This is a genomic window from Streptomyces thioluteus (assembly GCF_039535865.1).
Genome location: NZ_BAAAXZ010000078.1, coordinates 1 through 46,019, shown reverse-complemented (window position 1 = coordinate 46,019; position 46,019 = coordinate 1). Strand labels below are relative to the sequence as shown.

General features: G+C 65.9%; 26 protein-coding genes, 12 pseudogenes and 1 riboswitch. Of the genes and pseudogenes, 9 read left to right on the top strand and 29 right to left on the bottom strand.

Features of this window, described 5'->3' with window-relative positions:
• Window positions 1-45: 45 nt before the first annotated feature.
• Window positions 46-1,047 (top strand): annotated as a pseudogene (locus ABD794_RS10175) (anion permease); the annotation flags it as partial.
• A 270-nt stretch (window positions 1,048-1,317) separates the two neighbouring features.
• On the opposite strand, the pseudogene ABD794_RS10170 reads toward ABD794_RS10175, so the two are convergent.
• The 5 genes and pseudogenes from ABD794_RS10170 to ABD794_RS10150 all read right to left on the bottom strand — a co-directional run bounded on the left by ABD794_RS10170 (window position 1,318) and on the right by ABD794_RS10150 (window position 5,944).
• Window positions 1,318-2,114, bottom strand: a pseudogene (locus ABD794_RS10170) (phosphate ABC transporter ATP-binding protein).
• A gap of 35 nt (window positions 2,115-2,149) precedes the next feature.
• Window positions 2,150-2,536, bottom strand: a pseudogene (locus tag ABD794_RS10165) (ABC transporter permease subunit); the annotation flags it as partial.
• Window positions 2,537-3,450: 914 nt separating this feature from the next.
• Complete coding sequence (gene pstC / locus ABD794_RS10160) at window positions 3,451-4,449, bottom strand: phosphate ABC transporter permease subunit PstC (RefSeq protein WP_344962521.1); 999 nt, start codon at window positions 4,447-4,449, stop codon at window positions 3,451-3,453.
• 130 nt (window positions 4,450-4,579) lie between these two features.
• The gene (gene pstS / locus ABD794_RS10155) at window positions 4,580-5,710 is read right to left on the bottom strand and encodes a phosphate ABC transporter substrate-binding protein PstS (RefSeq protein ID WP_344962520.1); all 1,131 of its coding nucleotides are present in this window, start codon (window positions 5,708-5,710) and stop codon (window positions 4,580-4,582) included.
• An 81-nt stretch (window positions 5,711-5,791) separates the two neighbouring features.
• Entirely contained in the window at window positions 5,792-5,944 is a 153-nt protein-coding gene (locus tag ABD794_RS10150; RefSeq protein ID WP_344962519.1) for a hypothetical protein, read from the bottom strand.
• Window positions 5,945-6,076: 132 nt separating this feature from the next.
• Here ABD794_RS10150 and ABD794_RS10145 point away from each other — a divergent pair, with 132 nt between their 5' ends.
• Window positions 6,077-7,156 carry a C40 family peptidase gene (locus tag ABD794_RS10145; RefSeq protein ID WP_344962518.1) on the top strand — a complete coding sequence of 360 codons (1,080 nt, stop codon included), beginning with the start codon at window positions 6,077-6,079 and terminating at the stop codon, window positions 7,154-7,156.
• A 331-nt stretch (window positions 7,157-7,487) separates the two neighbouring features.
• Complete coding sequence (locus ABD794_RS10140; protein WP_344962516.1) at window positions 7,488-8,708, top strand: PP2C family protein-serine/threonine phosphatase; 1,221 nt, start codon at window positions 7,488-7,490, stop codon at window positions 8,706-8,708.
• Window positions 8,709-8,714: 6 nt separating this feature from the next.
• Here ABD794_RS10140 and ABD794_RS10135 read toward each other — a convergent pair whose 3' ends face one another.
• From ABD794_RS10135 to ABD794_RS10125, 3 genes and pseudogenes are all read right to left on the bottom strand, one after another.
• The gene (locus ABD794_RS10135; RefSeq protein ID WP_344962514.1) at window positions 8,715-9,053 is read right to left on the bottom strand and encodes a DUF2516 family protein; all 339 of its coding nucleotides are present in this window, start codon (window positions 9,051-9,053) and stop codon (window positions 8,715-8,717) included.
• A gap of 144 nt (window positions 9,054-9,197) precedes the next feature.
• Window positions 9,198-9,788 carry a hypothetical protein gene (locus ABD794_RS10130; RefSeq protein WP_344962512.1) on the bottom strand — a complete coding sequence of 197 codons (591 nt, stop codon included), beginning with the start codon at window positions 9,786-9,788 and terminating at the stop codon, window positions 9,198-9,200.
• A gap of 41 nt (window positions 9,789-9,829) precedes the next feature.
• Window positions 9,830-10,211, bottom strand: a pseudogene (locus ABD794_RS10125) (helix-turn-helix domain-containing protein).
• A gap of 175 nt (window positions 10,212-10,386) precedes the next feature.
• Between ABD794_RS10125 and ABD794_RS10120 the strand changes: the two are divergent.
• Window positions 10,387-11,233, top strand: a pseudogene (locus ABD794_RS10120) (MerR family transcriptional regulator).
• Between the two features lie 239 nt (window positions 11,234-11,472).
• Window positions 11,473-12,213 carry a dienelactone hydrolase family protein gene (locus tag ABD794_RS10115; protein WP_344962510.1) on the top strand — a complete coding sequence of 247 codons (741 nt, stop codon included), beginning with the start codon at window positions 11,473-11,475 and terminating at the stop codon, window positions 12,211-12,213.
• Window positions 12,214-12,531: 318 nt separating this feature from the next.
• Here the strand turns inward: ABD794_RS10115 and ABD794_RS10110 are convergent, their stop codons facing one another.
• On the bottom strand, window positions 12,532-13,365 hold the full coding sequence (locus tag ABD794_RS10110; RefSeq protein WP_344962508.1) for an IS3 family transposase: 834 nt from the start codon (window positions 13,363-13,365) through the stop codon (window positions 12,532-12,534).
• Window positions 13,362-13,676: a transposase gene (locus tag ABD794_RS10105; protein WP_344962506.1), complete on the bottom strand. Its 315-nt coding sequence runs from the start codon at window positions 13,674-13,676 to the stop codon at window positions 13,362-13,364. The genes ABD794_RS10110 and ABD794_RS10105 overlap by 4 nt, the downstream gene beginning before the upstream one ends.
• 159 nt (window positions 13,677-13,835) lie before the next feature.
• Between ABD794_RS10105 and ABD794_RS10100 the strand changes: the two are divergent.
• Window positions 13,836-14,597: pseudogene (locus tag ABD794_RS10100) on the top strand (MerR family transcriptional regulator).
• On the opposite strand, the gene ABD794_RS10095 reads toward ABD794_RS10100, so the two are convergent.
• Entirely contained in the window at window positions 14,573-15,142 is a 570-nt protein-coding gene (locus tag ABD794_RS10095; protein WP_344962505.1) for an ArsR/SmtB family transcription factor, read from the bottom strand. The pseudogene ABD794_RS10100 and the gene ABD794_RS10095 sit on opposite strands and share 25 nt — an antisense overlap.
• 2 nt (window positions 15,143-15,144) lie before the next feature.
• A complete protein-coding gene (locus ABD794_RS10090) occupies window positions 15,145-15,627 on the bottom strand; it encodes a hypothetical protein (protein ID WP_344962503.1) in 483 nt (160 codons plus the stop codon).
• A 164-nt stretch (window positions 15,628-15,791) separates the two neighbouring features.
• On the opposite strand from ABD794_RS10090, the gene ABD794_RS10085 reads away from it, so the two are divergent.
• Window positions 15,792-16,889 (top strand): alpha/beta hydrolase family protein, encoded by a 1,098-nt coding sequence (locus ABD794_RS10085; protein WP_344962501.1) that lies wholly within the window; start codon window positions 15,792-15,794, stop codon window positions 16,887-16,889.
• A gap of 155 nt (window positions 16,890-17,044) precedes the next feature.
• On the opposite strand, the gene ABD794_RS10080 is transcribed toward ABD794_RS10085, so the two are convergent.
• From ABD794_RS10080 to ABD794_RS10070, 3 genes and pseudogenes are all read right to left on the bottom strand, one after another.
• Window positions 17,045-17,380: a winged helix-turn-helix transcriptional regulator gene (locus ABD794_RS10080; protein ID WP_344962499.1), complete on the bottom strand. Its 336-nt coding sequence runs from the start codon at window positions 17,378-17,380 to the stop codon at window positions 17,045-17,047.
• A gap of 27 nt (window positions 17,381-17,407) precedes the next feature.
• A pseudogene (locus ABD794_RS10075) lies at window positions 17,408-18,650 on the bottom strand (GNAT family N-acetyltransferase).
• Between the two features lie 101 nt (window positions 18,651-18,751).
• Complete coding sequence (locus tag ABD794_RS10070; RefSeq protein ID WP_344962497.1) at window positions 18,752-19,246, bottom strand: RsiG family protein; 495 nt, start codon at window positions 19,244-19,246, stop codon at window positions 18,752-18,754.
• A 257-nt stretch (window positions 19,247-19,503) separates the two neighbouring features.
• Between ABD794_RS10070 and dtd the strand changes: the two are divergent.
• A pseudogene (gene dtd, locus ABD794_RS10065) lies at window positions 19,504-19,928 on the top strand (D-aminoacyl-tRNA deacylase).
• Window positions 19,929-20,111: 183 nt separating this feature from the next.
• On the opposite strand, the pseudogene ygfZ reads toward dtd, so the two are convergent.
• The 6 genes and pseudogenes from ygfZ to ABD794_RS10035 form a co-directional block, all read right to left on the bottom strand.
• A pseudogene (gene ygfZ / locus ABD794_RS10060) lies at window positions 20,112-21,090 on the bottom strand (CAF17-like 4Fe-4S cluster assembly/insertion protein YgfZ).
• A gap of 9 nt (window positions 21,091-21,099) precedes the next feature.
• Window positions 21,100-21,545: pseudogene (locus ABD794_RS10055) on the bottom strand (Fur family transcriptional regulator).
• Between the two features lie 31 nt (window positions 21,546-21,576).
• Window positions 21,577-22,575 (bottom strand): annotated as a pseudogene (locus tag ABD794_RS10050) (ABC transporter substrate-binding protein).
• Window positions 22,576-22,586: 11 nt separating this feature from the next.
• Entirely contained in the window at window positions 22,587-23,357 is a 771-nt protein-coding gene (locus ABD794_RS10045; protein ID WP_344962496.1) for an ABC transporter ATP-binding protein, read from the bottom strand.
• Entirely contained in the window at window positions 23,357-24,418 is a 1,062-nt protein-coding gene (locus tag ABD794_RS10040; RefSeq protein WP_344962493.1) for a FecCD family ABC transporter permease, read from the bottom strand. The genes ABD794_RS10045 and ABD794_RS10040 overlap by 1 nt, the downstream gene beginning before the upstream one ends.
• Window positions 24,419-24,531: 113 nt before the next feature.
• Window positions 24,532-24,673: riboswitch (cobalamin riboswitch) on the bottom strand.
• Window positions 24,651-25,256, bottom strand: a complete 606-nt coding sequence (locus ABD794_RS10035) for a heme-binding beta-barrel domain-containing protein (protein ID WP_344962492.1) — start codon at window positions 25,254-25,256, stop codon at window positions 24,651-24,653. (Overlaps the previous riboswitch by 23 nt.)
• Window positions 25,257-25,513: 257 nt before the next feature.
• Between ABD794_RS10035 and ABD794_RS10030 the strand changes: the two genes are divergently transcribed.
• Complete coding sequence (locus ABD794_RS10030) at window positions 25,514-25,879, top strand: DsrE family protein (protein WP_344962490.1); 366 nt, start codon at window positions 25,514-25,516, stop codon at window positions 25,877-25,879.
• A 4-nt stretch (window positions 25,880-25,883) separates the two neighbouring features.
• Here ABD794_RS10030 and ABD794_RS10025 read toward each other — a convergent pair whose 3' ends face one another.
• The 8 genes and pseudogenes from ABD794_RS10025 to ABD794_RS09990 form a co-directional block, all read right to left on the bottom strand.
• Window positions 25,884-26,138, bottom strand: a complete 255-nt coding sequence (locus ABD794_RS10025) for a DUF3099 domain-containing protein (RefSeq protein ID WP_344962487.1) — start codon at window positions 26,136-26,138, stop codon at window positions 25,884-25,886.
• A gap of 74 nt (window positions 26,139-26,212) precedes the next feature.
• Window positions 26,213-26,500, bottom strand: a complete 288-nt coding sequence (locus ABD794_RS10020; protein WP_344962485.1) for a DUF1416 domain-containing protein — start codon at window positions 26,498-26,500, stop codon at window positions 26,213-26,215.
• A gap of 61 nt (window positions 26,501-26,561) precedes the next feature.
• Complete coding sequence (locus ABD794_RS10015) at window positions 26,562-27,404, bottom strand: sulfurtransferase (RefSeq protein WP_344962484.1); 843 nt, start codon at window positions 27,402-27,404, stop codon at window positions 26,562-26,564.
• 304 nt (window positions 27,405-27,708) lie between these two features.
• Window positions 27,709-28,050 (bottom strand): LmeA family phospholipid-binding protein, encoded by a 342-nt coding sequence (locus ABD794_RS10010; RefSeq protein WP_344962522.1) that lies wholly within the window; start codon window positions 28,048-28,050, stop codon window positions 27,709-27,711.
• Between the two features lie 124 nt (window positions 28,051-28,174).
• Window positions 28,175-28,414, bottom strand: a pseudogene (locus tag ABD794_RS10005) (LmeA family phospholipid-binding protein); the annotation flags it as partial.
• Window positions 28,415-28,716: 302 nt separating this feature from the next.
• Window positions 28,717-28,974, bottom strand: a complete 258-nt coding sequence (locus tag ABD794_RS10000; RefSeq protein ID WP_344962483.1) for a hypothetical protein — start codon at window positions 28,972-28,974, stop codon at window positions 28,717-28,719.
• On the bottom strand, window positions 28,956-29,108 hold the full coding sequence (locus tag ABD794_RS09995; protein WP_344962481.1) for a hypothetical protein: 153 nt from the start codon (window positions 29,106-29,108) through the stop codon (window positions 28,956-28,958). The genes ABD794_RS10000 and ABD794_RS09995 overlap by 19 nt, the downstream gene beginning before the upstream one ends.
• A gap of 313 nt (window positions 29,109-29,421) precedes the next feature.
• On the bottom strand, window positions 29,422-29,724 hold the full coding sequence (locus ABD794_RS09990; RefSeq protein WP_344962479.1) for a hypothetical protein: 303 nt from the start codon (window positions 29,722-29,724) through the stop codon (window positions 29,422-29,424).
• Window positions 29,725-46,019: the final 16,295 nt, after the last annotated feature.

Here is a 46,019-nt window from a genome sequence, read left to right as displayed (position 1 = left end):
GCGAACACGGTCGAGACGATCGCGGTCAAGGAGTCCTGACCCCCGGTGGATACGTTTGCACATTGTCGTGACCATCGCGGTCGCGCTCAGGATTCACCTATACGAACGGCTTCCACGACTCCGCGAATCGCCCATCGCCGACCGTCGTCTCCACGCGGGCACTGACTCCCGCGCGCCGGCCCTGGCGAATGGCGGCGGTGATGAACCTCGCCGGTGCCTTCCCTGTGGCAGCGGGGTCGCGAAGACCGTCGTTGGAGGCCTGATCGAGACGCCGGTGGGCGACAAGGGGATGGGCTCCTCTTCGCGGGCCCTGATCGGCGCGATCGCCTGAACCTGGTCACCTGGTACTGTCGGCCTGCCTCGTCCTCCTCGCACGCCCCTGTTCGGGCGGCATGGTGGGCGCGGCGCTCGTCGCGGGCGGACGACGGTCAGTACTGGTCGGGCGTCGTCGAGAAGATCGTCATCCCGTATGTGTCCTCTCGTGCCGTTCGTCGGCCTGATTCCTCGCTATCTGGTGATGGTCGCGATCATGTGGATGTTCCGCAGGCAACCCCGCACAAGTGCGAAGCGCGGCTTCCGATCGCCCAGACGGTTGTCGGCGCCGCATGGCGCTCGTCACAGTCCTGCAGGATGCCCAGAAGACCATGGGCATCGTGGTGATGGCCCTGGTCTCGGCGATGTGCAGGACAGGGCGCGGCCATCCGGTCTGGGTGAGAGATCGCCTGTGCGCTGATGCTCTCTCTCGCTGGGTACGTACGCGGGCGGCTGGCGCATCATGCGCACCTGGGTACGGAAGATCATCGGCTCGACCCGCCGCAGGCTTCGCGGCGGAGACGACCGGTGCGTCCGTCATGTTCACCACCGCGTTTTTGTTTCCACGCGGCCGATCTCACAGACGCATGTCATCACGTCGGCGATCATGGCGTCGGGGCGACCAAGCGGGTCCAACGCGGTTGCGGTGGGTGTTTGCGAAGAACATCATCCTCGCTGGTTCCATCACGATGGCCGGCTGCGGCGCTTGTCGCTGCGCTTGCCTTCTGGGGTGTGACCTCGTCTCCGGCTGACCCTTCGGGGAAAGGTTGGGCCCGCCCTCGGTGCGTTTGTAACGCACCGGGGGCGGGCCCCTTTGCCTCGCGGCGGCAACCTGGCCATGCAGTCGCTGTCGGAGGCGATTGCGTGTCTCGGGGGTGGGTGCGGGCGCGGTGTGTTGGGGTTTGTGCCCACCCTCCCCAGCACCGCTGGAGGTGCCCCCCGAGCCCTGCGGAACGCCTGCCCACAACAGTTAGGAACGCCTGCCCCACAACCTCCGGTTCCCGGTCAGCGGTCCCGAGATTGTGTGGTCCTCTCCGTGGCCTGGACCGACGGGTTGGAGAAGATCCGCTTCCGTGTCGTCGATCTCGACCAGTTCGCCGGGCTGTCCGACCCCGGCGAGGTTGAAGAAGGCCGTGCGGTCGGAGACGCCGTGGCCGCCTGCTGCATGTTGTGGGTCACGATGACGATCGTGAGCGCTCCTTGAGCTCACCGATGAGGTCCTCGATGGCGAGCGTGGAGATCGGGTCGAGGTGCGCATAGGGCTTCGTCCCATGAGCAGGACCTGCGGTTCGACGGCTATGCGCGCGGGCGATTGCACAGCCCTGCTGCTGGGCCTCCTGAAGAGGCCGCGCCCGGCTTGTTCAGCCGGTCCTTGACCTCCTTCCCACAGTTCGCTGCGCCTTGAGCGACTTCTCGACGATCGCGTCGAGGTCCGCCTTGCGCAGACGGCCGCCGTTTGAGAGCTGACGCCCGCCACGACGTTCTCGTAAGATTGGACATCGTCTGTAACGGGTTCGGCCGCTGGGAAGACCATGCCGACGGGTGTGCGCGACGGGAGACGGGGTGCCACGCCCGGCCCGTAGAGGTTCTCGTCGTCGAGGCAGCACCTTAGCCCTCGACGCGGCCTGCCGGGCGTGACCTCGTGCATTCCGGTTCAGGGTGCGCAGGATGGATGGCTTGCCGGCAGCCGGACGCCGCGATGAAGGCGGTCACCGAGCGCGGCGTCTCACGGTCATCGAGATGTCGTCGATGGCCTTGTGGGCGCCGGTGGTAGTAGGCGGAGAGGCCGCTGACTGGTCGATTCGCTTGGACCATGGGGATCGTGCCTTTCAGCGGGTGTTCTTCGGGCCTTCCAGCGGGCGATGCCGCGGGCCACCAGGTTGAGGATCATGACGAAGGCGAATCAGGACGAGGCCGCCGCCCAGGCGCGGTCGTAAGCTGGCGTCGTTGCCCCCGCCGCCCACTGCTCGTAGATGTGTAGGGGGAGGGAGGACTGGCGCTCCGTCGAAGGGGTTGTTGTTGATCACCTGCGAGCCGAAGACCAGCAGCACGATCGGCCCGTCTCGCCCGCGATGCGGGCGACGGCGAGCATGACGCCGGTGGCGATGCCGCCGATGGCGGTGGCAAGGACGACCTTGAGGATCGTTCCGCCACTTGGCAACCGCCGAGGGCGAGGACGCCTCGCGCAGCTCGTGTGGGAGACGAGCTTGAGCATCTCCGTCGTTGGAGCTGGGGATGCCCGACGACGGCAGCATCAGGATACGCCAGGGCAGCAAGGTACGCAAAGCCGGCGAAATAGCGGAGTACGCCGAAGTCCAGCACGATCGTGATATCCAGACAGCTGCGGACTGACACAGCCGGACGACGATCGAGTGTGTTGGACGGATGGGCGCGGTCATGACGTCCACGAAGAGGTCACAGGCCTTGGCGTAGCCGCACCGCGCGCCGTGTACTCGTGAGCGACGGTGAGGTAGCACCGAGCGGGAGTGCAGGCCTCACCGAAAAAGAGTGCCGCGTGTGGCGCGTGATGCGTGGCGAGGCGTGAACCTGTTCGCAGAGGTTGCCGGATGATCCATGCGTGGTAGACGTCAGGCGCCCGGGCCTGGATAGTCGCACGTCTGCATGGTCACAGGCTCGGACTCATGGAGTGGACAGGGGTAAGCCCGCCCACAGTCGAGGACTTCACTAGGCGCGTCGCGCCGACGGTCTCCCAGATCAGCGAGACGAGCGGTGACGACGCGCGATCAGGAAGCGGTCACACCAGGCTGGTGGCGAGCGGTCCTGTGGGCTAGCCGGAAGCCGCTCGACGCGAGGCCGTCCAGAAACGGACCCGTAGGTGAGGGCGACGAAGATAGCACGAGCGGCGACCGAGGCAGTGACTTAGTGATGGACCTTCGCACAGTTCGTGGGTAGGTGCTGAGACCATGGGGACCCCTGAGGCGACTCTGCCAAGCAACGACCTGACCTGTGCGGCTGGCCGTAGATGCTTTGGGCCTCGAGCGATCAATGCGTGCATGTGAGTCCCACGCGGGGAATCGATAGTCCAACGGCGTAGGCCTGTTGCGCATGTTTGTGGTGGACGGGGACCGCATTCGTCTGTAGCCCGGCACAGGGGCGCCGGCCCAGGGTGCACGTCGCTCAGATGCCGTGTGAACGCATCCTTGCGGCGCGGGGCATGATCATCCGGCCTACGCTTTGCCTGTTGACGCAGACATGTGGGGTCAGTGGATACGAGGCATGTGAGGCGAGGTTCCGGAGGGAGGCGATCAGCGCGTCCTTGCCGGTCTCGCCGGACTCCTTGAAGCTGCTCGCGATGTTCTGGGCGAACGTGCCGCCGCCCGGGTCGAGCAGGCTCTTGGAGATCAGGAAGCTGGGGGAGAGGACCGTCGCGACGGCCATCGTCTCGCCGAGCGCGCGGCCCAGGCCGAGCATCGAGGCGCTGATGACGCCGGAGCGGCCGAAGGGGAGCACCGACATCCGGATGACCTCCCAGCGGGTCGCGCCGAGCGCGAGCGCGGCCTCCTCGTGCATCTTGGGGGCCTGGAGGAAGACCTCGCGGCTGACGCTGGTGACGATCGGCAGGATCATGATCGCCAGCAGGATGCCGATGGTGAACAGCGAGCGCGCGGCGCCGTCGTGGTAGGCCAGGACGCCGGTCCAGCCGAACCAGTCGTCCAGCCAGGAGTAGAGCCCGCCCAGGTGCGGGACCAGGAACAGGGCGCCCCACAGGCCGTAGACGATCGAGGGCACGGCGGCCAGCAGGTCGATGACGTACGACAGCGGGGCGGCCAGCCTGCGCGGCGCGTAGTGCGAGATGAAGAGCGCGATGCCGATGGCGACCGGCACGGCGAGGAGCATCGCGATCAGCGAGCTGACGACCGTGCCGAAGGCGAGGACCGCGATGCCGAAGACCGGCGGCTCGGCGTTGGCGTTCCACTCGAAGGTCGTGAGGAAGTTGCCGTGGTCCTGCGACAGCGCGTGCGCGGCGCGGACGGTGAGGAAGACCGCGATGGCGGCCATGATCACCAGGAGGAGGATGCCGGAGCCCCGGGAGAGCCCGAGGAAGATCCGGTCGCCGGGGCGGGCGGTGGCCCCGGTCGGTGCGGCGGGAGGTTCTGCTGAGGTCGTTATGTCCATGTCGTCCACGGGAGGTCTCCGGTCTGCGGGGCCGGGCGCGGTGGGCCCGGCCCCGGTGCGGCGGTGCACCGGACGGCACGGCCGGCCGGGGCCCGGAGGGGGAGCTCCGGGGCGGGGCCGGCCGTACGGTTCAGGAGAGGCTCGCGACGTTCTCGCGGACCTTCTTGGCGATCTCGGCGGGGAGCGGGGCGTAGCCCAGGCCCTTGAGCACGGACTGGCCCTCCTCGCTCGCGACGTAGGTCAGGAAGGACTTGGTGGCGGGCAGGGTCTCGGCCTTGTTGCCCTTGTCGCCGACGATCTCGTAGGTCACCAGGGTCAGCGGGTAGGCGCCCTCGGCCTTGGTGGTGTAGTTGAGCTTGAGGGCGAGGTCCTTGCCCTGGCCGGTGATCTTCGCTTCGGCGATGGCCTTGGAGGCGTTGTCGGAGCTGGCCTCGACCGGGGCGGAGGCGCCGGTGTTCAGCTTGACCGTCTTGATGCTGCTCGCCGTGGCGTAGGACAGCTCGAAGTAGGAGATGGCGCCCTGGGTCTGCTTGACCTGGGAGGAGACGCCGGCCGAACCGTCCGCCGCCTGGCCGCCCTTGGGGGCCCAGGCCTTGGCGGGGGCGTAGGGCCACGACTTGTCGGCGGCGGCCTTGAGGTACTTGGTGAAGTTGTCCGTGGTGCCCGACTCGTCGGAGCGGTGGAAGGCCTGGATCTTCAGATCGGGGAGCTTCGCGTCCTTGTTGAGCTTGGCGATCGCGGAGTCGTTCCACTTCTCGATCTTGCCGTCGAAGATCTTGGCGAGGGTGTCCGCGTCGAGCACCAGGTTGTCCACGCCCGGGACGTTGTAGCCGATGGCGATGGGGCCGCCGACCATGGGGAGGTTGATGCCCTGGCCGCCCTTGACGACGTCCTTGGACTTGGCGACCTCCTCCGGCTTCAGCGGCGAGTCGGAGCCCGCGAAGGCGGTCTTGCCGGCCAGGAACTCCTGGATGCCGGCGCCGGAGCCGGTGGCCTTGTAGTTGATCTGGATGTCCTTGCAGGCCGCCGAGAAGTTCTTGACCCACAGGTCCATGGCGTTCTTCTGCGCGGACGAGCCCGAGGCCAGCAGCTGGCCCTTGCCGTCGCACTTGACGTTGGACGCGGCCTTGGAGGAGCCGCTGCCGCCGGAGCCGCCGCCGTTGTTGTCGTCGGAGCCGCACGCCGTGAGGACCAGGGCGCCGGAGACGGCGATGGCGCCGAAGGCGACGGCCCGGAGCCGGTTCTTGCGCTGAAGCTTCACTTTTCGGGTGTTCCTTCCGATGGCCGCCGCGGGGGCGGCGTGCGAGAGGTGGGTGCGGTGCCGGGAGTTTCCACAGCGCGGTCACGCGGTGGCGGTGACCGTGCAGCCCTGTTCCACGGCCGAAATTAAGCAGATCAGGTGAAGCCGTCGAAGGGGTGGGGTGAACACACGGTGAACCTCGGCCATCAGGAGGGCGTTGCCGAACGGATCTCGCCAGAACGGGATTCCGGCCAAGTGTGACGCAGCTCTCTGTTGGTTTTGTGACGCTCGTGACACGATCCGTTCCGCGCGTTGCGGCATGTGAAGCCGTGGGGGGTCGAGTCGCGGAGGTGTCCGGTGGGGCGGAACGGCGGGGCCATGGACGACATGGGCGTGGACGCTGAGTACAGAGGCGTACGGAGAACGCCGCGCGCCCGGCGCGTGCTCGTCGCCACCGCTCTCGTCTGCGCCGCCGTGGCGGCCGTACCCCAGGCCGCGTGGGCCGATCCGGCGCCGCCGCAGCGGAGCCTGGAGGACGTCCGCAAGGAGGTGGAGTCCCTCTACCGCAAGGCCGAGGCGGCCACCGACGAGTACAACGCCGCCGACGAACAGGCCAAGCTCCAGGAGAAGAACGTCTCCGGCCTTGCCAGGAAGGTCGCCGACGCCGAGAAGCGGCGGCAGGAGATCGAGGACCGCATCGGCGAGCTCGCCCGCTCCCAGTACCGCTCCGGCGGACTGGCCCCCTCCGCCCGGCTCTTCCTGGCCCCCTCGCCCGACGACTTCCTCGCCGCGCTCGACTCGACCCGCCGCGGCCAGGACGCCACCCGCCGCCTGCTCGCCGAGACCGAGTCGGTCAAGGAGGAGCTCGGCCGCTACGCGAAGGCGGCCGACGAGCGCTGGAAGCGGCTCAAGGAGGAGCGGAAGAAGAAGGAAGCCGCGAAGAAGGAGATCGAGTCCCGGCTCGACGCCGCGAAGAAGCTCGAATCCCGCCTGGAGGACAAGGAGCGCGAGCGGCTGCGGAAGCTGGAGGAGGAGAAGGCCCGCCAGGCCCAGCAGCAGTGGCTCGCCTCCGACGCGGTCAAGGGCCTCTCCCTCAAGAACTCCACGGGCTCGGCCACCGACATCGGCCGGCGCGCGGTCGAGTTCGCGACCGCGCAGATGGGCAAGGACTACGTGTGGGGCGCGGTCGGCCCCGACACCTACGACTGCTCGGGCCTCACCTCCCGGGCCTGGGCCACGGCCGGGCACCCGATACCGCGCACCTCGCAGGAGCAGTGGCGGCAGCTCCCCAAGGTCGAGGTCAAGGACATGCGGCCCGGGGACCTGATCATCTACTTCTCGGACGCCAGCCACGTGGCGATGTACATCGGCGACGGCACGATGGTGCACGCGCCCCGGCCCGGGCGGCAGGTGACGCTCGCGGGGGCCGGCTCGATGCCGATCCTCGGGGTGGTCCGGCCGGGCTGAACCCGGCGCGACGGCTGAGACGCGCGTCACGTAAGGGAGTTGAGATGCGCGTCACGCAACAGGCTTGAGGCGCGCGTCACGTAACCCCCGTCACTCGCGCTCCGGAACGCCCGTCGGACGCCTGCGTGCGGCGTGAGGTATCTCATGGCGCATTCCCTCCTCCCCGCCCCAAAAGCACCGTTGGCAACGGCATATGACAGAGGCGGGTGGCTCCGTACCATTCCGTTCGTCCGCGCCCTCCCGCTACTGTCACGTCGGGTGCCGCTCCTCGGGGAGCCGCCTCGGGGGGCACCTCCCGGCAGCCGCCGGGAGAGGAAGGAAAACCGACGTGATGCCCGTAACCGCACCCGGCCCCGCGGAGACCTCCGCAGGGCCGCCCGACGGCGGGCTGACCCTGCTGGTCATCGAGGACGATCCGGCGGGGTCGCTCTCCGTGCCCGAGCCGGCCGACACGACGACGGTGACCGGCAAACCCGTCCGTATCCGCACCGCGCGCAACCTCACCGAGGCCGAGCGGCTGCTCACCGACGACGTCCACTGCGTCCTGCTCGACCTCGACCTGCCCGCCGTGGACGGCGCGCCCGACGGGCTGGAGGCCCTGCGCCACGTGCTGCGCCTGGCCCCGCGCCACGCCGTGCTCGCGCTGACCTCCGGGAACGACGCCGAGCGCGCCGCCGAGGCCGTCCGCGTCGGCGCGCAGGACTACCTCCACCGCGACGAGCTCGACGGCCCCGTGCTCAGCCGCGCCGTCCGCTACGCCGTCGAGCGCAAGCGCGCCGACCTCGCCCAGCGGCAGCTCACCGAGACCCGGCTGCGCGCCCAGGAGAACGCCCGGCTGGAGCGCGGGCTGCTGCCCAACCCCCTGCTCGCCGGCTCGGAGTTGCGCTTCGCCGCCCGCTACCGGCCGGGCCGCAGCCGCGCCCTGCTCGGCGGCGACTTCTACGACACGGTGCGCACCCCCGACGGCACCGTGCGCGTGATGATCGGCGACGTCTGCGGCCACGGCCCCGACGAGGCCGCCCTCGGCGTCGAACTCCGCATCGCCTGGCGGGCGTTGACCCTCGCCGGGCTGGGCGGCGAGGCGCTGCTCCGCACGCTGGAGGAGGTGCTGGAGCACGAACGCGCCGATCACGAGATCTTCGCGACGCTGTGCATGCTGGAGATCGCGCCGGACGGCCGCTCCGCGGCGCTCCACCTGGCCGGGCACCCGGCCCCGCTGCTCGCCCGCGGCGGCGAGCAGCCCTGTCTGCTGCCGCAGGAGGGCGGCGGGCCGGCCCTCGGCCTGCTCGCCGGGGCCCGCTGGCCCCGCCTGGACGTCGAACTCGGCGACTCCTGGAGCCTGTTGATGTACACCGACGGCCTGATAGAGGGCCGGGTGGGCGACGGCGCGCGGCGGCTCGGCCAGGAGGGGATGGTCGAGATGATCACCCGTCGGATGAAGGAGGGGCTGGCCGGCGAGGAGCTCCTCGACGCCGCCGTCGCGGAGGTACGCGCCCTGAACGGCGAGGAGTTGACGGACGACCTGGCCGTCCTGCTGCTCGACCGCCTCTGAATTCCCTTACCGGCCGCCGTTGTACGGCCCGTACGGACCGTCCGAACTGGAGCCGCGGCGGCGCGGGCCGCGGCCGGAGACCTGCTTGAGGGCCGGGCGCACGTCCACGAAGTAGACGATCGTGGCGACGAGCCCCAGGATCGGCAGGAAGCTCAGGACGCCGAGGAAGAAGTTCACGGCGACCGTGATGCCGAGGATGATCAGCCAGAAGCCCTTGTTCTGCTTGCCCGCGGCCCGGTACGCGTCGTCGCGGTGGACGGCCGCGTTGACGAAGGCGGCCAGTGCGAAGACCAGGAGGCCGAGGGAGATCCAGCCCCAGATCATGTTGAAGCCCTGTACCAGCATTGCCGCCCACCTCTTGTCGTCTGCGACGTCGTCCGCGACGCGTACGGTCAGCCCCTTGCTGCCCACCGTACCCGGGGAACGAACCGGGCACCGGCGAGGTGCCCGGATCGTTTCCGGCCGGTGCCGCCGCCGGGGCCGGTGCCGCTACGAGGCGTCGTCCGCCTTGGCCTCGGTCTTGCGGGCCGTGGTGGTGCGGCGCGCGGCGGGCTTCTTCGCGGCGGGCTTGTCCTCGGCCTTGGCGTCCTCCGCCGCGGCATCCTCCGCCTTGGCGTCCTCCGCCTTGGCGTCCTCCGCGGCCGCCTGCTCCTGCGGCTCGGTGGCCACGGGGATCTCCGCGGCCTCCTTCGCCGGCTGCTCGCCGTTCCAGGTCTTCACGGCCTCGCGGCCGCGCTCGGCCAGCTTGTCGAAGGCCTCGCCGCCCTTCGCGGCGAGCCCGACGGCCTGGCCGACGCCCTGCAGCGCCAGGTCCTGCACGGTCTGGCCGAGCTTCTTGAAGTCCCCGTCCAGGGTCCCGACGATCTCGCCGACCTTGGCGGTGACCCGGTCCTGGGCCTCCTTGGCCCCCTTGCTGACCCGGTCGCCCAGGGCCTTGGTGTCCGTGCGGCGCAGCTGCTCGAACCGCGCGGGGGCCTCGGCGACGACCTGCCCGAGCTTCTCGGCGGCGAGGTCGGCCGCCCCGGCCGCGGCGTAGGCGGTGTCGGTGGCGGCCTTGCGGATGTCCTGGGTGATGGCCATGCGATGGGTCTCCCGTCTCGCGAACCGGCTGCCGCGTGGGGTCAGCCGGAGGGCTTGCTGTCGTCGTTGTCCTTCGACGACCCGTTCTCCCTGCGGAACGAGTCGTAGATCTCCAGCAGAATCTGCTTCTGCCGTTCGGTGATCGAGGGGTCGGCGAGGATCACGCTGCGGACCTCCGCCTCCCTCCCGGCTCCGCTCGTCGAGGATCCCGGCCTGCACGTACAGCGTCTCCGCGGAGATCCGCAGGGCCTTGGCCAGCTGCTGGAGGATCTCGGCGCTCGGCTTGCGCAGGCCGCGCTCGATCTGGCTGAGATACGGGTTGGACACTCCCGCCGCGTCGGCGAGTTGACGCAGCGTCAGCTGCGCGTTGCGCCGCTGCTCGCGCAGATACTCGCCGAGATTGCCGACGTTGAGCGATGCCATGTCGCCGATGCTGCCGCACCTTGCTAACTTTTGCAAGCGACTGCTTGCTCAGGTTTATGCGGGGCTGTGAAGACCGGCTCCTTCGGTGGCCAGTGCCCGGGTGGTGTGTTGTTGCACCTGCCGTAGCGGCATGTGGTGTCGTCGAGGCACTACGGCACGAAAGGCTCCTTCCGCGATGCACCCCTCCGTCACGCCTCCCCGCCAGGTCAAGATCGGTGATGCCGCCGCCTTCGCCGGGACGACCCCGCGCGCCATTCGCCACTACCACCAGATCGGTCTGCTGCCGGAGCCCCGAGCGGGGCGGGGACGGCCGCCGCCGCTACGGCTACGACGACATGATCCGACTGCTGTGGATCCGCAAGATGGCAGACGCCGGCATCAGCCTGGACGACATGCGGGCCGCCTTCGACGAAGCCCGGGACATCGAGGAGACCCTGGGCCGGCTGGACGAGACCCTGGCCGCCAAGGAGGCCGACCTCAAACGCCAGCGCGCCGCCGTCCAGCGCCTGCGAACCGTGGGCAGCCCACTGGGACTGCTCTCCGAACCGGTGACGGACCGCCTCAGCGACCTGCCGCCGGGCACACTGCGCTCCTCCGACCTGGACGCCCTGCTGGTCACGGAACGGATCTTCGGCCCACTGGGCGCCGCCATGCAGGCCGGCGTGCTCATCGTGCTGGCCACGCACCCCGGCCTGCGGGCCGAACAGGACCGGCTCGACGCGGCCGAGGCGGCCCTCGACGACAGCGTCGATCCCCACGACCCGCGCGTCGACGAACTCGCAGCACAGGAATTCGCCCACCACAAAGCCCTGCAGCAGGCCATCGAGGCGGCCGGACTGGACGCGGCCGACGAGGAGCTCTTCGAGACCTACGACGCAGGCCCGGAAGGGGAGGAGGACGCGCAGATGGGTGCCCTCGAAGCAGTCACCAAGATGCCCTACGACTACTCCCCCGCCCGGATGCGCTGCATCGAACTCACGGCACAACTCCTCGGCCAGGACGCCGCCGCACAGGACGGCTGATCGCCGGTGCCGCCGCCAACGCGCCCCGGCGGCCGGCCCCTCCGCACATGACCGACCGCATCAGGCGCCGGTGCCGAGCCGAAACGGAGAGTGGCATCCCAACCGGCCGTACGCGGGGATTCTGGACGGCTCTGCCAAAGATGATCGAGACCGATATGCGGGCTGCCTGCTGGCGAAGACTGCCGGGGAGCCAGATGCTGGTTACGCAATGCTGACGAGCGTGAAGGCCTGATGCCACCGTGGGTGACAAGAGCTCAACTTCCCCGGCCACCGACTGGGTCACGGTCGGAACGGACGACGGGCCGATGCGCGTCTTCACCGCTCGTCCGGCCGCGGCCGACCGGGCGGTGGTGGTGTTCCAGGAGGTGTTCGGGGTCAACGACTACATCCAGGACATCGCCCGGCGGTTCGCCGGCCGTGGCTGGCTCGCACTGGCCCCCAGCCTGTTCCACCGCGCAGGCGTGGAAACACTCCCCTACGACCGGCTCCCCGAGGCCCTGGAACTGGCGGACGCAACCGGGCCGGACGCCATCGTCACCGACGTCCGGGCCGTGCTCACGCACCTGGCCGAAATGGAGGGGATTCCCGTCGGCCGGTGCGTGCTGGTCGGGTTCTGCTTCGGGGGCCGGGTGGCATTCACCGCAGCCACGGGCGTGGACGGCCTGGGGGCCACGGTCGTCTTCTACGGCTCCTACATCGCCGCCGGCCCGCACGCCGTACTCGACCGCGCCGCCTCCATCGACTCGCCCATGATGCTGCACGTCGGCGCCGAGGACCACGTCATCACCGCCGACCAGGTCCAGGCGACCGAGAACGCCCTGCGCGCGGCCGGCGCCGACTTCGTCCAGCACGTCTACGAGAACGCCGGACACGCCTTCGCCAGCGACCACCGCTCCCAGGAATACCGCCCCGGCCCCGCCGAGACTGCCTGGCAACGCACCTGGGCCTTCCTCGACCGGCACGTCCCCACACCGGCCTGACACCTCACCGCCGCAGCTGCCCGCCGGTTCCACTCGGGATGAGCCGGCCGCCGTAGGCCTGGCCGCGGCAGATACGGCCCAGGCCGGCGCTGCTGCTCCGGCACTCCTTCATGACGGCGGTGGGGCCTGCTTCACCCTGGTGAGAAGCAAGTGGCGCATCCGTTCTGACAGGCGCGGAGTGTTCACGAGTAACCGCACGTGGTGCCGGGTCATCCCAGAGCGTGAAGTTTCCCCGTGATCTTGGACACGATGTCGTTATGCCGCGAGGGCCTGGTCTTGCCGGTAGCGCAGGCGGGTTTCGTGGGGTGTGAGGTAGCCTCAGTGGATGTGCTTGCGCAGGCGGCGTCTGTTGTAGAAGGTCTCGATGAAGTCGAAGACGGCGGCGCGGGCGGCGGTCCGACTGGGCCAGAAGCGGGTGCCGATCTCCTCTTTGAGGACGGCCCAGAAGCTTTCCGCGGCGGCATTGTCGAAGCAGCTCCCGGTCCGGCCCATGCTCTGCCGGTATCCCAACTCGCGGAGTCTGCCGCGGAGTTGTCCGGACGTGTATTCCGATCCGCGGTCGCTGTGGATCACGCATCCTGGTTCGAGGCGGCCCAGTGCGGCGGCCATGTCCAGGGCATCGACGACAAGCTCGGCGCGATGGTGGTCGGCCATCGAGTATCCGATGATCTCGCGCGTGGCCAGGTCCAGCCACGAGGCGAGGTAGAGCCAGCCCTCGGCCGTGGGGATGTAGGTGATGTCCCCAACAACTTTCGTTCCGGGGCGGGTGGCGGTGAAGTCCCGGCCGATCAGGTCCGGTGACGGGGCGGCCTTGGTGTCGGCCTTGGTCAGGCTGCGGCGGCCGGTGCGTCGAGTGTGCCCGGCGATGCCGTGTTCCCGCATGACCCGTGCCACCCGCTTGTGGTTGACCACTCGGCCCTGCCGGCGTAGTTCGGCGGTGACGCGCGGGACGCCATAGTTCCGCCGGGATGCGATGTGGATCACGGTGATCTCGTGCGCCAGGGCCTCATCGGCCTGCCGCCTCGCCTCGCGGGCCTCCGTTCCGGCTACCCACGCGTAGTAGGTGGAGCGGGCGGTTTTCATCACCCGGCACAACAGCGTGATCGCGTAGTTCGCCTTCTCCGCGTGGATGAACCGGCATATCTCGCTCACCGGTCGCTCTCCTTCACGAAGAAGGCAGTCGCTTTTTTCAGGATCTCGATCGTCTTCGCCTGCTCGGCGGTCAGCTTCCGCAGCCGCTTCAGCTCTTCGTCCCGGTCGGCGGCACTCTGGCCGGCCCGCCCGGCCGGGCCCGATCCGGCCTCCTGGGCGGCGCGATCCTTCTTCACCCAGCCCCGCAGGGACTCCGAGCTGATGCCGAGTTCCCGGGCGACCTCGGTCACCGTCCGCCCGGACGACCTCACGAGCTCGATCGCGTCCCGCTTGTACTCCTCGGAGTACCGCTTCGTGTACGTGCTTCCCACCTGGCGCTGCTTCCTCTGGGCTCTCACGTCCCAGTCTCCAGGTGTCCACGATCAAGGGGAAGCTTCAGCCGCGTCGGTTTGCGGTTTCCGTTGCGTCAACTTCTACGGTCGTGAGCGGGCCGGAGGGACCGGCCCGGCGAGGGAAGGCGAGGCGGGCCCATGGCCTGGTCGATCGCGGACGTGGCCCGGATGTCCGGGGTGACGTCCCGGACCCTGCGGCACTACGACGAGATCGGCCTCCTGCCGCCCGCGGGGATCGGGAGCAACGGCCACCGCTACTACGAGGAGGCCGGGCTGCTGCGTCTGCAGCAGATCCTGCTGATGCGGGAGTTGGGCGTGGCCTGCGGGAGATCCGGGCGGTCCTGGACAGCCAGGTCGACCGCGTGGCCGTGCTCCGCGAGCACCACCGGCGGCTGCTGGAGGAACGGGACCGGCTGGAGACGGCTGGCCCGCACGGTCGGCCGCACCATCGCCGAACTGGAGGAAGGCGAGGGCGACAGGGACATGGTGAGGATCAACAGGCCGGAGAACCTGTTCGAGGGCTTCGACGGGTCGGACCGCTCGGACGAGGCGCGCGAGCGGTGGCCGGAGCAGTGGGAGCAGTCGCGGCGGGCCGTCGGGACGATGACCGCCGAGGACACGGAGCGGTGGCAGCGCGAGGTGACGGCGCAGATGATCCGCTTCGCGGAGTTCATGGCGGCGGGCACGCCGGTCGACGACGCCGCGGTGCAGGCGGAGGTGGACGCCCATTACCGCGGGGTGTGCCGGTTCTGGACGCCGGACGCGGCGGCGTACAAGGGGCTGGGCCGGCACTACGCCGACGATCCGGAGTTCCGTGCGAACTATGACAGGATCGCCGACGGGCTGGCCGAGTACCAGTGCGCGGCGATGGCCGTCTACGCCGACGCCCGGCTGGGCTGACGGCTCTCTCCGCGCAGGCCGCTGTCCGGCCGGGGGCGGGGAGGGCTACTTCCGGAGCGGCGCACCAGGAGCGTGCCCAGCGCCGTCCGCCGGTGCACCACCGCCCGCCCCGCACGGGCCGTCGTGATCAGCCCCGCCCCGCGCAGCGCCGCCGCATGGGACGACGCGGTCGCGTTGCTGACGCCCAGGCGCCGCGCGAGGCCCGTCGTGGAGTGTTCGTCGGCCAGGACGAGCAGCGCGTCCAGGCGGGTCCGGCCGAGGACCGCCGCGAGGCCGTCCGCCGGGCCGGACGGGGCCGGCGGCAGGCCGGACGGGGCCGGCGGCAGGCCGGGGCCCGCGGGGTACGTCAGGGCGGGCGGTTCGCCGGGCGGACGGCAGATCAGGGGCGGCCCGTCCAGTGGAACGTGGGCAGGAGGACGAGGCCCCGGCCGTCGAGCCCGATGTTCTCGTCCGGGCCGGGGGACGGCAACTCCAGGACATTCGCGTGCAGTCGGGCGCCCGGGAGCAGGGAGGCCAGGGCGGCGCCGACCCCCTGCCTCCGCCACCGTCAGCGCATGGCGCGTGAACTCTCGCCGCGTGCAGCTCCTGCACCACCGGCCCACACCGGCCGCAGCACCGTCTCGAAGGCCGCGCGCTGCGCCCGGTGGACGAGCCGCCAGGCGTCGGCGTCCCCGCGGTACAGGCCGCGGATCCCAGGGCGGGGGCGGCGCCGGGTGCGCGGCGTACGCGCGTGCCAGCTCCGCGGACGAGGCGCGGCGGCGCGGGAGCGGACCGCGTCCAGGCCCTCCGCGAGCCCGTCCTCGTACACGTCGAGGAAGCGCGGGGCCACGCCGGCGGGGACCAGGTCGCCGAGCGGTTCGGCCGCGGCGGGGAGCGACCGGAGGAGCCGGTGGCGCCACCGGCCGAAGAGCAGTTCGTCCTCGCGGGCGAGGAGCATCGACAGCGCGGCGTTCAGCTCCTGGAGCGGCGCGGGCCGGGGCGCGAAGCGGACCCGGGCGAAGTCGGTGCCCGTGAAGTGGATGCGGATCACTGCGTCTCCCCGGCGGTTCCGCGCCATCGTTTCGCGCCGGGGCCTGAACCTTGGCCGGTGCTCCCCGGGGCGCGCCAGCATGCTCGTGCGGTCCGGCGGACGGCGCAAGGGCCGAAGTCACAGGCGTGAGGGAGAGTTTCGCGATGGCGAGTGGACCGAGTGGAGTGAGCCGACGGGCGGTCGTGGCCTCGGGGGCGGGGCTGCTGTTGTGGGGCGGGGGCGCCGCATGGGCGGGGACGGCGGGGGCGGCCGGGGGCCGGTTCGTACCGCGGCTGCCGGCGCCGACGGGCCCGCATCCGGTCGGGTCCGTTCCGCTGTACCTGGTCGACCGGTCGCGGCCCGATCCGTGGGACGCGGGGATCGCCGTGCGCGAGGTGATGGCGACGGTGTTCTATCCGGCGCGGACGGTCCGGGGGTATCCGGCCGGGCGGCAGATGGACCGGGACGCGGTGGAGCTCTTCGGGCAGATCGACGTGCCGGTGCACGGGCTCCCGGCCGCCGGTGTCGACTGGGCGGGCATCGCGTCGCACGCGCACCCGGGCGCACCCGTGGCGGCCGGGCGGCGACGGCCGGTGCTGGTGTTCAGCCCCGGGGGCGGCGAGCCGCGCGCCATGGGCACGTCGCTCGCGGAGGAACTGGCCTCCCGGGACTACGTGGTGGTGGCCCTCGACCACCCCGGGGACTCCAGCGAGGTCGCCTTCCCGGTGGCGCGGGCGGGGCGGGACCGGGTGCGCCCGACGGCCCTGACCCCGGTGATCGGGACGGAGACCTTCCGGACCATGGTCGCGACGCGGGTCGCGGACATCCGTTTCGTGCTGGACGAGCTGGCGGCCGGGCGGGCCCTGCCCGAGGAGATCGGGCGGGCGCTCGATCCGCGGAGGGTGGGGCTGTACGGGCATTCCGCCGGGGGGACGGCCGTCGCGGAGGCGATGCACGAGGACCGCAGGGTCCGGGCGGCGGTCAATCTGGAGGGGTATCTGGACGATCCGGCGGGGGAGTTGTTCCCTGTGGCGCGTGAGGGGACCGGTCGGCCGCTGTTGCTGGTGGGGACGGACGGCTTCGACGACGCGCGGTTCGAGCGGTCGTGGGGGGCCGTGAGGGGCCGGGTGTCACGGAGGCGGATGGTGTCCGCCACGCACTGGGTGTTCAGCGATTACGCGGCGCTGGCCCCGCAGTTGGAGGCTGCCGGGCTGATGAGCACGGGGGCCCGGAGGGCGTTGGTGGGGTCGTTCTTCGCGGAGTGGCTGCCGTGGGTGCGGTGAAGGAGTGGCGGTTCGTTTTACTGGGTTTGTGCCCCGGACCCGCCCTTTCGCCGTTTCCCCGGGGAGACCCCGGACCCCATTCGCCCTTCGGGCGAAGTCCTCAAGCGCCGGACGGGCTGAAAATCAGCCCGTCCGGCGCTTGAGGACACCGCGGCTCACGCCGCCTCCGCGCTCCCCGGCGCCCGCATCCGGCGCTGTCCCCACGCCCCCAACGGCTCCAGCGCCGCGTTCAGTTCGCGGCCCTCGTCCGTCAGGGTGTACTCGACCTTCGGCGGCACGGTGTCGTGCACCTCGCGGTGGACGATGCCGTCCGTCTCCAGTTCGCGCAGCTGCTGCGCCAGGACCTTCTCGCTGATGCCGGAAGCGCCCGGCGCAGTTCCCCGAACGGCGCGGCCGGTCCCGACCTCCCAGAGGACGAGGACCTTCCATTTGCCCTCGATGACGTGCATGGCCGCGTCGATCGGGCAGTGGTACGGCAGCTGTTTGGTCATGATCCCATCGTGACGTGAGGCGCGGCGTCAGAAGACGTCGGGGCACCAGGGGCGGCGGGAGGTCCGCAGCAGGGTGTCCGCGCGGGGCGGCCGCCCCGGGGCGGTCCTCCGTGACGCGGCCGACCGCGGCGAGGCGGACGGCGGACTCGTCGCCGAGCAGCAGACAGCCCAAATCGCCTGCGGAGAGGGAGAGTTCCGCGGGGCGGTCGGTCGGGGTGCAGCTCGCGCCGTCCTCCGCGGCGTCCAGGAGCCAGCGGCCGGCCGCGTACCCGTCCGGGTCGGCGACCTCGACGACGAGCGAGCCGGGGACGGCGTACGTCCGCGCCTCCAGCAGCGCCGGGACGTCCAGCGGGGCGCAGCCACAGGGAGTCGGCCTGCGTGGTGATGCGGGCGGCCCGCTGGTCGGGCAGCAGCAGCGGCAGGATGTCGTCGGCAGCGCGCAGGCCGCTGTTGACCTTCATGATCCCAGTCGGACGTCAACAGGAAGTGCCACAGGGCGCGTTCCGCGGCGGGGGTGGCCGCGATGAGGTCGCGCACGGTCGCCGTGTTCTGCGGGCGCTTGGCGGACCAGGTCTCGTCGACGGTGTAGGTGAGGAGCCCGTCGACGGTGCCGTCCGGCGCGGCGGTGGAGGACGTGGAAGGGCTCGGTCCAGTCGGGCCGGGCGAGGTCGCCGGTGGCGAAGCGCCACCACCGCTCGTCGCGGTCGACGACGCCGTGCCGGGTGGCGCGCACCCGCTCGTGCAGGGCGGGGGCCAGCGCGCGCACGGTCGCGCCGTCCACGAAGTCCAGGCGGCCGCCGTCGTCCGGGGTGGAGCGGCGGCGGTCCAGTCCGGTCCGGGCGGTGTCCACCTCCCAGACGGCGATCGGGGCGGCGGGGCCGAAGCCGAACCGCCCGTAGATCGGGTACTCGGCGGCGAGCAGCGTCGCGCCGGTGTCCCCGCGTTCCTTGGCGGCCCGCAGGTCCCGCTCCATCATCGGCTGAGCAGGCCGCGCCGGCGGTGCGTCGCCGAGACGGTCACGTTGGTGACCGCGCTCACCGGGACCGCCGCGCCGCCGGCAGCGTGAGCTGCTGGGCGAAGCTGCGGAAGGTGCCCACGCAGCGGCCGCGTCGAAGGCGCCCTGCGTCCGGGAGAAGTCGATGCCGCCCCGGCGGCCCTCGATCTCCTCCTTGGTGGCGGGGGTGGAGATGTGGAAGCCGGTGCGGACGCCGAGGAACCAGTCCCCGAGTTCGGTGCCGTCGATGGTCCGTATGGTGGTGGCCGTGCTCATGGCCGCACGGTAGGAGACGGGAGGCGGCGGGCGCACCTTCATTTCCCCCGGGGGCCCGCCGTTCCGGCCGTTACGGCCGCTCGGGGACGCCGCCACCCGTCTCAGGGCAGCAGGTCGTCCACCTGCGCCTCCCCTTCGCGGTACCTGCGGGCGATCTCGGCGCCGCAGTCGTCCGCGGTGCGCTGGAGCCGCCGGCGACGGCCGGAGACGTGCCGCTCGTACGCGCCGAGCCGCAGCCGGGCGGCGCGCAGCTCGCCGTCCGTGCGGGCGGCCAGGTCGGACAGGGCGACCTCGCCGAGCATGTCCTCGGCCAGCCGCCGGTACTCCTCCGCGTGCGCGTGCCCAGCGTCACGTGGCGGGCGGAGGAGCGGTGCGCCGGACGGGCCGTCGGCGAGGATCTCCGACAGCCGGTCCACCAGGGGCTCCGCGGTCGCGTCGGCCGCGTCGGCCCGCTGGGCCAGCTCGGCCCGGAGGATGTCGATCCGGCCCTGCAGCAGCCGGCGCACATAGCTGAGGTCGGCCTCCTCCTGCCGGGCCTCCCGGCGCAGCGCCCGCAGCTCCGGGAGGCGGAGCTCGCCGAGGTGGCGTACGGGCACGTCCGCGGAGCCGGCCCGAGCGCTGGCTCGGCGGCCTCGCGTTCAGACTGTCCACGGCGTCCCTGAGGGTCTTGAGGTGGTCCTCTGTGGTGAGGTGGCCTTCGGCGGGTGTGGTCATGCGGCTCCGTCCCCTCGCGCGCCGGGTGCGAACGCGTCGCCCGCACGTCGCATGCACGCATCGTGCCACTGCCCCCGGCCCCGCCGCAGTCGCTCTCCACCCGAACGGCCCCGAACGGGCGCCAGGCATCATGGACGCCATGCGTGCTGTGGTGCAGAGGGTGAACGGGGCTTCGGTCGTGGTCGACGGCCGGACGGTCGGCGAGATCGTCGGCGAGGGACTGTGCGTGCTGGTCGGCGTGACGCACGACGACACCCCGGAGAAGGCGGCGCAGCTCGCCCGCAAGCTGTGGTCCGTACGGATCCTCGCGGACGAGAAGTCGTGTTCGGACGTGGGGCGCCGCTGCTCGTGATCTCCCAGTTCACGCTTTACGGTGACGCGCGGAAGGGGAGGCGTCCGACGTGGAACGCGGCGGCGCCGGGGGCGGTGGCGGAGCCGCTCGTCGACGAGGTCGTGGCGGGGTTGCGGGGGTTGGGGGCGCGGGTGGAGACGGGGGTGTTCGGGTCGGACATGAAGGTGTCGTTGACGAATGACGGGCCGTTCACGGTGGTGGTGGAGGTGTGAGGGGTTTGCTCCCCGCTCCGCCCTAATCCGTTTTCGCAGGGGCTGCGCCCCTGCGTCACCCCGCCGGGGGCTTCGCCCCCTGGACCCCCGAAACCGCGCTCCGCGCGATTGTCCTCAAGCGCCGACGGGCTGAAGAGCCCGTCCGGCGCTTGAGGACTTCGCCCGAAGGGCGAATGCGTACCCCTACGGCTCGACCACGACCTCCTGCGTCGCCGCCGTCCCTTCCCCCACCACCAACCCCGCATCCACCGGAACATTCCGCTTCACCAGCGCCAGCGCGATCGGCCCCAGCTCGTGATGGCGCGCCGACGTCGTCACGAAGCCAGCTGCCGCCCCTCGGGGCCGTCCGTCGCCAGGCGGACCGGCGCGCCGTGCCCGGGCAGGTGGACCTCGCTGCCGTCGAGGTGGAGGAAGACCAGCCGCCGCGGCGGCTTGCCCAGGTTCTGGACGCGGGCGACCGTCTCCTGGCCGCGGTAACAGCCCTTCTGCAGATGGACCGCCGTACCGATCAGCCCCACCTCGTGGGGGATCGTCCGGTGGTCGGTCTCCAGACCCAGCCGCGGCCGGTGCGCCTCGACGCGCAGTGCCTCGTAGGCGAGGACGCCCGCCGCGGGCGCGTGGTCGGCGGCGAACGCGCCGACAGCCGCTCGCGCGGGAGGAAGAGGTCGCGGCCGTGGGACGTCTCGCGGACGACGACGCCGTCGGGGGAGGGCGCGATCGAGCGGCCGCAGGTGGACGACCGCGAACTCGTCCGTCCGGTCGGCCACCTCCACCCGGTAGAAGAACTTCATGCTCTCCAGATAGGCGGCCAGCTCGCCCTGCGTGCCCGGCTCGACGTGCGCCCAGACCGTCTCGCCGTCGTCGACGAGGTAGAGCGCGTGCTCGATGTGGCCGTTCCGGTGAGGATCAGCGCGTCCGTCGCCTGCCCGGGCGGCAGTTCGGTGACGTGCTGGGTGATCAGCAGGTGCAGCCAGCTCAGCCGCTCGGGGCCGGAGACGGTGACCACCCCGCGGTGGGAGAGGTCGACGAAGCCGGAACCGTCGGCGAGGGCACGCTGTTCGCGGAACAGGTCGCCGTAGTGCGCGGCGACGCCTTCGTCCGGGCCCTCGGCGGGGACGGCGCCGGGCAGCGACATCAGAGGGCTCTTCGATTGACGCAGCATGCGCCCAGCCTACGACTCGGCGGAATCGGCCTCCGCCCGGCAGGAGGAGCACCGGCCGAAGATCGCGAAGTGCTTCATGTCCGTGTCGAAGCCGAATTCCGAGCGGAGCCGGGCCGTGAACTCGTCCGCCACGGACAGATCCGCCTCGATCACCCGGTGCAGTCCCGGCAGACGAGGTGTATGTGGTCGTGCCGGTCCGCGAGGTGGTACGTGGGAGCCCCGTGCCCGAGGTGGGCGTGGCTGACCAGGCCCAGTTCCTCCAGGAGCTCCAGCGTCCGGTAGACGGTGGAGATGTTGACGCCACGGCGGTCTTCCTGACCTCGGTGAGGATGTCGTCCGGCGTCGCGTGCTCCAGCCGGTCCACCGCCTCCAGCACGAGCTGGCGCTGGCGGGGTCAGCCGGTAGCCGCGCCTGCGGAGATCGCTCTGCCAGTCGGTGTGCCACCACGCTCCCAGTCTAGGTGCGCTCACGCCTCCCGGACCCCCTTCAGTAGCGGGCCAGGGCCGCGATGGCGTCGGGGTTGCGCGGGCCTCTCGACGAGGTCGACGTAGTCCAGGACGAAGATCCGCTGTGCTTGACGGCGGGGACGTCCTTCAGCGGCGGGTAGGAGAGCAGGAATTCCTTCTTCTGTTCGGCGCTCACCGCCCCGTAGTTGTTGATCACGATCACCTCGGGCCGGCGGTCCACCACCGTCTCCCAGCTCACCGTCGTCCAGGTGTCCTTGAGGTCGCCCATCACGTGGTCGCCGCCGGCCTTGGTGATGATGTCGTGCGGGCCCGCGAACGCGCCCGAGGTGACGGGCTTGTCGCGGCCGTCGTCGTAGAGGAAGACGCTCGGCCGCTTCCCGTCCTTCGGGATGCCCGCCTGCGCGTCCGCGACCTTCTTGCGGAAGTCGGCGACGAGCTTCGCCGCCCGGTCCTCCACGTCGAAGATCTTCCCGAGCGTGGTGAGGTCGGTGTACAGCGCCTCCAGCGGCGGCATCACGCCGCGCTCGTTGCCGGAGCCGCTGCGGCAGGACTCGGTGAGGACGTACGAGCCGATGCCGAGCTTCTTCAGCGACGCGGGGGTGAAGTTGTCGCCCTCGCCGAAGCCGTAGTTCCAGCCCGCGAAGACGAGGTCGGCCTTGGCGTCGAGCACCATCTCCTTGTTGATCTGCTTCTTGGAGAGCCACTTGACCTTGCCGTAGCCGTCCTTCCAGGGGACGTCCTGGCGGCTGGCGCGGTAGTCGGGGGCCACATAGCCGGCCATGTGCTTCTCCAGCCCCAGCGCGAACATGATCTCGGCGATGCCGACGTCATTGGTGACCACGCGCTGCGGGGCCTTGTCGTACGTGGTCTTCACGCCGCAGTTGGAGACGGTGACGGGGTAGTGGGCGGACGACCGGGGCTTCTCCTCCGATCCGGAGACCTTCGCGCCGCACCCGGCCAGGGCGACGACGGGGATCAGGGCAACTGCTGTACGGGCGGTTCGCATCACGGAGGTCATCACGGAGGTCCTCATCGGGGAAGGCGGTCGAAGAGCAGCTGCGGCGCCCCGGTCTCCGGGTGGGGCACCCGGTGCGCCCGTACGCCGAAGACGTCGGCCAGCAGCCCGGTGGTGAGCACCTCGCCGGGCGGGCCGGACGCGACGAGGCGGCCGCCGGCGACGACGTGCAGGACGTCGCAGTGGGTCGCGGCCAGGTTGAGGTCGTGCAGGGCGGCCAGCACGGTGAGCCCGGACTCCCGTACCAGCGCGAGGACTTCGAGCTGCTGGCTGATGTCCAGGTGGTTGGTCGGCTCGTCCAGCACCAGCACCTTCGGCTGCTGGGCCAGGGCGCGGGCGATCAGCACGCGCTGCTTCTCGCCGCCGGAGAGGGTGAGGAAGCCGCGCTCGGCGAGGTGTCCGGCGCCGACGCGCTCCAGGGCCGACGCGCAGACCTCCCGGTCCTCGGTGCTCGTCCGCAGGGCCGACCGCTGGTGCGGCAGCCGGCCCATGGCGACGATCTCGGCGACGGTGAAGTCGAATTCGCTGCCCGACTCCTGCGGCAGCGCCGCGAGCCGCCGGGCCCCCTCGCGGGCGTCGAGGGCGTGCGCGTCGTCGCCGTCCAGCAGCACCCGCCCGTGTGTGGGCCGCAGCGCGCGGTAGACGCATCGGAGCAGGGTGGACTTGCCGCTGCCGTTGGGCCCGACGATGCCGACGAACTCGCCGGATCCGACGCGCAGTTCGACGTCCCGGACCAGCCGGGCGCCGGCGATCTCGACGGACAGGTCCTCGATGTCGACGCGCATCAGGCACCCCCGAAGACGTAGCCGCGGCGGCGCATCAGCAGGACGAAGCAGGGCACCCCGATCACCGAGGTGATCACCCCGACGGGCAGCTCGATCGGGGCCAGCAGCAGCCGTGAGACGACGTCCACCCACACCAGCAGCACCGCGCCCAGCAGCGGCGCGACGGCCAGCACCCGGCGGTGGTCGGCGCCGACCAGCATCCGGGCGGCGTGCGGGACCATCAGCCCGACGAACCCGATGGCGCCGCTGACCGCGACCACGGCCCCGGTGACGGCCGCCACCATGACGAACAGCACCCGGCGCCGCCGCTCGGGGTCCACGCCCAGCGCGGAGGACGTCTCGTCGCCCATGGCCAGGACGTTCAGACCGCGGGCCGTGCGGAAGAGGTAGCCGAGGCCGAGGAGGACGGCCGCGGCGGCCAGCGGGACGGACTGCCAGCTCGCCCCGCCCAGGCTGCCCAGCAGCCACATCATCGCGGAGCGGGCCGCGTCGCCCCGGTCCGCGCTGAAGACCATCAGCGCGGTGATCGCGGAGAAGCCGTAGTACATGGCCGTACCGGTGAGCACCAGCCGCAGCGGCGTCAGCCCGTGCCGGGTGCGGGCGGCGGCGTACACCAGGGCCATGGAGGCCAGCGCCGAGAGGAACGCGGCGCTGGACAGCGCCCAGACGCCGAGCGAGCCGAGCGCGCCGAAGAGCAGCACCGTGTTGGCGCCGACGGCGGCCCCGGAGGAGATGCCGAGGACGAACGGGTCGGCGAGCGCGTTGCGGATCAGCGCCTGGGTGGCCACGCCGACGGCGGAGAGCCCGGCGCCCACCACGGCGGCCAGCAGGGCGCGCGGGAAGCGGAGTTCCCAGACGATGGTGTAGGCGGAGACCTCGTCCGCCCCGATCTCCCCGCCGGTCAGCCCCGCGCGCAGATAGCGCAGGACGTCGCCCCAGCCGATGCCCGAGGAGCCGAGCCCCACGCAGCAGAACACGGAGACCAGCAGGGCGATGCCCAGCCCGGTCACGAGGGGTGGCAGCGGCAGCCGCCGGGACGGGGGTATGGCACCGGGGGGCATGGGGTGGTTCGCCTTCGCCTCGGGCCATGGCCTGGGCGGTACGGCGTACGCACCGAGGAGCGCCCCGCGCCGCGAGGGCGCGGGGGCCTCCCCTCGCAGTCCACGGCGAGTTGTCAGGAGCCGGCGCCGCCGCGGGTGATCGGGCTCGCAAGGGGGATGCCTTGCTTACCGTTGCGGGTCAGCGCCGGACTCTCACCGGACTTCCCCCGCGGGGCGCTGTGAGCGGCCGTCGTTACGGCTGCTCGGGGTTGTACGGGGTGCCGTCCTGGCGGAAGAAGGAGACGCCGTCGGGCAGGTCGTCCGGCAGGTTCCGGGCCCACTCCTCCAGGGCGGCGACGTCGGCGGTCTTCTTCAGCTGCGCCGACATGTAGGGGCGGAGCGGCACCTCGGGGGTGGCCTTCTCGCCGACCCACATCAGGTCGCCCTTGACGTAGCCGTAGAGGCGCTTGCCGCCGGAGTACGGGCCGGACGCGGCGGTCCGCGCGACCGCGTCCGTCACGATGTCGATCTGCGGCTTCTTGTCGGCCAGCTCGCCGTACCAGACCTCGACGATGCCCTGGTCGCGGATCATGACGACCTCGACCTGGCGGTTCTTGTCGATCCGCCAGTAGCCGCTCTCGGTCTCCAGCGGGCGCACCTTGTTGCCCTCGGCGTCGAGCACCCAGCTGTGCGACGTGTACTCCAGGAAGTCCCGGCCGTCGTGGGTGAAGGTGACTTCCTGGCCGAAGTTGCACTTCTCGGAACCGGGGAAGTCGGCGACGCCCGCACCCTCCCACTTGCCGAGGAGGAAGACGAGGGGGACCAGGTCCCGGTGCAGGTCGGAGGGAATCTCGATCATGAGCTCAGACGATCTGTAGGGGTGAACAAGGAGGTCAGCGCTGGCCCTGGTACAGCTTCTTCCAGGTCAGCCCGGCGAACGCGAGAACGCCGACGGCGACCAGGACCAGCAGGGCGGTGAAGAAAGCCTCAAGCACGAGCGCGCTCCTCGGTCGGAGTGAGGGTGTTTACGGACCGGGTCGAGTCTAGTCGGAGGGGCTGCCCCCGGCTCTGTGAGGTCCGTCCCGGCCCGCGGGGAGCGCCCCCTAGAGTGACCCCATGCGGAAGAAGCTCGTGATCAAGGTGACGGCGGGCGCGGACGCGCCCGAGCGGTGCTCGCAGGCGTTCACGGTGGCGGCCGTCGCCGTGGCCAGCGGGGTCGAGGTGTCTCTCTGGCTGACCGGTGAGTCGTCCTGGTTCGCGCTGCCGGGGCGGGCGGCGGAGTTCGAGCTGCCGCACGCGGCGCCGCTGCCCGAGCTGATCGACGGGATCCTGGCGGGCGGCGGGATGATCACGGTGTGCACCCAGTGCGCGGCCCGGCGGGACATCGAGGAGAAGGACCTGATCGAGGGCGCGCGGATCGCCGGCGCGCAGGTCTTCGTCGGCGAGGTCATGGCGGACGACGTGCAGGCGCTCGTGTACTGACCGGCTATCTGTGGTCCCGGTCGTCCAGTTCGTTCCACCAGCGGTCCGACTCGGGGTCCCCGGTCTCGTCCCACCAGCGGTCGTCCGGGCCCCGGCGGTTGGCCACGACGGCGGCCACCGGCGGGATGACCATGGCCGCCAGGCACATCCCGATGGCCGCGGGCACCGACCAGAGCCGCACGACGGCCCAGGCCAGGACGAACAGTCCGATACAGGTGCCCATCATGGCGAAGTACACGTGCCGTCGCCGTGCGTACATAAGTCAACGGTACGGCGGCGAAAGCCCCGCGGCGAGGGCCGCGCCCCTGGTGGGGGGCGCGGCCCCGGCGCATGTCAGACGGCGATGGCGACCTCGGACAGGCCGCCCTTCTGCGCCACCACCGTGCGGTCGGCCGTCGCGCCCGGGACGAGCGCGCGGACGGTCCACGTGCCCTCGGCCGCGTAGAAGCGGAACTGCCCGGTCGCGGAGGTGGGGACCTCGGCGGTGAACTCGCCCGTGCTGTCCAGCAGGCGGACGTAGCCGGTGACGGGCACGCCGTCACGGGTCACGGAGCCCTGGATGGTCGTCTCACCGCTTCTGGCGGTCGAGGCGTCGGGGCCGCCGGCCTGTGCTCCACACATGATGATCCTTACGGTCGGTCTCGTCGTTGGTCGGACACAGCGTTGGTCGGACACAGCGGGGTCAGTTGGCGCCGAGCTCGATCGGCACGCCGACGAGGGAGCCGTACTCGGTCCACGAGCCGTCGTAGTTGCGGACGTTGGCCTGGCCGAGCAGCTCGTGCAGCACGAACCAGGTGTGCGCGGAGCGCTCGCCGATGCGGCAGTACGCGATGGTGTCCTTCTCGAAGTCCAGCCCGGCGTCCGCGTAGAGGGAGCGCAGCTCGTCGTCCGACTTGAACGAGCCGTCGTCGTTGGCCGTCCTCGACCAGGTGACGTTGCGGGCGGTGGGGATGTGGCCCGGGCGCTGCGACTGCTCCTGCGGCAGGTGCGCGGGGGCGAGCAGCTTGCCGCTGAACTCGTCGGGGGAGCGGACGTCGATCAGGTTGAGGTGGCCGACGGCGGCGAGCACGTCGTCGCGGAAGGCGCGGATCGAGGTGTCCTGCGGCTGCGCCCGGTACTCGGTGCGGGGGCGCTTCGGCACCTCGGCGACCAGGTCGCGCGAGTCGAGCTCCCACTTCTTGCGGCCGCCGTCCAGCAGGCGGACGTCCTCGTGGCCGTAGAGCTTGAAGTACCAGTAGGCGTACGCGGCGAACCAGTTGTTGTTGCCGCCGTAGAGGACGACGGTGTCGTCGTTGGCGATGCCCTTCTCGGACAGCAGCTTCTCGAAGCCCGCCTGGTCGACGAAGTCGCGGCGGACCGGGTCCTGGAGGTCGGTCTTCCAGTCGATCCGGATCGCGGACCTGATGTGGTTCTTGTCGTAGGCGGAGGTGTCCTCGTCGACCTCGACGATGACGGTCCTCGGGTCTCCCGCGTCGATGCGGGCCTGGATCCAGTCGGCGTCCACCAGGACGTCACTGCGGCTCATGCTGTTTCTCCTCCGGGGCAGTTGCGGTGTGCGCCGGAACGCCGTACGGCGTGCGGCGGTGGTGCGGGGAGGGGCCGTGAGCGGCCGGAAAGATGAGGGAGAGGGAGTGAACTCCCCGTCAGGAAGGGCGACACAGGGTGGCGGCCATGCGGCCGAGGTCGACTGCCCGCCGCTTCGTGAGATCCGCCTGTCGCCTCATGGTGCCGATCGTAGGGACGGTGGGGGAGATGTGTCACCGTTTCGCCGGATGCTGAGATGAAGTGTCCCGGTATGTGGGATAGATGGCACCTCCCCCGGATCGTTCTCAGCCCGCCAGGCGGACGTCCGTCCCGCCCAGCTCGATGTCGATGCCGTCGGACGCCGGGGTGACCTTCGTCAGCTTCACGCCCCGCGGCAGGCCGGTGATCTGCCGGTCGAAGTCGGTCTTCTTGCGGATCAGACCCTCCAGGCCGGGCAGGTCGTCCGGCACCTTCTCGGCGTGCACCCGCACCGTCGTGCCGTCCACCAGGCTCACCGTGGACAGGACGCTGCGCCGGACCTGGCCCATCGGCAGCGGCAGGCTGCCGGTGACCTTGACCAGACCCTGGCCGGCGGCGTCCTTTCCGCCGTAGCCGGTGGTGATCCCCATGCCCGCCCGCTTGCTCAGGTCCGCGTAGGAGATGTGGGCCGTGCCCGTGACCCGGTCGGCGACGGCCGAGGTGAAGCTGGAGTCGATCTCCCACGCCGTGCAGGGTCGTGTCGAAGTCGGTGACCTGGACCGTGTGCTCGCCCGTGCCGGCGGTGACGCCGCCGTTCAGCGAGACCTCGACCTCGTCGAGCTTCTTGCCGGCGATCTGGGTCAGGAAGGGGAATCCCTTGATGGAGACGTCCGGTGTGCCGGACATGCTCTGGCTGTCGCGTATCTTCTCCGCGACCTTCTTCTCCGCGTACCAGACCGCCGCCCGGTCGGCGGCCACGAACAGGCCCGCCAGGACCACGGCGACGATCAACAGGGTGCGTATGGCGCGCATCGGGTGACGATCCCCCAGGTTCGGTTGGCCCATTTGCCTTTCGGCGAGCCTAACCGGGAGCCCGGGGAAACCCGTCAGAACAGCATCCGGCCCACGACGTACACCGCGGGCGAGGCCAGCGCCAGCGGCAGGGCCACGCCCGCCGTCATGTGGACGAAGCGCGACGGATAGTCGTAGCTCGCCACCCGCAGGCCGGTCAGGGCGCAGGCGCCGGCCGCCAGGCCCAGCAGGGCGGCGGACGGGCCGGCGTGGACGATCTGTCCGCCCAGGACGCCCGCGCCCGGCGGCCGCGGCCAGCGCGATCACCGGTGCGGCCAGGGAGGGCAAGCGGGAGGGCCCGGGCCAGCACCGCCGCCGCGACGGGGCGAGGGCGCCGACGACCACGGCGTCCGGGTCCGCCGCCAGGTGGCCGGCCGCGAGGACGGCCAGCGCCGACGAGGCGCGGCGGTCGTCAGCCCGTACAGCCGCTCGTCCGCGCCGGCGCGGCTGCGCAGCTGGAGCACGACGACCAGCAGCAGCCAGACGCCCATCGTGCCGATCATCACCGTGGGCGCGTGCACCCGCTCGGGTGGCCCAGCAGACCGGCGTCGGCGGCCAGGCCGCCGAGGAACGCCAGCGCGATGCCCTGCCGGGCCGGCCACATCCCGTTCAGCCGGAACCAGCCCGCGGCCGTCACGCCTGGAGGAGGCACCACGGGGACGGCCAGCGCGTACTGCCCGACGTGCGCGGCGGCCGCGACGAGGACCGCGAGGACGGCCGTCAGCAGCGCGGGCCGGGAAACCGGGGGAGAGGATCTGCGGGCGGCCTCGCCCTGGCCTTCTCGGCGGCCGTCATCGGACGGGCCGGCTCCCCGGGCGCGGCGGCCGCCGGCGCGGGGACCGGCGGATGCGCGGGGCGCGGGCTCCGGCTCGTACGCGGGCGCCGCGGCGGCCTGCCGGTGCTGCGGCCAGGCGGCCTGCGCCTGGGCATGGGGCTGCGCGTGCGCCTGGGGCTGCGCGGGGCCGCCGTTAGGACGGCTCGGCCACCGGCAGCTGCTGCTGCTGCCAGGCCTGCGCGTCCCAGGTCTGCGTCTCCCACGTCTGCGTCGGCTCGTCCGCCGCAGGTGCCCAGTCCTGCCGGCCACCGGCGGACGGCCACTGCTGCTGATGCTGCGGGGCGTAGCCGTAGTCGTACGCGCCCGCCTGCGTGCCGTAGGGCTGCTGCTGGGCCTGCTGCTGTGGCGGCTGCTGCTGCGGCTCGTGCGGGGCGTACGGATCGGGGTGGGGCTGCTGGCCGTACGGATCGTACGGGTCGCGGTAGTGGTCGCTCATCGTGCCGGTTCTCACCCTCCTGCGAAGGGCGGGAGCACTTCCACGGTGCTGCTCGTGCCAGTCGGACCGTGAGTGCTCGGCGGGTGCCGCCGGGTCGCATGTCCACGTAGGTAAGGGAGCAGCTGCGTCGAGGACGCGCGTCGACTCCGGGCGCACGCTGTGAGGGGTGTGATGTAGAGGCCGCGTAGCGCTCGGGCAGAAAAATGAAGGGTAACACATGCGTCATCGTCCCGGCGCCTTCGAGCAGGCGGTCGCGGCGGGCTTAGCGAGCTCCGTCTGCCGCGGTCACGGCGCGTGTGAACTTCGGTCCGCCGGCCCAGTACCGGGATTCGCTGCCAGAGCGGTCAGGCGTCCGACGATTCGAGCAATTAGGCCCGCTGGGCCTGGATGAAACGAGGGGACGAGGGGACAAATTGCGGAGTCATCTTGTCGAGTCAAGGCCGTCAATCGCGATCAAAGCAGTTGGGTCGGGAGTAACGACTTTGAGGGTCATTGAGCCTGTTCTTAACTAATCGAGGATTGGGGTTACCTATTGTTAGTTTCCTGTTATGTTGCGTGTCGATCACAAGGCCTTCCGGTGGAATGATATAGGGGGAATATAGACTGCACACACGTGCGTACTAGTCTGCACTTTATATTGGGATTCGGATCGTGGCCCTAAGCTACCGACATTCTTCGGGTATGATATAAGCAAATAACGATAGAACGTAACAAAAGTCAAGGTCAATCCACGTCCGGTCTGTATATGCTACAACTGGGAGATTTCAAAAAAAGAAGTGGAAAGGAATGGTTATGTTATAGGGATTAGTCCTATATGTGGCGTTCGGGATAGATGCTGAGCCGATGTAAAAAAAAAAGCAGGGATTATGGTGTTTCCCGAAGATATGACCTGTGTACCGCTGCCTGTCGTGTTTGGCTATGCAGCTCTCAGGGCATGAGGACCTTGGGAGGGGGAGCTCTGAAGTAAAGAATGAATTAGGCCCAAGGAAGAATACTAATCTTCGAAGCGCTTAGGCTAGCATCAAAGCGCGACGTGGGGGGAGAGCGAGGCACTCCTTGGCCTTGCGACCTTGTGAGTGGGTGCATCAGTTTTGTTTTAAGGTTCATCTGATCTCATATGCAGCTCGTTGGAGGTTGGGGGAGTTCCAGTCATGCGCTTGCTAGTCATGTAAGGGGGGGGGGAAAGAGCACCCTGGCATGCTTATCGGTCGGTCCTATTAGTCCCATGAGCAAGAGATCCCAGAAAAAAAAAAAAATGAAGAGGAAAAAAACAATAAAATTAATATAACTAGGTCAAAAAAAAAAAAAAAATCGCAAGCTTACATTGGTAAAGCGTCAATAGCTGCTTAAATGTGTCTTTGTTGATCTCCTTTGCGTCACCTGAGTAGCTACTGATCTCAGCTCACCGTGGCGCTTCCTGATGATCGCTCGTTGCCCCGCACTGGGTGTCTTCTTACGTATTCGTTTACCTGGCTCGCATCGATGGCGCCCTGTGTACTTAACGGCGCCCGGGACAGGCGCCTTTTATGGCGCTCGTGACCGCGATCGCTGCGGGGTGCTCTCTCCGGTCTTCGAACCGGGTAGAAGCACAGGGGGGGCGCGGTGTCTCTCGCGCTTGCCGCTACGAGGTGGGACGTTTCGGGGCGCGAGAGGCGGGGGGGAAGACACTAGGAGGGGAGGGTTGGTGGGCGAACCTGGGGAGAAGGGGGGGGAGCAGACTAGAAGGGGGCGTACAGGAGGAAAGGCGGGGTGCTCCGTCATGTAAAAAAAGTATCATACGTCACTGGGGGGGGGCTCCATAGGTTGCATATGCTTACTCGAAAAAACAGGACTGACGTCATAACTCGAATCCTCGTCAGCACAGTTTCGGGCAATGCTCGCACGCATTGAGTGTCGTGCTTACGCTGATGGTCACAGGGGTCATGCCGCAACTTCAGTAGGCAAAAACAGGATGTGGGCGTTCGGCGGCGATCGTAGATGGCGTCCGTCATACGCAGGCGTGCCACATGGTCACGGCACTGCGCTGGCGAATGGCCGTGCCCGGTGCTCGCACGATCGTGGCTTCGCTGGGGGATCGTTAGTTACGAACTAGGGGGATGGTCAACGCGGCTGCGGCCGGTCTTGTGACGCCGGCGTCCAGTAAGGCGCATCAGACGACTGGTGTTGGCACTGATAAGCTTGTCGCTAGTCAGGCATGAACCAGATCGACCTGGCCATTCCCGCGTTGATCACTGCGGCCTATTTCTGTTCGCGGCGACGACCCGTGCCGCGAAGAGATCTTGGCTTATCTGCATGTCAGACTCACACGGTGAGTCTGTCTTCCTCCCGCCCTCTATCTCAAGCTAGGAGCACTACACACTAGAGGAAAGGTATTAGTCAAGTAGATCGCAGATGCATAGGAGGGCAATCGGTGTAGGTTATATAGCGAGAAACGTTCCTCGTTCCGCTGGCGGATTGGTTGTTCGCGAGGGCGGGATAGGCGCGTGATTCACGCGGATGGGCTCGGTGATCTGTTCGCAGCAGGGGCTTCAGGTCTATAGCTGCGTTTGAACGTGTCGATGCGCTATCATGTGATACGGAGGCGCCGTCGAGAAGTACCGGTCGCGCATCGTCGGCCAGATGACAAGCGTTAGTACACGCGATCGTTGGCGCATAGCAGCAACGGGGGCACGTATGCAAGCAGGGCAGGGGGGTCAGGGCCGGATCAGCGGCTAATCGTGGTCTCTGGATTTGGTGTAGTGGAAGAGGGCCCTTATCACGATTCGAGTGCGGGCGCGGTGACGCATCAGGCGTGTATAAAGGCCGATCATCTAGGGGGGCCAACATTCTAGGAAGCGCTGTCCTCGGACGTCCGGTTGGTCGATCGGCTCGGGATTTAGATCAGAGAGGCGTGCTGCTCCCGGAACTAGTCGCCGACAGCTCATTCGGGATGGAGAAGGTGACGTCAGCGACTAGGTCGAAGGGACCCTTTAGGCTGCCCGCAGGATCGCGGCATGAGCGCCATGGGTGGCCCCGTCTCGGGCGCCGTAGTCACTGGAACGGGCGCCCAGTCATGGAGCAGCGGCGATCTGGACGCTCTGACTGCGATCATGGAACGCTTCGCCGTGAGGTGAGTGATGTGAGGGCCGGTGTGTCGGCGCCTTGATTGTGCGGAGCTAGTGTTGTATTGCCAAAAACAAAGTTCGTTAGTTCTGATCGTAATGGTGGCAATTTATCGGGGTCTGTTCAGCTAGGGGAGGGCATGATAATTGCTTGTACGCGATTGTAGGGTGCTGCACTATAGCTCGCATATGGAAGGCTAGCCGGCCACGGACGGCTGATCGGCGTTGCCGTGGAGTTGTAGGGCTTCAGATGAGCCGGCGTGTTTTATGCAGGAATTAGACACGTCACCGGACACCTTACACAACTAGCGAGGGACTTCTATGCCGATACGAACTTTGATAGTCGTTTAGAACCTAGCGCGTTTCATTGGGGTGATGCCCCTGGTTTTCCTTGGTTTAACTATTCTTAGCAGCCCGGTTTCTGTCTCGATTCCTAGGCAGCTTGTACGGTTCGAGCCTGTGGGGTCGGCGGGCTCTGCCGGCTACCCGCTCAATTCACTCAGTGGACGGCGCTCACGAGGTAGCGGGATCAAAAAAAAAAATGAGAACGACAATCTTGAGAACGTGGATTAGGACGTGAGACCAAGGCGGGTGGGCTCTTGGTGTATGGCGCATGCACTACAAACGCAATGCTGTACCGGCCGATCGTCTCAGGCGGTGCCACGATTTGGCGGTACAATTGGGCTCAGCGGGCTGAGAGTATCCGGGCCAAGCGCGCGGCGCGAGCAAGGAGAGAGACGCTTGTGACCAGGCTCCGCGTAGCATAACTCAGGGTGCAATGCGGTCGGCGGCGAGCGCGCTGGCCCTATGCGCAGCGCCCGTATCGCGCATTAGCGCGGCGGCGCCGCGGAACGTCGTCGCGGGTCCAATCCAGCGGCAGCTGCTCGCGTTGCCCTCGTCAGATGGATACCGATACTGCAGCTGAGCGTCGGGACTGGTCTACCCAAGCAGCGACAGGCTGACTGTCGCCATGTCGGTTCACGAGCTAGTGTGGCCTCGACCTAAGTTGGTGCTGGCTAACGGGTACACCTGTGGCGATTGTAGTCGCGGTCCCAAGCCCTGACCGTGACTGAATGTCGCTGTAGTAGTGGTTGAGTACCGGTCACTGAGCAGCGAACAAAAAACGTTTACGTGGTGGTTCAGAGCCGGAGCCCTCCAGTCGATCGATCGATCGCGGCTGGCCAGCAGCCCGCACTCACCGATCCCTAAAGCGTCGAGGACGATGGGCAGACGGGGTCATGAAAAAAAAAGAGAGAGGGGGGGGGGGGGGGACATGTATATGCAAAACAGGACACGCTAGGTGGGGTCAGGAGGGCAGGCACGCTAGGCTTGAGGCCTAGGGGCAGGGCCAGCAACGGCATGGCCTCCTAGGTACTGGGCACAGATTGAGCGGTCCGCCAAGCGGCGGTTAGGGCGTAACGGCTAGGGGGGGGGGGGGGGGGGATTTCACCAGGGTTTTTTTTTGTATCGAGTGACGGCCTAGCGGTCCGGGGAGCCCGCAGTCGTCAATGCGTTATGTCTGAGCTAGTGGGTCTCCTGTGCCGCCGTTGGCCTGCAGATTGATCTCGAGGCTACGCGGCAACAAGCGCGCGGCGACCACAAGAGCAAATGGGCAACGCAGAGGCGTGGGGTGAGACGCAGAGCCTGCGGACGACGAGGCTATAGCAACGCGCCATGAGCAGCAGCAGGTGCAGCATGAGGCCGGTAACGGGCGGTCGAAGCCCGGGATGCATACAGGTGATTGCTCCTAAGAGGCGGCACGTGCGGGGTCATATCCGCGCTTAGATTTAGAGGACTCGGCGAGCCTAGGTCAGCATCATATATGCTCTGCAGAATGGCGTGTCTGCGTGGCGGCAGTTGGAATGCTCAGAGAAGCTTTGTCGGCCATGGCTACGACAGGCACTTCATAGGGGGGGGGGGGGCACAAAAGGGCACATCCTGCCGGGCTGATCGCCATGCGTAAGAACGAAGCCGGTGAGGGTCGCTACACGCGCCGCAGCTAGTGAGTCATAATTATAGTGTAAACTTACAATGCCGAGACCCCCGCGGACCGCTGGTGCCATGGAGTGCGATCAAAGGAGGTAAAGGGCGTAGTCGGGCGCTGGGCCGCGTATACGCGGTGGTGTCAATATTGGTTTGGCGGCGGACCAGCAGTACCGCATGAATCAAAACCTGAGGCCTTGAGCAAGTTGCCAGAGGGTACCGAAGGCCGCGGTGGCGAGGCCGCGAGCGATAGAATCCTCTTCACGGTCTGAAGGCTAGTAAGTACCGCACTCAGGTAACTCCGGCGTAGAGTGCGTGGTGCTTTACTAAGTGCGGGGCGGCCAGGCTTTTGCGGGGGTCGCCACTCATGTTCGGGGGGCTTATAGTTATGAGGTGCGGTCGCTGGCTCGTCCAGTTCACTTCCTTGAGTCGTCGTGACTTTGTCATGGGAGTGATCTATTCCAACGGGACGCCTGCGTAATTCCGCTCCCCAAGACGGATGTGCGCATCACGGCTTCAGCCGGTGAAGGCATCCGTATAACGCCAGCCGGCGCTGGCGTCTGGGGGGCCTCAGCGTTCAATAACGCGCCTGTTCGCCCGACGGCCGGTTCTGGCACAAGGGTGCCTATCGCGGTTATGGCCTTAGTTCAGAAGAAAGTGGGCAGGCGCCGCCGCACGTGATAGATGCCGAGGCAGTGCGAGGTGGGACCTATCAGGAGCGCGGCTGCTGCAACTTCATGGGGTCCAGGGTTCGAGGGTATGCTCGTTGCAGCTGCGGTAGCAGGTTTTCAGACGCAGGTCTGTAAGGCGGCGGCGGATGCTTGGTATAGCGTGTACTTGTGAGGGGGGTATCGGTGCCTGACGGTTATGCGACGGGCAGCAGCCGGCTGAGCCACGCCTTGTCAGTCGGACGCTCGGGGGCTGGCTGGTCCGCATCCATAGAGGATGACGGGACTCGTCCGAGACCTGAGACCATGGTCCCGCGTCGATGGGCTGCCCCCTTCAGACTCGGGTAGATCGCGCAGGCGGCTGGACACATAGGGGGGGGGGGGCCCAGGGCCCAATCTCTCTGTCAATGCCCTCATACGCTGGCTCCGGCTGCGCTCGCGGGCCTTAGCGGGGCGCGGGCTGTTGCCGTAGGCGGTAGCGAGGCTGGAAGTGTCACTCATACTCAGCAGTCGTAGAGAGCCCCCCGAGACACTGCTAGGGGGGGGCCCGTGCCCGCTGGGGCCCGCGAATGCTTGTGGTGGAGCCATTGGCAGCTCACGGGCGGTCCTGCGCGACGTCCTAGACGCGCTCCATGCGGGTGGCAGAGGCTATCCGACTTATCCTTTGTTTGCGACGAACTGCTTAGCCGATCCAGCCGTATGAGCTGGCGGCGTGTCTCTTAATGATGCCTAGAGCTAGTCCGGCGTCGGGACGCTGCTTCTGCGGCCCGCGAGTGTACGTCGTGGGCAGTCGGTATGGCATGGCGTTCGACACCAAATAACAGTGGAACAGTCAAACCTCAGCAAAAGAAGAAATGGCGATAAGACGTGGGTTTTCGAAAGGTAAAAAAAAAACAGGGGCATAGGCCGTGATGATCTAAGTCGAGAACGCTGTCAGACTGGTGCCAAGCCTACACCTCCAGAGAGCTAAATTGACGAAGCGCCCTTCAATGCTATGTTCCGTCAACGTACGGGTCTAATGAACTCGGCTATATCCTAGTGAAAATAACCGTCGACTGCTGTCAGTTGTCAAGGGGGGGGGGAGAACTTGCATATTATTCGGGGAGCCAGGGGCACAAAAAAAAAAAAAAAATTAGGTTAATCAGTTATGAACAGGCTGTAGCCCGTAAAAGAACAAGTGGTGCAGTACCGAACTTTTCGTGTTGCTAGCCCTCAAAAGCTACTGCGAGTGTATGTGTTTACGATTAGGAGGCTTACGTACAGTCGCAGAGTACCTAACTTATTGTCCTAGCTTCGATCCGGTCCGTAGGGGTCCAGGATCCGTGTGGGCGTCTGGACGCACTTTGCTGGGAATCTTCATGCTTAGGTGTTGCATCCTTCTCATGGCAGAACACTGTCTACTAGATTCATTCGAGCTCGAAAAGGCAAGTTTGTTAAGGTTTCATCCGACGAGGACCTATGTGTCGGATTAAGAAGCAGTTGGCTCTAATTATCGGCATAGTATGGAACACCAAGGTCCGCATGCAGCGGTGCTCAGACGGTCATAACCGCACAAAAAACACATCCCGTGGTCGCGACTTGTGCGCTATATGCAGCCCTCTAAGTAGCGGTGCCCTATGGTCTCTGAGACCGTACACTGGGCCATGGGATTGATCAGACGAACGACTTGCACGTGCGTGGAAGTTTTATCTCTTACATCTGGCAGCACTGTGCTTAGGCATCGCTTCGGGCGTCGCCCGCAGCGGTAGACCTGGTATCACCTACGGGCTACGGGCGTTTGATCAGTCTATGCAAAGTTTCTTAGCCGTCGTTTTAGACACGCGCATGATACTGGCTAATCTACCGATGTATAACGCTCATTAGGGCAGCCTAGCGGCGCATGTGACTATTTGGGGCCATGACATAGTCGCTAAAAACACGCCTACCGGGATGGTTAATTAGGTACGCACACACCGCGTTCAATCTATATTCTTACGTGGCGCACGTGAGAAGTCCAATGGGTCACCTCAATAGCGCATGAGCAGTAGGTTGCGTAGTCGTTCATGTCGCGCTCGAAGGGGGGCTTACGAGTGGGGGGGGGGGGGGGGATGCGCGATCAAATGATGGCCGCAATCGCTAGTCGGGTCGTGCTGGATAGGAACTCGAACAGTGTAGACCTGTGGGGGGGGGGGGGTGTCAGGCATGTCTTCACTGGAATCTGTAGCAGCGTATTCACGTGTGTCGTGCCTGGGGGTGCTTTACCACCAAAAAAAAAAAAAAAAACCGACCAAAAGGCGTAGCATATCCTGTGGGGGGGACCTAGCCGATAGGACAGATCCATGACCCGCGGAAGTTGCTGAGTGTAGCATGCTGTATTTGCTGCCCCGCAGCAGTGTTCGGAAAGATGACCTCAACTGTAGAACAAGAAACAGCCGAAGGCTCTGCTTTTCAGTACCCGAGCAGATTCACTTTCGAACAAGAACAGCCGACTCATCTTGCAGCGCGGCGCAGGGGGGGGGGGGGTGAGCTGGCAGGTTTTACGGCGAAGGTCAGACTGCCGGTCATCCGGTGGTCGCCGCAAGTTCGTGTCGAAGTCTAAGGATGCTACATCTTGCCAAAAAAAAAAAACAGTAGCACTGCGTGTAGCGTGGGTGCCGTGGGAGAAGGGGGGGGGGGGTACCACTCTCGTTTATGCGAGCCGGATGACACACAGGAGCCTTGAGCTTGGGGGGGCACGATGTCAATTGGCTCCGGTCCTTAAGGATGCAGAATAGCGATCCATCTTGGGGGGTATTGCGCTGGAGCAGGTCTTTAGGGGATTAAGTTAACCTGCGATTATAGCCATGTGAAAAAAAATAACCTTGTACGCTTGACGCACTCTTTACCCTTCAGAAGGTTCATGGTCTTAACCGATACCACCTAAGGTATGAAGTGAAAACTTGGAGTACCGATGCCGGTAAGAGCGACTCGGCCTGACGAATCAGTGCTATACGAGCTGAGCACAGCTGTCTCCAAAACATCAAAAAAAAAAAAAACGGCGGCCCGCAGTTATGATGGGGGCCCAGTGGTGTATGCAACCGTGTAGCCGATTTGCCCCCACTGAACCTGGGGGGGGGGGACGCTGTTATGTAGTCCAAACAATATACATGAGGGCGGGCGTAATCAGTTTCACGGTAAGAACGACGACCACAGCGGCTAGTCGGTTAAAAGCGATGACTATGGGGTCATGAAACGTTTTCGATGGACGGGCTGACACTAACCCGAACTATCCGTAAGCCCTCGAAATAGACGAAAGGGAAGATGGGGGGCGAGGCCATTAAGGTGCAGGCTGCTTATCATGGAAGAGATCGATGGTGACAGCGGCATTTCGAATGAAAACGTACCAAACATGGGGGGGGGATTTGGCCAAGTTCCTAATAGTGTCCTTACAGTATGTGAAATACGGCACACCTCCAGTCGGATTGTTACCCTCCCCTTCCCCCGCTCGGATCCCCCTCCAAACTTTCCTCATCGGGGAGGACTTTCCCTCACTGCCTGCCTTCGGGCCGTCAAGATGCTAGTTATGGCGCCTCCTTTGATTAAGAAGCATCGCTAGTCTTTGATGCTGTGGCGGCTAGGGTTTAGGCCTACAATGTTCCTCTGGGGGGGGGTTCCCTCCACGTTAGAATTGTGTATGGCTCCTGAAGTACGTAACGACACAGGCAATTCGAATCTCATATCTGTTGCAGCTCTGTGAGATACTATGCGCTTGAAGTAGACAGGGGGTATGAGCCGGTTGCCCGTATGATGACGCTACACACGTGTCGATTGATTGCTCACTCGTTAGTACCTCGGAAAATATGCTAAATAACGTGCTTACGCCACGCAAATCGAGTCGCTTGGGAGCAGGCGTGAGCGAAGGGGACGTGCTATGTCGTCCGTCATGCTGTAGCGTCGTTATGCAGGTAGTCGACATTCGTGGTTCATGCTCTGGAATGTGTCTGGACATTATGTCAATTACCTTGTTAACATCATTGCTGTATGCCGGGCGAATAATGTCGCATTGCGTAGAATACCGGATGAATGCAAACTGTACGTCGGAACACTTCGGAGACTCACGATGGAGCTCGGGTACATGCTTGCGGCGCCGCCGTTATCTTCTCCGATCTTTCTACGACACAGGAGCTAATCGCAGCCGTCTAGATGCAGCTGGGGCATTGTAGTACCCGTCACTTTCTGTGGCCCTGATGTCTAATCGATTTCGCCTGACGGAGTGAGTTAGGTATGAGTGTGGCCAAATGTATCGCAAGTTACCGTGTGTGCCCTACGTAAGTCGACGTTGCCTGCAAGCACAATTCGTGAATTCGCAGCCAAGGTGCCGTCCGTGGAATGACAGCAGCCTGTGAAGGGCTCAGGCTAGGACCAAGGATGGCGCAGAGCTCGTGGCGGTGCGGGGGGCTTTAAGTGCGCATGGCAAGTAGGGATCTTGAACGGGTACGTCGTCGACATGTACGCTGGTTAAGACCAATATAATGCACATGTGTAATTGTCGTGCCCGTATTGATCCAGCAGTACGTGGACCGGATACGCAAGGCGCGCATCGACGCTGGTTCTGAACTCGCGGGCGCGGGGGGACTCCAATGTAATCCAGCAACGATAGGTGGAGTCTCGTCCTAGTGATACAGAGCGCGCGGGGCACAGAAAAAGCTCAATGCAGACTGGTATCGATTCGTCCTGCTCGCCCTCCGACGAGTTTCACTCTTGCGGCAGGCTTAGGCTCATGTCTCCACAATTTTATTCTCATAAAAAAAAGGCGCCATTGCACCCCTGTCGGCGGGGATCATACCGTGCTTCGCAGTGGAGCAGGCATGCGTGCTAGCGTCAAAAAAAAAAAAAAAAAAAAAAAAAAAATAGTAGTTACTAAATGCCTGTCGAACCAACTCTTCCCATCGCTATAGCTAATTCGTCCAATAAGGCTGCCGTAGACGTTAGACGGCCCGAACCGACAGGTTAGCGGAGCTGCGTAGATCCAGTCACGGTCTTTGGTGTCAGACCAGTCAAAGACTAGAAAACAGCGAACACATGTCGCGAGACTCGCGGCTCCGGCTCGAGTGGGGTTTGTAATACGCGCCCTTCGTAACTAGCATCGGATACGGTAAGCCGGGCGTAGTGACTAGAAGCTCAAAAGCCCGATGGAGAAGAAAAGGAAAGAAAAAAGATGCACTTCTGTCGTACTTTAACTTCTAGCCCTTGCAGGCTATGTCGGCACGTTTTTCCCAGTGCGGATGCGTTGGCGTGCTCTTCGCTGGTACTACACCTGGTTCAGTAGGTGCCTACCGGAGGGGTATGGGCGAGCAGTTTAGTGGGCTGCTGCGTAATCCTGCAGCAACTGACGTATCCTGAGCAATCGTGTGGGAAACCGCGGCGCAGCTTGTGGAGCCGGAAAAGTTTTTACCGTTGATCTGTCCAAAGGGTGGGCTTGCGGTCAAGGTGGGGTAGCATCCTGTACTGCCATTTGCCGCGGCAAAAAAAAAAAACTGCGACGCCCGCTGTGTCCTGACCATATCGACCTGTGTGCGAAGTCACCATCGTGACGTATTAGGAGGCAGCGGACCGTAAGGTCATTGGCAATGCCTTACTATTGGATGGATGGAGCATATGGCAATCCTTGAGCTGCTAGGCAAGAGACGCCTTTGTCTGACCGCTGCAGAATGGCTGTCTTAGTAAAGACGTAACCTATCCATGGGCTCCGACAGTGTACTGGACGTCAGAACGCTCAGAGTCTACGGGCGTCGCAAGTATCGCGGCAACATACGCTACAGTTTGCCAGCCATAAATGTTTTGGATGCAAAGCAGCGGGCGTATGTTCCAATATGGAGTGAACATTGTTGCGGCACAACAAGTTGATCCGTTGTCGGTTACACGCGCTTATCCGCAGTAAGGGCGATCAGTCCAGTCTCAGGCCGTTCGGCATATTCATGAGTTATGCGGCTTGGTGTCTTCGTCACGTCAAGTGTCGATTCTAATACGTGCGAGCTCCGCATCAGTCGGTACAGGCGTGACAACGCTCATAAGCACAGGAGTCTAACGTGTCGGCAGGCGGTGCGCTGTTAAATTTGAATGTCTAGCTGCATTTTAACTCAGAGGCACTGAAAGTGGTTCGTCACAACATAGTGCGACAGGCAACTCAGGAGCCCCAGAGGCCGGCATAACAGGTAGGTTTGTTTGGCAGCAGGATCAAAGGGGTAAAGTATGTCCGTGTCCACACAATCTACGGGCCGTGCCTAACTTATGACTTATCCGCATAAGGAGCCGTAAAGCTACTCACATTCTGATGTGACGTTTGATTCTTGGCCGTCGGTGCGAGGTCCTAGCTACGAAGGCTAAGCGGCGGTGATTAAGTATGTGGGCTCGCGACTCTCGTTATGTACATGACTTTAAGCTGTAACCTAATGTATCAGCACTTTGTCCGCATCCCACTTAAAGGCCTATGGTTGTAGGCTGTGGTTCTGTTGCCAGCCCACTAATGGATGGGTCTAGCGGCCTCGTATCTCCAAGCTACTTGATAGCTCGTAGCGCGTGCCTGGCCGTCCGTGTCGCGTGCATAATCATCAGTCGGCTGGCCGGCGCGTTCGGCTCTATCCGGGGTTTACTTAGCTGGCCTGTCTGGGGGGGGGGGGGGGGCCATTATTGTGGAGCCAATTCCCGTGTCATCCGAGTGTGGACTCCAGCCGATCTGTGGCGCCAACCCGTCGCGGGTGGTAACCACTGCGGCTAAGGAGTACTGCGGCCATACGAGGATCTGCGGGACTCATCTATGCGGACGGTTCGAGACGGGTCGTCAAGTTGTGAACATGACTTGGTATGGTCAGAGACGGACGTGTTACAAGTATTAGCCAGGACTCAGTAGAGCAGTACAGACCGCGCAGGGGGCGTAGTGTAAGTGTGGGCATCGCGTCGTTCTTGGCCAGAGCGTGGTCTGCCCGCTCTATTGCATGAAACGAATGGTACTCTGCAGTGCCGACTGCGATGAACATGCAGATTGCGCTTAGGGCAGCTGGAGGCAAGCTAATAGGCATCATGGTATACAGGGTCATTGTGCATACCCCTCGAGTAGTCATAAGCTCGCGCGGGTGCATACACCTAGTGAGTGCATACCTTCCACCGGCGCGGCGTTCGTTTCCTACCATTAGAATGCTTCCATCAAGTGGGCGAGTCAGGCTCTTCTCAGGCGGCAGGTTGCGACGGTCGGTTGCGTGCAGCTCGATACAACCTTTAGGCTGGTCCAGGGGCCGTTAGCCTAGTGCTGTACCTACGAGACACAGGGGGGATGCGCCAGCGGGGACAACAGAGTATTGCACATCCCTACTCGACTACCCTGGTATGCGGTGGACATTCGCTGGCTCTACAGGGTCATAGACCGGGGGCGCCACCGAATCGATTTATCGGCTGGCTAGCAGGTAGCACTATACGTACGGACTCCAGGTGGCGGCGGATTCCGTCATGTGCGCGCGCGCCTGCTAAGTGCCACCTGGGAGCGTGCACTGAGCTTCTTCCGCGATGGGCAGTGTTGGGCATACTCTAGGGGGTGCGGCATTCGGCGCGGGCAGGGCGCGTCGGTAGTGACAGATCTCGTACCTGCAATACACTTGGCATAGCACTCTGTGAGAAGCCGGTGCGAGGGCAGCGCATGTTCCGGTGTTGCCGAAGCGTAGTACTGTCTGACCCCGGTGTTCCGTATATCAACTTACCCCTCGACGTGAACCTTGACGCGAGAGTGACGGCGCTTCTTTGCTTGAGCTGGCTCTCTTTGCATCGCTCGCGCCTGGGAGCTGTTGCTGGTCGCGCTCCAATGGCGTTTGCACTCAGCGTTATCGCCGGGCGTGAATCCTGGATAGAATGCTAGTTTTTGAGCCAGGTCGGGCCTACGCGCATACGACCCTCCGCTTGATCGAGTGCAAGAGTATGAAATTTCGTGCCCTACGAGATCGTCATGAGGCGCTCAATGATCGTAGCTATTACCTATAGATCCGTGACCAATGGCACGGGCGGGACTTCCAGTGGTGTCCCCTAACATTCCTTCGTATCTTCGCTCCCGTAAGTTGGGGTATGGGGTCTGCGGGCGTCGGGCGCAGACTTCCAGTGTGCGTCGCGGTTGCCGGAGTATGGCAAGTGTGCAAACTTCGGATGCCTACGGAAGTCACCTATCAGGCCTGCACGGGACGGTCCGAGGACGCATATCTTGGAGTATCGATACGGTAGGTCGGGCAGCAGATCTGGGTGCTGGGACGCACAGAGGGCCGTGGAGGCAATTACTATGAGGTGGGCGCAGCCGGCAATATGGCTTCGAAGAGACGCCGAGGTGGGCTGGCTATCTGGCAGGATCCCGTACAAGAGATACCGAGCGGCCAAGGTTCGATAGAGTGCTTTTCTAAAGAGATGAGGCCAGCCTGTCGCTAGAGTGGCATCAGATTCGTGAGGTGCTGGTGATAGCGGCGCGTAAGCGAGTCTTCGGTGCCGTGACATAGTAAGACCGCCGTCACGGTCTGGCACGTTATCGACTGATACGTTTCGACGGAGCGCGTCGCGCTCAGGTTCTTGACTGCGCCGCGTCGGCGTCGCTTTAGTACTCCGGCGGGCAATGGCGCGCTCTTAGGCGGCTAGTCTGGAAGGGCGTCATATAGAGGCTTGGGTACTGCTGATATTTGTGGAGTTTGCGAGAACTGTGTGAGATAAGGGACTATATTGAGCGGGGGTCTGAGGGTAAAACCCGCAAGGCGGACGCACTGGCAGCGGCGGAGTAGAAAACTATATGAGCGAAGCCAGGGGGAGCGACTACTAGGGAGCAACAACAGGATCTGCACAGCGAACCAAGAGTACGTCAGAGACCTCCACAACCGCCCTCACCACGCAACAATTAGCTTGTAGCGCTCTAACGACCGGTGACACCGCCGAAAAGAAGTAAAAGAACCAGGAGAAGCCCCTTAAACCACTACCAGAGACTACTGAGAAACACGAAACTGGGGCCACCAGACGTGTGGCCAGCTACAAAAAAAATGCGTGCGTCTAACACTGGTCGTGGCGGCAGGCTGTACAAGAAGCTACCGCCGTACGGTCGGTCCGGGAGCCTGGAGCGAGGTGGGGGCCGATTGCATTCGGGCATTGCGGGGCCAGCGATATCAAAGAATCAAGGTAGGAGATGGTGCAACATAAAGGGACCGAAGATGACCGCTGTGAGCAGCCTTCTAGGACCGGAAGGACATCATGGATAGACCTAGGATCTCATCTTGAGCCGGGTCGTCTTTTTTTGACTTTGCGACTTGCGATGCTCTTACCCTGGATCTGGGCCAGGGATGGGCTCCGTGGGTCGTAGCGCCACGTTCGGGTATCTCGAGAGCAAACGAGTGCCAGTGGAGTCCACTTACTGTATCGGGGCCGCGCTTCTCACGTAGGGGCGGTTAGTAGACTATCTCAGACTTAGCTACGCTCACCGCTGGGTCGGTATTTAGTCCGCTTGTAGAGTGGCGCAGTGTCGCTGACGGCTGCTATAACGTGGTGTAGAGTCAAGGGGCTAATTCTTTAGGGCCCTTCTTCAGGCGTGGGACGGCGTCCGAGAAGCAAGTATCGATAGTGTTTGAGGATATACTAAGACGTCCGCGGGACCTGGGAATCGCTCGTGCTGCCTTGGGGGAGCTACGATCTTTCGAGCTGTCATATGTCGGACATAGTCGATACGTTGAGGTGGATAGCGTGGCCGCCGGCAACTGCTAGCTCAGTTGTTGCCTGGTTCGCTGGAGAGGGCAGCATCGGGCGCTCCATGCGGTGCTGCAGTTTACAAGATACGTAACTATTGATGTCTAGCCACTTAAATATGTCCGTTAGCTTTGACCACGCTAATAGCGCGACTAATGAAGGCGAAGGAGGGGCGACCACTACTGATGAGGCTGGTGCGCCAAAAGCAGAGATAGTGGGCATGGCATACGCACCATTTGGATCTTTCGAGCGGTCTGGATCTCGCTCGGCCCCAGTCGTGAGCCCTGGTGGGGCTGAGGCATGAGTTGTCGCGTGCTCTAACGGCTTGTCATCCGTGTTGCTGCTGGGCGTGAGGGTGCTGGCTCTTTTACTCGGGCATCGGTTCTGGCGGCGTACGTCCTGTGCGCGCTGTTTATGTCCGTGCGCGCCGTTGGGCGCTCACGAGCGGCCGGGGGCGGGGTAGATCAGTGAGCTGGACCATGAGGTTCGTTCTCGCGTTGCTTACTGATTGACCATGTCGTTCTGCCGGTGAAGCCTTGCGCGCCGATGCCCGCTGCTGGGGGGTCTCTGCACAGATCTGGTCGGGGGGGGGGTTACGGGCGGTACAAGGTCCGGCTCACGGCAAGATCGCTCAGCTATCGGCGGCGGTCAGTGGGCTTCTTTTTACCGGCCTTTAGACCAAATGACGCTCTTTTCTGCGATTTATGCCGCAAAGACAATAAGTGGCGGCTTTTCTATTGAGGAGCCGCCGCGTTTACGTCCTCTGATGTGTCATCCTGCCCTAACTCTTGCGATTGAGGCCGGGGGTCTGCGAGTGCGGTCGCAAACATAG

What these genes read in the sequence shown, in the direction of transcription:
- pstC (WP_344962521.1), bottom strand. Translation starts at nt 4,449, where the DNA reads ATGGACATAACGACCTCAGCAGAACCTCCCGCCGCACCGACCGGGGCC.
- ABD794_RS10145 (WP_344962518.1), top strand. Translation starts at nt 6,077, where the DNA reads ATGGGCGTGGACGCTGAGTACAGAGGCGTACGGAGAACGCCGCGCGCC.
- ABD794_RS10140 (WP_344962516.1), top strand. Translation starts at nt 7,488, where the DNA reads ATGCCCGTAACCGCACCCGGCCCCGCGGAGACCTCCGCAGGGCCGCCC.
- ABD794_RS10135 (WP_344962514.1), bottom strand. Translation starts at nt 9,053, where the DNA reads ATGCTGGTACAGGGCTTCAACATGATCTGGGGCTGGATCTCCCTCGGC.
- ABD794_RS10130 (WP_344962512.1), bottom strand. Translation starts at nt 9,788, where the DNA reads ATGGCCATCACCCAGGACATCCGCAAGGCCGCCACCGACACCGCCTAC.
- ABD794_RS10080 (WP_344962499.1), bottom strand. Translation starts at nt 17,380, where the DNA reads ATGACCAAACAGCTGCCGTACCACTGCCCGATCGACGCGGCCATGCAC.
- ABD794_RS10045 (WP_344962496.1), bottom strand. Translation starts at nt 23,357, where the DNA reads ATGCGCGTCGACATCGAGGACCTGTCCGTCGAGATCGCCGGCGCCCGG.
- ABD794_RS10040 (WP_344962493.1), bottom strand. Translation starts at nt 24,418, where the DNA reads ATGCCCCCCGGTGCCATACCCCCGTCCCGGCGGCTGCCGCTGCCACCC.
- ABD794_RS10035 (WP_344962492.1), bottom strand. Translation starts at nt 25,256, where the DNA reads ATGATCGAGATTCCCTCCGACCTGCACCGGGACCTGGTCCCCCTCGTC.
- ABD794_RS10030 (WP_344962490.1), top strand. Translation starts at nt 25,514, where the DNA reads ATGCGGAAGAAGCTCGTGATCAAGGTGACGGCGGGCGCGGACGCGCCC.
- ABD794_RS10025 (WP_344962487.1), bottom strand. Translation starts at nt 26,138, where the DNA reads ATGTACGCACGGCGACGGCACGTGTACTTCGCCATGATGGGCACCTGT.
- ABD794_RS10020 (WP_344962485.1), bottom strand. Translation starts at nt 26,500, where the DNA reads ATGTGTGGAGCACAGGCCGGCGGCCCCGACGCCTCGACCGCCAGAAGC.
- ABD794_RS10015 (WP_344962484.1), bottom strand. Translation starts at nt 27,404, where the DNA reads ATGAGCCGCAGTGACGTCCTGGTGGACGCCGACTGGATCCAGGCCCGC.
- ABD794_RS09990 (WP_344962479.1), bottom strand. Translation starts at nt 29,724, where the DNA reads ATGAGCGACCACTACCGCGACCCGTACGATCCGTACGGCCAGCAGCCC.